The sequence below is a fragment of the Empedobacter sp. UBA6745 genome, from assembly GCF_002453775.1.
In the GTDB taxonomy this organism is placed as follows: domain Bacteria; phylum Bacteroidota; class Bacteroidia; order Flavobacteriales; family Weeksellaceae; genus Empedobacter; species Empedobacter falsenii_C.
Window position 1 is genome coordinate 57672 of sequence record NZ_DKHL01000050.1, and the last position, 40615, is coordinate 98286.

The 40615-nt window shown below is 31.3% G+C and carries 34 protein-coding genes (1 of these 34 running past the window's edge); 18 read left to right on the plus strand and 16 right to left on the minus strand.

Translation table 11 applies throughout. The features are described 5' to 3' along the window. Together trpS and B4H69_RS14520 are read right to left on the minus strand one after the other, a co-directional pair. Positions 1–84, minus strand: partial view of a tryptophan--tRNA ligase gene (gene trpS, locus B4H69_RS14515; RefSeq protein WP_180906271.1) — the 5' end (the start) only. Its footprint begins 888 nt before the window's first position; 84 of the gene's 972 nt are visible here — the first part of the coding sequence; it begins with the start codon at positions 82–84; its stop codon lies beyond the left edge, outside the window. Positions 85–195: 111 nt separating this feature from the next. Continuing rightward, positions 196–846 (minus strand): hypothetical protein, encoded by a 651-nt coding sequence (locus tag B4H69_RS14520; RefSeq protein WP_180906270.1) that lies wholly within the window; start codon positions 844–846, stop codon positions 196–198. Between the two features lie 121 nt (positions 847–967). Here B4H69_RS14520 and B4H69_RS14525 point away from each other — a divergent pair, with 121 nt between their 5' ends. The 3 genes from B4H69_RS14525 to B4H69_RS14535 all read left to right on the plus strand — a co-directional run bounded on the left by B4H69_RS14525 (position 968) and on the right by B4H69_RS14535 (position 3210). Continuing rightward, positions 968–1912: an energy transducer TonB gene (locus tag B4H69_RS14525; protein WP_180906269.1), complete on the plus strand. Its 945-nt coding sequence runs from the start codon at positions 968–970 to the stop codon at positions 1910–1912. A 178-nt stretch (positions 1913–2090) separates the two neighbouring features. Next, on the plus strand, positions 2091–2285 hold the full coding sequence (locus B4H69_RS14530; protein ID WP_038333573.1) for a hypothetical protein: 195 nt from the start codon (positions 2091–2093) through the stop codon (positions 2283–2285). Further along, positions 2269–3210: a PstS family phosphate ABC transporter substrate-binding protein gene (locus B4H69_RS14535; RefSeq protein ID WP_180906268.1), complete on the plus strand. Its 942-nt coding sequence runs from the start codon at positions 2269–2271 to the stop codon at positions 3208–3210. Before B4H69_RS14530 ends, B4H69_RS14535 begins: the two co-directional genes overlap by 17 nt. A gap of 60 nt (positions 3211–3270) precedes the next feature. Here B4H69_RS14535 and B4H69_RS14540 read toward each other — a convergent pair whose 3' ends face one another. From B4H69_RS14540 to B4H69_RS14550, 3 genes are read right to left on the minus strand one after another with little or no spacing between them, the layout of a single operon-like run. Next, positions 3271–3771 carry a hypothetical protein gene (locus tag B4H69_RS14540; protein WP_180906267.1) on the minus strand — a complete coding sequence of 167 codons (501 nt, stop codon included), beginning with the start codon at positions 3769–3771 and terminating at the stop codon, positions 3271–3273. 11 nt (positions 3772–3782) lie between these two features. Beyond that, on the minus strand, positions 3783–4742 hold the full coding sequence (locus B4H69_RS14545) for a PorP/SprF family type IX secretion system membrane protein (protein ID WP_180906266.1): 960 nt from the start codon (positions 4740–4742) through the stop codon (positions 3783–3785). Between the two features lie 17 nt (positions 4743–4759). Continuing rightward, complete coding sequence (locus B4H69_RS14550) at positions 4760–7876, minus strand: T9SS type B sorting domain-containing protein (protein WP_180906265.1); 3117 nt, start codon at positions 7874–7876, stop codon at positions 4760–4762. 116 nt (positions 7877–7992) lie between these two features. Here B4H69_RS14550 and B4H69_RS14555 point away from each other — a divergent pair, with 116 nt between their 5' ends. Together B4H69_RS14555 and B4H69_RS14560 are read left to right on the plus strand one after the other, a co-directional pair. Continuing rightward, positions 7993–9579: a peptide chain release factor 3 gene (locus tag B4H69_RS14555; RefSeq protein WP_038333563.1), complete on the plus strand. Its 1587-nt coding sequence runs from the start codon at positions 7993–7995 to the stop codon at positions 9577–9579. A 54-nt stretch (positions 9580–9633) separates the two neighbouring features. Then, positions 9634–10461, plus strand: a complete 828-nt coding sequence (locus B4H69_RS14560) for a DUF4197 domain-containing protein (protein WP_180906263.1) — start codon at positions 9634–9636, stop codon at positions 10459–10461. A gap of 56 nt (positions 10462–10517) precedes the next feature. Here the strand turns inward: B4H69_RS14560 and B4H69_RS14565 are convergent, their stop codons facing one another. The 7 genes from B4H69_RS14565 to B4H69_RS14595 all read right to left on the minus strand — a co-directional run bounded on the left by B4H69_RS14565 (position 10518) and on the right by B4H69_RS14595 (position 21724). Further along, positions 10518–11618, minus strand: a complete 1101-nt coding sequence (locus B4H69_RS14565) for a serine hydrolase domain-containing protein (RefSeq protein WP_180906262.1) — start codon at positions 11616–11618, stop codon at positions 10518–10520. A 224-nt stretch (positions 11619–11842) separates the two neighbouring features. After that, positions 11843–13645 (minus strand): hypothetical protein, encoded by a 1803-nt coding sequence (locus B4H69_RS14570; RefSeq protein WP_291094642.1) that lies wholly within the window; start codon positions 13643–13645, stop codon positions 11843–11845. A gap of 14 nt (positions 13646–13659) precedes the next feature. Then, positions 13660–17892, minus strand: a complete 4233-nt coding sequence (locus B4H69_RS14575) for an alpha-2-macroglobulin family protein (RefSeq protein WP_291094643.1) — start codon at positions 17890–17892, stop codon at positions 13660–13662. 150 nt (positions 17893–18042) lie between these two features. Further along, complete coding sequence (locus B4H69_RS14580) at positions 18043–18555, minus strand: IS1096 element passenger TnpR family protein (RefSeq protein ID WP_038333549.1); 513 nt, start codon at positions 18553–18555, stop codon at positions 18043–18045. A gap of 3 nt (positions 18556–18558) precedes the next feature. Beyond that, positions 18559–19980: a CCA tRNA nucleotidyltransferase gene (locus B4H69_RS14585; protein WP_180906260.1), complete on the minus strand. Its 1422-nt coding sequence runs from the start codon at positions 19978–19980 to the stop codon at positions 18559–18561. Positions 19981–20011: 31 nt separating this feature from the next. After that, the gene (locus tag B4H69_RS14590) at positions 20012–20569 is read right to left on the minus strand and encodes an L-threonylcarbamoyladenylate synthase (RefSeq protein WP_221627900.1); all 558 of its coding nucleotides are present in this window, start codon (positions 20567–20569) and stop codon (positions 20012–20014) included. A gap of 93 nt (positions 20570–20662) precedes the next feature. After that, a complete protein-coding gene (locus B4H69_RS14595) occupies positions 20663–21724 on the minus strand; it encodes a glycosyltransferase family 4 protein (RefSeq protein ID WP_125350144.1) in 1062 nt (353 codons plus the stop codon). Positions 21725–21852: 128 nt separating this feature from the next. Here B4H69_RS14595 and B4H69_RS14600 point away from each other — a divergent pair, with 128 nt between their 5' ends. Further along, positions 21853–22632 (plus strand): lipopolysaccharide kinase InaA family protein, encoded by a 780-nt coding sequence (locus B4H69_RS14600; RefSeq protein WP_180906259.1) that lies wholly within the window; start codon positions 21853–21855, stop codon positions 22630–22632. A 37-nt stretch (positions 22633–22669) separates the two neighbouring features. Here B4H69_RS14600 and B4H69_RS14605 read toward each other — a convergent pair whose 3' ends face one another. From B4H69_RS14605 to B4H69_RS14620, 4 genes are all read right to left on the minus strand, one after another. Continuing rightward, entirely contained in the window at positions 22670–23575 is a 906-nt protein-coding gene (locus tag B4H69_RS14605; RefSeq protein ID WP_180906258.1) for a GYDIA family GHMP kinase, read from the minus strand. A 5-nt stretch (positions 23576–23580) separates the two neighbouring features. Next, positions 23581–24459 carry an ACP S-malonyltransferase gene (fabD, locus tag B4H69_RS14610; RefSeq protein WP_180906257.1) on the minus strand — a complete coding sequence of 293 codons (879 nt, stop codon included), beginning with the start codon at positions 24457–24459 and terminating at the stop codon, positions 23581–23583. Positions 24460–24512: 53 nt separating this feature from the next. Then, positions 24513–26414, minus strand: coding sequence for a glycosyltransferase (locus B4H69_RS14615; protein WP_180906256.1), 1902 nt, complete (start codon positions 26412–26414; stop codon positions 24513–24515). A 104-nt stretch (positions 26415–26518) separates the two neighbouring features. Further along, positions 26519–27334 (minus strand): 2,3,4,5-tetrahydropyridine-2,6-dicarboxylate N-succinyltransferase, encoded by an 816-nt coding sequence (locus tag B4H69_RS14620; protein ID WP_114999820.1) that lies wholly within the window; start codon positions 27332–27334, stop codon positions 26519–26521. 91 nt (positions 27335–27425) lie between these two features. Here B4H69_RS14620 and ruvX point away from each other — a divergent pair, with 91 nt between their 5' ends. From ruvX to lysS, 12 genes are all read left to right on the plus strand, one after another. Further along, the gene (gene ruvX, locus B4H69_RS14625) at positions 27426–27839 is read left to right on the plus strand and encodes a Holliday junction resolvase RuvX (protein WP_038333513.1); all 414 of its coding nucleotides are present in this window, start codon (positions 27426–27428) and stop codon (positions 27837–27839) included. A 44-nt stretch (positions 27840–27883) separates the two neighbouring features. After that, positions 27884–28459, plus strand: a complete 576-nt coding sequence (gene def / locus B4H69_RS14630) for a peptide deformylase (RefSeq protein ID WP_114999818.1) — start codon at positions 27884–27886, stop codon at positions 28457–28459. Between the two features lie 20 nt (positions 28460–28479). Further along, on the plus strand, positions 28480–29076 hold the full coding sequence (locus B4H69_RS14635) for a DUF5606 domain-containing protein (protein ID WP_180906255.1): 597 nt from the start codon (positions 28480–28482) through the stop codon (positions 29074–29076). 6 nt (positions 29077–29082) lie between these two features. Further along, complete coding sequence (gene mazG, locus B4H69_RS14640) at positions 29083–29847, plus strand: nucleoside triphosphate pyrophosphohydrolase (RefSeq protein ID WP_180906254.1); 765 nt, start codon at positions 29083–29085, stop codon at positions 29845–29847. 337 nt (positions 29848–30184) lie between these two features. Further along, positions 30185–32176: an excinuclease ABC subunit UvrB gene (gene uvrB / locus B4H69_RS14645; protein WP_180906253.1), complete on the plus strand. Its 1992-nt coding sequence runs from the start codon at positions 30185–30187 to the stop codon at positions 32174–32176. Between the two features lie 108 nt (positions 32177–32284). Beyond that, the gene (locus tag B4H69_RS14650) at positions 32285–33004 is read left to right on the plus strand and encodes a DUF4846 domain-containing protein (RefSeq protein WP_180906252.1); all 720 of its coding nucleotides are present in this window, start codon (positions 32285–32287) and stop codon (positions 33002–33004) included. 85 nt (positions 33005–33089) lie between these two features. After that, positions 33090–34250: a cysteine desulfurase family protein gene (locus B4H69_RS14655; protein WP_180906251.1), complete on the plus strand. Its 1161-nt coding sequence runs from the start codon at positions 33090–33092 to the stop codon at positions 34248–34250. Next, on the plus strand, positions 34250–34774 hold the full coding sequence (locus tag B4H69_RS14660) for a CvpA family protein (protein WP_114999807.1): 525 nt from the start codon (positions 34250–34252) through the stop codon (positions 34772–34774). Before B4H69_RS14655 ends, B4H69_RS14660 begins: the two co-directional genes overlap by 1 nt. 198 nt (positions 34775–34972) lie before the next feature. Beyond that, positions 34973–36349 carry a DNA recombination protein RmuC gene (gene rmuC / locus B4H69_RS14665; RefSeq protein ID WP_180906250.1) on the plus strand — a complete coding sequence of 459 codons (1377 nt, stop codon included), beginning with the start codon at positions 34973–34975 and terminating at the stop codon, positions 36347–36349. 31 nt (positions 36350–36380) lie between these two features. Continuing rightward, the gene (locus B4H69_RS14670; RefSeq protein ID WP_180906249.1) at positions 36381–37319 is read left to right on the plus strand and encodes a hypothetical protein; all 939 of its coding nucleotides are present in this window, start codon (positions 36381–36383) and stop codon (positions 37317–37319) included. A 76-nt stretch (positions 37320–37395) separates the two neighbouring features. After that, the gene (locus B4H69_RS14675) at positions 37396–38376 is read left to right on the plus strand and encodes a hypothetical protein (protein WP_180906248.1); all 981 of its coding nucleotides are present in this window, start codon (positions 37396–37398) and stop codon (positions 38374–38376) included. A 107-nt stretch (positions 38377–38483) separates the two neighbouring features. Further along, positions 38484–40184, plus strand: a complete 1701-nt coding sequence (lysS, locus tag B4H69_RS14680; RefSeq protein ID WP_180906247.1) for a lysine--tRNA ligase — start codon at positions 38484–38486, stop codon at positions 40182–40184. Positions 40185–40615 lie beyond the last annotated feature (431 nt).

A 40615-nucleotide genomic window follows, 5' to 3' on the forward strand; every position in this document is an offset into this window, starting at 1 on the left:
TTCGATTGCGGGAGAAATTGCTCCTAAAATATTTCCTAAGTGCGGAGTTCCAGTAGCTTGAACTCCTGTAAGTATTCTTGGCATTTGTTTAAAAATTTAAGAAGCAAAGATAAACTTAATCAACGAAATGCACCAATTGTAACGAGAAGTTTATTTGAATTAATTGACAAGAATGACGAAAAACATATGGATCCACTAAAAAAGCTTCCCAATTCGTCGAAATGGCCAAGAGATTGTGCGACCTATTTTTTTGATGAAATCTGATTTTTTATAATAAACAACTTCGCCTATAAGAACATCTCCAGTTTCAGTTTTTATATTCTGACATATAGAAGGATTTGTAAAAGTAAACTCTTTAATTCCATAACTATCATATTCTAAAGTATAAGAATCTTGATTAATCGGAACTTTTATTTTAAACTCACCATTTTCATTTGTATATACAATATTTTTCGAATTTTTAAGATTCACAGGAACATCAGATTCTGGAAAACCATTACCATCATTAATAATCCCTTGTACAACAATCGAATCATTCTCAGTTTGTGCTTTTGTCATAGTTGAAAAGCTTAAAAATCCAACTAAAGAAGAAAGTTGTAACCATCTTTTAGATTGATTAGAAATAGATTTTGAAGCTTCGTATGAATTAAACTGTTCTAAATTTCTGGTTTTAATTTTTACACAAGCAGTAGGATTATCATTCAGAAAAGTTTTTAATTCTTTGAATGAATAATGATCCAAATCGTGAACACATTTAGAACAAACATCACAAAACTTTTGTTGCGAATCTGCATCCTTCATTTCGTTCCAATTCTGATTACATTTTTTATCAATTTGTAAGTGCATAAAAATCTACTTTTTAATAAAATTAAACTTTTTTCGAAAATTTTTCAAACCTCAACCAACCTTTTTGCAAAAAGATGAATCTATAAAGAAAAAGGATTCATTAACCTTAAATTATATTGATATGAGTAACAAAGCTTTTTTAGACATTCTTTTCGAAAATCGAAACAAAGAATACGGTGCTTATCAACTAAGACAAGTTGCAAGCCAAGATTTGATGAAATCTCTTTTTGTAGGGATTGGTATTGTTGCATTAATTACTGGCGGAACTATTTATGCAAATAATAGAACAATGAATAATGAAATAACAAAAAAAGGTGATGGTGTAATTGTTATTTTAGATGATGTAACTCCTCCTCCCGATAAAAAAGTTGAAGAAGTTGTTCCTCCAAAAGAAGATCCACCGATGGAAGAAAAAACAATTCAATTGAAAACAGATCAGGCGAAACATATTATTCCAACTCCAACAGAAAGTCCGAAAATTGAAGAAACTATAAAATCTGTTGACGAACTGAAAGGAAAAGATTTAGGCACTTTTGATAGAGATGGTGATAAATCGAATGGACAAGTTGGTGGAGGAAAAGAAAGTGACGAAGGAAATAAAGTAGGTAAACAAAATACAGACATTCCAGAAGGACCAAAAACACCAGCCCCTGTAAAACCTGATGTTGCAATTACAGCGAAAAATGCTGCGGTAATGGCAATTTATCCTGGTTGTGAAAGCGAAAGTAAAAAAGGAAATGCTGCATTGACAAAATGTATGAGTGATAAAATCTCGAAAGAGTTAGGTGGAGAATTAAGTGATTTTGCCGAAACTGCTTCTCGAAATAATATTGGTTCAGCCGTTGCTAAAATGCAATTTATTGTAAACAAAAATGGAGAAATTTCACAAGTAAAACCGTTAAGCGGAAGTAATCAAGATTTAGGGAAAGAAGCTAAATCTGCGTTGGAGCGTATCAATAAACAAATTCTAAGAAAAGGTAAAAAAATAACGCCTGCAAAATTAGAAGATGGTTCTGATGCAAATTTAATTTTCTCAATTCCGGTTAGATTTCAAACAAACGAATAATTAATAATACTTTTCTTTCTGAAACCATTGCATTCATTTTTTTTGAGTGTGATGGTTTCTATTGTTTAAGAAATTGAATATCTATTCAGAAAAAGTTCCTTTAAATGCATATTTGTCGTATAAAATTTAAGTTTTAAGTCAATCTTAACACAATAAAATTGTAACTTCGTCGCGAATTATGAATAAGAATATTGTTTACGGATTGATTGGTTTCGGTTATTTTTTGATTGGAATTTTTACTTGGAAATATCAGTTTTTCATCATCAAATTAGATGAAACAAAAGCCATGTTATTAGGTATTTTATTTATTGTTTATGGCGCTTTTCGTGTTTATCGCGGAATAAAATCTTATAAAAATGATCAAGAAAATTAGTTTACTTTCACTTTCTGCCTTTTTTATTTTTTCTACTTTTAGTTGTAAAGACAAGGAAAAACCAACAAAAGCAGAACAAAAAACTGCTGTAAAGCGCGCTTTGCACGAATATGGAGATTTGGCAATGACGGTAGATCCAAGTTTTAAGAATTTGGCGCAATCGTTGGCAGATATGTACATGGTTGATTATCCGGATGTGAAAATTACGATTAACGAAGAGATTGAAGAAAAAGCAATCAAAGATTTTTACGAGGGTAAAATTCCTGTTTTGATGGTAAGTAAACCGCTTACAAAAGCACAACAACAACATTTATTCGACAAAACAACAACCAAATATATTTCGTCTGTAATTGCTTTGGATGCCACAGTTTTTATTACTTCTATTGATAATCCAATCAATTCTATTACGGTAAATGATATTAAGGATAATTTGTACAAAAAAGATCCGAAAATAACGTTTGTTTACGATCATCCAAACTCAGCGAATTTCAACACAATAAATGATAAACTAAAATTATCTGTAGAAAATGGCGCAAAAGTAACAGCGATGGGTGATGCTGAGAAAGTGATTGATTTTGTGCAAAAAGATAAAACTGCAATCGGAATTATTGGATTGAATATTTTGAGTGACAAAGGAAATCCAAAAGTTGAAGAATATCTTAAAAAGGTAAAAGTATTATCAATTGCTGATGATAAAGGAAATTTGGTGTTGCCAACTATCCCGAATTTGAAATATGGTGTTTATCCTTTTTATCGTCAAATTTATATTTTGAAAAATGAAGTTGGTTTCGGAATTGGAGCTGGTTTTACGAGGTTTGCAGGTTCGCAACGTGGTCAAAAAATTGTAACGCGCGAAAGTCTTCAACCTTATTATATTTATAAACGTGAAGTTCAGATTAACAATTTAGAACAACCTTTACAATAGAACAAAAAACCTTCCGAAATGGAAGGCTTTTTGTTTTATTATGAATAAGTATTAAAATATTTAATTCACTAATAATTTTAATTTTTTATTAAGTTTTTCTACTTCAGATACATTATTAATGCTCTTATAATATTCTATTAAAGTTTCAGTGCATATAATTACATTTTGATCTGAACATTTATTTAATCTTTCAAGAACTATTTTTTTATTTTCTACATCCAAATCTTTTATAGCTGTATAATTATTCGTGAGCATCTCTTTTCTAAGAATAGATCTTGCAATAAAATAATTTGCTCTATTATAATTATATTGGTCAGCCATAATAAAAGAATATTTTAATATTTTATAAGATAGTGAATCTTCTGGAGTTTCATAAACCATCATTAAACTCTTAAAAGAATTTATATCTCCTTTTTCTAAAATATTTTTTTGCAATTGTAATGTATCTGTTTGTAATTGTATTGCTTCTATAACAGAATTATATTCCATCTGTTTATTTTCATTTTTAGAACAAGAAAAAAATCCAACAATGAAAAAGACTAAAAGTAAAATTTTATTCATTATTCATAATATTAATCAAATCTTGCTCCCCAAGGATTTTGTAAATCGAACCCTAAACTAAATAACATTCCGTTCTTGCGACCATCAACTTGATAATCTGACAAGCCAATATCGTAAGAAATTCCAGCTTTTAAAGAACCAACTTTAAACTTTAGAATTGGAGAAACAAACAACGGATTGCTATTTTTAGAATCCATTCCTTGCTTGTACCCTACTCCAATGTCTACACCTTGATTATTGTCTCCAAAACCAATATGCGACATCAAATTGATATCCAAATGACGCTCCGAATTTGAGTTCAAATTATACACCAAAGAAGGTTCTAACGCAATTCCTTCGGAAACGTTCCATTTATATCCAACATTGAAATAATACCACGTTGGCAAAGGTTCTACATTGTTAATATAATACACATTTTGGCTCAATGGAATATCCAAAACCGACACTCCCGCAGAGAAACCAGCATATTTGAAAGACAATCCCAAATTCGCAAAATAAGTAGAATATTTATCTTCTTGTAAAGCAGGATCATTTGGATCTTCCGCAATAATTTTTGAATAATCAAAACGTTGCGAAACATTAGAAGCTCCAACTCCAAACGAAAAAACATTGACTTCGTTTCCATCATAACTTCTATCATCAATAGGAATGTGATAAGCCGCATTAATTCCGAAACCAGTCATCTTAACAGCACCATTTCTATCGTTGAAAAATTGCATTCCCACTGCCAAACGATCTACAATAATTCCGTGCGCACTTACCGTTTGTGTACTTGGACTTTCGGGCAAATCGTCCCACTGATTGCGATGCGTTCCTGTTATAGAAATCACATTCGGATCCTGCCCTGCGTACGAAGGATTAATCAACATTTTATCGCTTACCAAATAGTGATTGTAAAAAGGTAACCCTTGTTGTGCTTCTACTTTCGAAAGTGAAAATAGTGTTAATATGAATAGTGTAATTTTTTTCATAAATATTTTTCAATCAATTAATTGATTTTTCTTTTAACTAATATACTACCAGAATATAAAACTTGCAAATCGTCTGATTGCTTCGAGAACTCTAACAAATACCAATACGTTCCATCTGCAACAGGTTTGCCATTCAGCGTTCCGTCCCATTTTATAATATCTGTTCCTTCTTGTGACAATATCTGTTTTCCGTAACGGTCAAAAATAATCAATTTGTACGAATTTGATGTATCAGTAACTTTACCATCTTTTGTCATTGGTTGCCAAATATCATTAAAACCATCATTATTTGGCGTTACAACATTTGGCAAAGCAAGGTAAATAACATTTTTACGCTCCGAAACTCCGCAATTATTCAATCTTACTCTTACTGTAAAATTATTATTTTTGATATTATCTGGAATAATTAATTCATTCTTTGTTTGCCAATCTACGATTACATTTCCTACAGAATCAAACAACGCATATTCTAACTTTCCATTTCCTTTTGCAGAAACAATAACGCTCTTTTCATTGATAGTAATTTTATTGATAATTGGCGTTTCTGAGTTTGTCAATTTTAAAGTGAACACTTTCGGACAACCCGAATCTTTATTACTAATTGTGATCGTATAATCTCCAACTCCTAATTCATATTGATAAGTTGAAACTTTGATAGCATCTTCTCCAACAACCGAAAAATCATATTGAGTAACGTCCAATCCTTTCTCTTTTGCTAATTGTTCAAAATCTAACTCATATTTTGTAGCAGAACAGATTTCAGCAGAAGCTGGAATAGCAAAGTCTGGTAAAGCATTTTTTTGATAATAGAATTTTATTTTTTCTGTTCCACAATAATTTGGATCTTCAAAAACAATCTCAACAAACCCATTATTAGAATTGAACATCGTATAAATTTCGTCAACCGTAGATTTCGCAACTAAAATTGGATATTTTGATTTGATGTAATCTAAAATATCTTCTATTTGTTTTTTTGCATTTACATCATCTTCTTCACAATAAATAATAGGATGATCTTTTATATACGTTTCTAAAATAGCTATATCAATAATTAAATCTTGTTTTTTATTGATAATAATTTCTTTTTCTATAAAACACGAATTGTCTAATTTATTTTTGAAAAGAACTTTTACACTGGCTTTTCCACTTGCATCGAAAGTTAATGGTGTTGAATTATTATGCAAAATTTCATAATGATAATCAACAATAGAATTTGACCCAAATAAATTGATCAAAACTTGTGCATCGATTGTAATTTTATCATCACAATCAGCTTTTAATTCATGCAAGGCGTTGTTTACATTAGGTTTTGTAATGACTTGTAATTTCAATATCATTTCCTCTGACCAACAACCTTCTCCATTTATTTTCACTTGAAAAGTGATTGTCTTTGATTGATTATCTGTAAGAAATTCATCTGAAATTCCATTAAATGTAATATCTGTTCTGCCAAATTTCGATTTTAAATAAGCTTCGATTTCAGAAATTGTAAAAGTATGTCCTAAGCCAACTTCTGAACAAGAAGAATTTAAAGTCGGAATATTACTTACAGTTTGAAATGTCGATTCATCTAATTTAAATGTTAACTCAACATCTGTATCACAAATTGTATTTCCATTATCAACAGCCAATGCTTTTACAATGATTTTTCCTATTTTATTTGTTTTGATGTAATTAAATAATTCTGATTCTAAAATTTCTGTTCCATCTTGTTTATAAAATCTCAGATTATATATTTTCCCTAGATTGATTATAAGAATGGCTTTATCCAAATCTGTTTGATTAAAATCTGCTAAACAAATTCTATTAATTGAAGCATCTACAATCTTTGCAGGAGAAGTTTTAGTAACTACAAAATCAACCTCATCACTTTCGCAACCTCCTCCTGTTCTTGATTTTATTTTAATTTTATACGTTAAAGTTGTCGTAATTACAGTTGATTGTCCATCAGAAATAGGTAAACCGCCTAAGGTTACAATTACGTCAAAAGCATTTTTATCTTTTCCTAACTTAGAATAAATTCGATCAAAATTTATTTTATAAGAAGAATCACAAGTTGCATCAGAAATATCATCAGTCAAAATTGGTTTTCCCTGAACTAAAGGAATTGAAACTTCATTAGAATCGATTGGACAACCGCCTCCGTAATGAACTTTTATTTTCATCGAAGTGTTTAGACCAACTGCTAAATTTACATTTTGACCTGGTGTATAATTTGTTCCATCGATAACTATTGAAGAGATTGAATAATCTGTATTTACTACAATAAAAAGCTTCTTCAATAAATCTGCTTCACTTGGAATAGTGTAGCTTATTGTACACGCATATTCAGTTTCAATATTAGTTTTAAAATTAAATTGATGTTCCGGAATAAAAGTAATCGGAATTGTATAAATAAACTTTAGATTTCCAGAAGAATCTCTTACTTGCGCATATAGTGTAGTATCTGAACTTATACTAGTCCCTATCGGGATCTCTGTACTAAATGTATTATCTGTAAATAATTTTATATCATTAAAACCAGAATCACTTTGTATAGCATTATAAATTTGACTTGCTGAATAAGATAGACCAAAACATAAATTATTAAAGTTTGTAATCGTTCTCTCTTCAGCTACATTTACTTTTATATCAAAAGGTTCTGTATCACTTCCTCCATAAACAGCTATTACAACAATCTCACCTCTTTTCAAAAGTTCTGATCCTTCAAATGCTTTAGCATAACCATTAGCTCCCGAAAACGTTTCACACAAATCAGGGTCACCTTCTTTCATTCCTTTTAATAACGACGCTCCTTGAACTGACCTATCTGCATTTATTGTTCCTCCATTATAAAAAATTGTTTCAGGTAATTTACCTTTTTGTATTTTCCAAACTAAAAATCTAAAATCTGGTTTTTTCGCTGTTAAATCAAATGCAAAAACCATATCAAAATTAGCTTCAAAAGAATAGAATTTATAAATTTTCCCAGAATTAAACCCACACTGTGAAGTAGTTGATGTAAATTCAGTTAAATGAGTTTCTAGTTTTTCTCCTGTAAAAGTAAAACCTCCAGTCAATGGATGAATTGTCGGATATTGCCCCCAAACAACCCAACTAATCATCAACAGTAAAAAGTAAAAAATCTTTTTCATACGTCTTTCGTCATATATTTTAGAATAACGCAATTTACTTTAGAATATTCTATCAACCATAATGTTTCTAATTTTACTGAGATAAACTATCTTTGCAACCTGAAAATTTGATTAAGATGTCTTTAGAACAAGAAATAAATAAAAGAAAAACCTTTGGAATCATCGCCCATCCCGATGCTGGTAAAACAACTTTAACAGAGAAGTTATTACTTTTTGGAGGTGCAATTCAAGAAGCTGGAGCTGTAAAAAGTAACAAAATTAAAAAAGGTGCAACGTCCGATTTCATGGAAATTGAGCGTCAACGTGGGATTTCTGTTGCAACTTCTGTTTTGGCTTTCGAGTACAAAGGAAAAAAAATCAATATCTTAGATACTCCTGGTCACAAGGATTTCGCCGAAGACACTTTCCGTACGCTAACTGCTGTAGATTCTGCGATTGTGGTAATCGACGTTGCAAAAGGGGTTGAGGAACAAACAATCAAATTGGTAGAAGTTTGTCGTATGCGCAAAATTCCGATGTTGGTTTTCATTAACAAAATGGACCGAGAAGGAAAGGATGCTTTCGATTTAATGGACGAAGTTGAACAAAAATTAGACTTACAGGTTACGCCTCTTTCTTGGCCAATTGGTATTGGTGCAACTTTCAAAGGAATTTATAATATTTGGGAGAAAAACATCAATATTTTTTCTGGAGATAATAAACAAAAAATTTCTGAAACAACGAAAGTTGAAGATTTATCAAGTCCAGATTTAGACACATTAATTGGAACAACTTATGCAGAAAATCTTCGTAATGAGATTGATTTGATTGATGGAGTTTATCCAGAATTTGATATGCAAGAATATATGGACGGAAATTTACAACCTGTATTTTTTGGTTCTGCTCTTAATAATTTTGGTGTTCGCGAGTTGTTAGACGCATTCGTTGATATCGCTCCAACGCCTCAATCTAAAGAAACAGATTTGAGAATTGTTGAACCTTATGAAAATAAATTTTCTGGCTTCGTGTTCAAAATTCACGCAAATATGGATCCAAAACACCGTGACCGTTTAGCGTTTATCAAAATCGTTTCTGGGAAATTTGAACGTAATACCAACTATTTCCATGTTCGTCAAGGTAAAAATATGAAATTCGCTGCGCCAAATGCTTTCTTTGCTGATAAAAAAGAAGTGGTTGACGAATCTTTTGCAGGTGATATTGTAGGTTTACACGATACAGGAAACTTTAGAATTGGTGATACATTGACGGAAGGTGAAAAATTCTCTTTCAAAGGAATTCCAGCTTTCTCGCCAGAACATTTCCGTTACATCAACAATGCTGATCCAATGAAAGCAAAACAATTGGAAAAAGGAATTGATCAATTAATGGACGAAGGTGTTGCGCAGTTATTTACATTAGAAATGAACAATCGTAAAGTTATCGGAACGGTTGGTGCACTACAATACGAAGTTATTCAATATCGTTTGGAGCACGAATATGGTGCAAAAGCGACTTACGAACCTTTCTCTGTTCACAAAGCGTGTTGGGTAGAAGTTGAAGATGAAAAATCAGAAGAATTCTTAGAATTCAAACGTGTTAAACAACGTTATTTAGCAAGAGATAAATTCAATCAATTGGTATTTTTAGCAGATTCTGCTTTTACAATTCAAATGACACAAGACAAATTTCCATCAGTGAAATTGCATTTTGTAAGTGAGTTTTAAATTTTGGTCAGATAATTGAATTAAGGACTAAAATATTTTTTAGAAAAAATCTAAATGAAAAAGATCATATTAAGTTTAACATTAATTTCAGCATTTGCAGTAAATGCAAAAGCACAAGATTTACAATCAATTTTTGGAACGTTAAAAAAAGAAATCGAAAAAGTAAATACTCAACCGACAACGCAAAATAATTCAACTGTAAAAGTTGTAAATAGTTCAACTGAATCTAAAACAATTTCTGCTGAATCCTTAACAAAGTTAAATGGTTTATCTAACGCAACTGTTGCCTCTGGATTGAAAGAAGCTTTGTCATTAGGATTAACGGACGGAATAAAATCATTGGGTCAAAAGAATGGTTTTTACAATAATTCAGTTGCGAAAATCTTGATGCCAGAAGAGTTACAAAATGTAGAAAAAACTTTGCGTTCTTTGGGAATGGGAAGTTTGGCGGATAAAGGAATCAAATTATTGAATTCTGCTGCTGAAGATGCTGTTTCTGAAGCTGCTCCTATTTTCGTAAATGCTGTAACATCAATGACAATTACAGATGCGAAAGATATTCTAGTAGGAGGAAATAATTCAGCTACAAATTATTTAAAACTAAAAACAACATCTGATTTAACAAAGGCTTTTCAACCAAAAGTGGAAGCTTCTTTGGGAAAAGTTGGTGCGGATAAAGTTTGGAATAATTTGATTACAAAATACAATACGTTAACTGGAAACCAAATTGATCCAAATCTGAATGCATATGTAACACAACAAACAATAAATGGTGTGTTTAACATGGTTGCAGAAAAAGAAGAAGGAATTCGTGGAAATAAAGCGTTGCGTACAACATCATTGTTACAGCAGGTTTTTGGAGCACAAGACAGTAAAAAGTAAGATACTTCTATTTAATAAAAAAAAGACTCGCTACAAATTGTAGCGAGTCTTTTTGGTTAACTCTTCTTCAACAACAACTTCTGAAATTCTTTTCCAATAAGAGGATTAATAATATGTTGAAAGCCTTTTTGTAAAGTAAAAACTGTAATTGTTGCATTAGTTTCTGGTGAATAAATCACATCTGTTCCCCACCAACCACCATGATAATAGGCGTTAAAACCTAGATCAAAGTGATAAATTCCTAAACAATATTTAGATTGATCCGAAGGCAAAACATACGTCGACATCGAATCTAAAATTTGTTTATTCTGAATAATTTTTCCTTCAAACAAATACTGAAAAAATAAAGCCGATTCTTTGGCTGTAGAAGCTATCCCACCACCTCCGTACAAATCCCAAGATGGATTCAAATCATACGAATCCCAATTATATTTATCTGCGTATTGATGAGCAAGCGGAAGCGTTTCTTGTGGATATTTCTCCAAATCGATAAACCACGTTTGTGTCAAACCTAATTCTTTATACTTTAACAAATCTCGAATTGCTTTATAAAAAGGTTGATGTGTTTTTTGCTCAATAATTTCTGCTAAAAGCAAATAATTGATATCTCCATAACTAAACTTTTCTCCAACTTTTTGTGGAGCGCCAATTTCCATGGCTCGCTTTATCTGTTGTTCCTTTGTCCATTTATATTGCGGACGCTGATTGACTAATTCAAAATACGCATCATCGACATAATCCTGTATTCCAGAAGTGTGTGACAACAAATGTTTGACTGTAATCGTATTCAAATCATAACCATCTTTTTCGAGCAATTTAAGAGTCTTCTTAGACAACAAATTCTTGATTGGTTGATCGATTGTGACTTGACCTTTTTCTACTAATCTCAAAATTGCAACAGCCACATAAGGTTTGGTATTACTTGCGATTAAAACCGGTTGTTGATGATTTAAAACTTTATTCGTTTTAATATCCGAAACTCCTTTTGCATAACTCCACGAAATATTTTGTTTTGGCGCTTCAACATGAACAATAATTCCTACAGCGTCTTTATTTTTCTCATAAATCGAATCTATTTTAGATTGAAAAATGGTTTGCAATTGCGCAACTCCGATAAAAGGAATGAGTACAATATTGAATAGAAGTGTTTTCTTCATTTCATGTTATTTGATTTTAAAGATAAATAAAAACGTGATACGCTGAACGCTTTAAGCGATACGTTTTGCGAAATTCGCATAATTCATTATTATACGCTGAACACTTTAAGCTTTATGCAATATGATCCTTTATTCTTTGCGGTTAAACGATAAACCTCTCATAACTCAAAAAAAAAGAGCTAAGATTACTCTCAGCTCTTTTTAGATTTATTAATTTGAATTGATTATTTAATCTCAACACGAATTCCTTCGCTTTGCGCACTCAATTCTGGTGCATACATATTCTGCATCGATGTAATTCCGTTTGAGAAATTACCTGCATTATTCGCTTTCAAATCATATTCGAAAACGTAAGTTCCTTTTCTCATATAATCCGAAAAGAAATTGGTTGCTGCATCGCGCGTGCTTTCGTAATAACCAAATTCTCCTTTCCATTTGTAACCAGAAAGCACATTCACAGGCTCGAAACCACTTGCTCGCATATCTTTGATGTGTACAAATTGCATGTTACGATCAACCGAAATCTCTAAACGAACAGTTACAATATCACCAACTTTTATTGGCGTTGACGTTGTAATTTCTTTCAGAATTGGACCATTTGCAGAATTCGATTTAACAAATAATTTCTTGTTGAACTTGATTCCAGTTTCAGCAGATTTTATTTTATCCAAATCTTCAAAATATTGCCAATACATTGCACCCCAAGCAACACCTGGAGAAGTTTTTGAAACCTCAACTTTGCCCATATCTGGTTTAATTTCTTCCTTGTTCCAAGAAGTTTTTACATAACCCGAACCAGCTTGCGAATTTTTATCTAAATCAAATTTTTGATTTCCAATCTTCACTTCGATTCCTTTATCAGCATCTATCCAAGATTTCCCAAAATTCATTAAAGCATAAACCGCTTTTGTCGTTGCTTTTGTCGAATTCCATTGATTTGTTTGACGATTTTTCAATAACCAAACTTTCATTTCTTCTACTGACTTTTCGTCTTTTGTCACTTCATCAAACGCTTCAATTAACAACGATTGTGTTTCTACAGGCGCTTGATACCAAAACCAACCAGGTTGATTTTCTTTCCAATACATTCCCATTTCATCCGATTCTACTGCTTTTTCTTTGATTGAATTCACAACAATTTTAGCAGCAGATTGCATCTGGAAACGATTCATCACAATTGCAGCCATCACTTTTTGTTGCAACGATAAATCAAGTTTTGTATCATTCAAATTCTTTAACATCGCCGTTTTCATTTCTTCTAACTCTTTCGTCATTGGATAATCTTCTAAGAAGAAAGAACGCGCATATAAATAATGTAAACCGTCTGAATACGTAACATCTTTGAATGATTTTTGATCTTTTTTGAACTCTTTGAAACGTTTCAAATTCTCATCATCAATAAACTGAATTGCTTTTCTGATTAATGGATTCACATCTATTTCAAACGCTTTGAAATTCACATCCATTTTCTTCATATTTCCGAAACCAGAAACAATATGCGTTGTGATATATTCGTTTGGACGACCACCGTCAAACCAAGCAAAGCCACCATTTGATTGTTGTTTATCCGATAATTTTTGGAAAGCCGATTTCATTTCCGTTTGCATTTGATTCAATTGGAATAAAACCGCAATTAGTTTCATTTGCTCTTCTTCGCTTTCCGCATTTTTTACCCAAGGCGTTTCTTCTAAAATGATGTTTTTTAAGTCTTGGTTCAATTGTAATTTCGATTTCAATTCACCTTTTTTGTTCCAATCATCAAAAACAGCTTTAATTTTTGGATTCGAATTAATCACTTTCTCCGAAATCATATTTCCATATAAACGCGAGAACACTTGCTCAGCACATTCGTAAGGATATTCGCGCAAATAAGGCAACGAGAAAATCGCATACCAAATTGGATTCGTTGTCATCTCGAACGTTAATTTGAAATTATCCAAAGAAGTCGATTTATTGTTGATCATATTCTCAAATTGGAACGATTTCTTTTGACCTTCTTTTACATAAATCGGCAATGTTTCTGTCATCATCATACGATTTGTCANNGTAAAGCCGATTCCTCTCCATCAGAAAAATCTCCAGCCGAAGCCACCACACGATAAACAACCGCTTGTACGTTTTTCGGAACATCAATTGTCCACGTTACTTGATCCGAACTTCCTTTTGCAACAGAGAAATTCTGAACTGCATTTGTCAACTTAAATTGCGCATCAATTGGTTGATTAGTAAACGCATCAAACAACATCAATTTCGCTGAACCATTTAATACCTTATCTGATAAATTATTAATCTTAGACGAAACCGAAATTTGATCACCTTCGCGTAAAAAACGTGGCATATTTGGCACAACCATCAAGTCTTTTTGCGTACGAACATTTTGTTCTAAATAACCTGTTTTAAGGTCTGGTGTATGCGCAATTGCCATGAATTTCCATTCCGTTAAACTTTCTGGCGTTGTAAATTCTATAATTACATTTCCTTTTGCATCCGTTTTTAAGCTTGGATAAAAGAAAGCTGTTTCATTTAGATTTGTGCGCGCTTTTACGTTATCTAAAGCTGCGTTTGCTCCTTTTTTAGTTGTAATTACCACTACTCCATTTGCTCCTCTTGCTCCATATAATGCAGTCGCCTCTTCTCCTTTCAATACATTAATTGATTGAATATCATCTGAATTAAGTTCTGGCATTTTATCATACACAACTCCATCTACTACATAAAGTGCATTTTCATTTCCTTGTAATGATGAGGCTCCACGAATAAAATTATCAGAATTTGTAACTACACCAGCTACTTTACCTTTCAATGCTACATCAACTCCTTCTAAATCAGCCTCAGCAGCAGGCATTTTTAAATATTCTTCATATTCTTTCTTTGCTAATGCTGCAACAGATTTTCTCATCATACGATTCATACGATATTGGTCAAATCCAAAATCAAATAAATTAAGATCTAATCCTGCATATCCTCTTGCATAAAAATCATAATTTGTACGATAATAAATTGCTCGAGAAGGATTTGTTGAATAAAATTGATACAAATTAAATGGATTATTTCTTCTTGAATTCGTAAAATTATAGACATTAAAATCTAACGAATTCGACGCAAATTGATCCAACGAAGCATCGTACATACTTGCTAAAACCTCAGCCGAAACTTTATCTTTATTTGGCCCTTCAATTTTTAGTTGCCATTTTTCTTTTGCGCCTGGCGTCAATTTATCACGTAAAACTTCAGCCGTAACTTTTAGTTCTTTATTCGTAAATGGAATTGCCAAATTAAGACTTCCGGTTTGCACATCATTGAATTTCGTCATCGCATAATTCACATAAATTCCACCACGATATTCTTCTTTGATAGGAATTTCAACGATTGATTTTTTGCTCAAATCCAAGAAACCTTTCTCAATAATTGTTTGATTCGCCTCTACTTCATAATACACAAATATATTTTTAGAACCCGATTTGAATTCAATTTTTGCAACATCTTTTGGCTGATAAGTTGATTGATTTGGCGAAACTGCTAAAAGTGTTTTAATTACATTTGCTTTCTTTTCATTCGAAACATAAACCAATTTATCCACCTCAACTTTTTGCGTTCCATCTAACACAAAACCTTTAATGACATAATAACCTTCTTCTAAATTTGACGCTTGATTGAATTTTATTTCATCAGAAACTTTTGTATCAAAATCACTTTCGAAAACCTTTTGATTAGTTGTCCATGTTTTTGGATTCATTTCATCGCCATAAGGCTCATTCGGAAACAATTTTTTGAATTCTTCTTTCGAATAAAAGTTATAATCTGTTGTGAATTTTTGACGACGAACAACTTCTTTTGGTGCATTTAACGAATAAATTTCAAGATGACCTTTTCCATCTAATTTTTCATCATTCAAGTTTTTCACTTCAACTTTGAAAGCTTTCAAATCGTCCGCTTTTATTTTCTCTGAAACAGCCACATTCAACGACATTCTCGTATCACCAACTTTTACCGAAGAAGACTCAGACTGCGTTTCTCCATTGATATCTGTTGCATTTACTTCGATAAAATAATTGTACGTTCTTACCTCATCTTTCTTTTTCTCCGAAGCTGGTTTTGCGACAAACTCAAAATTAAATTTTCCTTCTGCATCAGTCGTTGTATCACCAAACGTAATTTCTTCTCGCTCTCCACGACCTGCTGGAATTGAACGATACCAAGGCCAAAACGTAAAAATTTCTTGACGATAAACACGATACGAAACTTTTGCATTATCTATATTAGCACCAGAAAAAGCAATCGCCTTTCCTTCTACTTTTACGTTATCATTTAAACTATAAACACCTTTATTTTTCTCTATTTCAACTTTGAATTTTGGACGTTTATATTCTTCCACTTTGAATGAATAATAACCATCTTCGTTAATAGCTCTAATCGAAAAATTCCCTGTTAAAGCAGAACTTGGCAACACAAAACTTCCATTTACAGATCCAAACTCGTTTGTTGTTAAATCAATTTTAGAAAGTTCTTTGTCATTGACATCAAACAAAGCAATCGTCAATTTAGAATTTGGAATGACGTTTCGGGTTTTATCTTTCGATGAATAATAAATTCCTTTGAAATAAACCGTTTGTCCAGGACGATAAATCGCACGATCTGTGAAAATCTTGACAGAAGAATCATCATCTTCATCATAACGATCGTAATCGTAGTAATACGTTGAATAAATAGTATGTTCGTCTTTTACACGATATTGAAAGTTTCTCCAAGTCGCAGGAAAAGTGATTATTCCATCTTTATTCGAAGTTAAAATTTTAAATTCCTTTTTATTATAATCTGACAAATTAGAAAACTCAACCGCAACATTACTTTCTGGTTTTCCAGTTTCACGATTCACAACCGAAACCTTTTCATTCAGCGAGTTTATCGCATATTTCGAAACCATTATATCCAAATAATCGATATCGTCTTTTGTGTTGATTTTGAATTCAGAATTATTCGAAAAAAGGACAATATAACGACCAGATTTTAGTGGATTTAATTTGACTATTGTTGAATGATTTTGATAATCTTCAAACGATTTGACATCAATTGTATATTGATCAACAACTTTTAAACTATTCAGAAATTTTTGCGCTTCTGAAATTCGATTTTCGTTGTAAACGTTTAACGCTTGTATTTTCTGTTTTCCATCAAAACCTTCATTATAAGCGAAAACTTTTACAAAAACTTGCGATAAGTTTTTATGCGTTAATTGAATTGGAGTATTCTGATTTTCGTTGATATATTTCTCGGCTTGCACACTTAATTCTTGCGATTTGATCTTCGAAACTAAATTATTTATATTCTCTAATTCCTCCGAATTTGGATAAAGCTTCGCAACTTTTTGTTGTATCTCAAAAATCTTATTTACGTTAGCCAATTTATCTTCTTGCAAACCATAATAATCTGTTGCTAAAGTTGCGTACACATAAGATGAATACCACGCTTTTGGATATTTTGTTGCTAAAGATTCTTTTTGTTTAATAATTTCTTGAATCGAAGTTGAACCATGTTTTGAATCAATTAAAACCAATTCATTGTACAAAACAGCATTTTCGTTATTTTTTTGTGTATTCAATTGAACTAAATCAGTAAGCAATTGATTTGCTTTATCTTTTTCATTATTCTGATTCAGATAATTGATATATTTTTTCGCTAAAACATCATACAAAGTTGGCGTTAAATCCAATTGTTGTTGCGCATTTTTCTTATCCTCAGCAAGATTCAAAATCATTTTATAATCTTGAGATTTTGCATTGATTAATTCATTTTTTGGTTGAATTGATTTAGAAAAATAATCGTTAATCGTTTTATTGAATGTTTCTTCTGTCCAAAATCTCACATCATTTGTTGCTTGATTTTCGACATTTGTACGACTATTGATTTTCCAACGATTTTCGTTGTAATACAATTGATATAACTCGGCTAAATATGAATAAACAATCGCATTATTGACAGTTGGTTTTTCATCTAAATCCTTTTTAAACAAATCAAAAACGAAGTTTACATCATCTGTTTCATCAGAAGTTGCGACTTTTATTTTTGCTTCATAAAATAAAGCTTTCAGATAACTTTGTTGATTATTTTGCTTTTTTGATAAAGCTTTTAGTTCATCAATTTTTGGTTGGATAGACTTGAATTGACCATTTTGCATTTGTTGGTCAATTTCTTTCCACTTTTGATCAATCGTTGGGGATTGAGCCATAAGCATCGAATTGGTTAAAATTAATAATAAAAACAGTAGCTGTTTCATAGATTCTTTCTTTTATCAGTAGATGCAAGTTACGGAAAAATGGTTGGTTGAGGAAGTAAAAAAATTATCAAATGGTTTATATATAGCACAAAAAAAATCTGAATGTTGCCATTCAGATTTTTTGATATATAAGTTGATTAGTTGTAGTTTTTATAAATCGTCTACGTCTAAATCTTCGTCGATTTGTAAATCATTTAATTCAGCATCTTCTGCAAAATCAATATCTTCTTCATCGTCTAAATCAACCATCATGTCTTTTTTAGGCGCTTTAAGAGGCATTGAACCGAAACGGTAAACCGTTAATGGATAATTAAGAACAGCTGGTTTATCTTCTACAGAAATTAATTCAGCCACAAATGTCCACATTTCCATAAAATCATATACAAAAGCCATACGATCTCCTTGATTAGCAAAAGCTTCTTTGATATAAAAATCAGCCATTGTTTCATCAGTTCCATCATCAGACATATCCTCTAAAGGAATTTCTTTTGTTTGGTTTCCATCTTCATCTACTTCATAGAACGATGCCAACTCCTCACCTTGTAAACTAAAAGCACTAATAATACCTTTGTACAATGTGAATAATGTTTGCTTCTCTTTAATTTCTATGTCTCTAAAAACATCCTCTTTTGCATCAAGGAATACACGAATTTTATATATCACTTTCTAAATATTTTTCGGTTCCAAATTTAAATCTTTTCCCATATTAATTACAAATTCTAATGCAGAATTATAATTATTTTCTACTTCGCCTTCTAAAATTGCTTCTTTGATGGCATTTTTTAAGATTCCAATCTCTTTTCCTGGCTGAATATCAAATATTTTCATTATTTGTTCACCTGTAATTGGTGGTTGAAAATTACGTACTTTATCACGTTCTTCAACATCTTTTATTTTTTGTTCTACAACTTCAAAATTTTGTTTGAAACGTTTTTGTTTACGTTCATTTTTTGTTGTAATATCAGCTTTGCAAAGCGTAATTAAATCGTCGAAATCTTCTCCAGCATCAAACAATAATCTACGTAATGCCGAATCTGTAGCATCGTCTGTTACAACAGCAATTGGTCGAGAACTCATCATGACTAACTTCTGAACATATTTTACTTGCGGTCCTAATGGTAATTTTAATCGTCTGAACAATTTTAATACCATTTTTGATCCAACAAATTCATGCGAATGAAATGTCCAACCTACATTTTTATCAAAACGTTTTGTTACAGCTTTTCCAATATCATGCAACAACGCTGCCCAACGTAACCAAACATTATCTGTGTTGACAGAAATATTATCAACGACTTCTAACGTATGATAAAAATTATCTTTATGTTTCTGACCTTCAACCTCTTCGATTCCTTTTAACGCAACCAATTCTGGTAAAATATGTTGCATTAATCCTGATTGTTCCAACAACAATAATCCGACCGAAGGTTTGTCAGTCATCATAATTTTCTGAAACTCATCCATTACGCGTTCAAAAGATACGATATTAATACGTTCTGCATTATCAATTATTGCCTGAAAAGATTTTTTTTCTATTTCAAAATCCAATTGAGCTGCAAAACGAATCGCACGCATCATGCGTAAAGGATCATCAGAATAGGTAACATTCGGCTCTAAAGGAGTTTTGATGATTTTATTATTCAAATCTTCAACTCCATTGAAAGGATCAATTAATTCACCAAAATTCTCTTTATTCATCGAAATTGCCAATGTATTGATTGTAAAATCACGACGTTTTTGGTCATCTTCCAACGTTCCGTCTTCTACATGTGGTTTTCGACTATCTTCTGAATAACTCTCTTTTCGTGCACCTACAAATTCCAAATCTGTGTCTTTATATTTGAACATTGCTGTTCCAAAACGTTTAAAAACTGAAACTTGTGATGTATGTCCTAATTTATTAGCTAATTCTTTAGCCAATAAAATTCCATTTCCTACTGTTACAAAATCGATGTCTTTTTTCTGACCACGATTCAATAAATAATCGCGTACAAATCCACCAACTACATAAGTTTCTTGATTAATTTCATCAGCAACTTCTGCTACATTATTAAAAATTGGATTTGATACGGCTTCTAAGATTTTCATTCTGCAAAAGTATATGTTTTGAAATAAAAAACTACTCTCTAATAACTTTTACTTCGTTATCTAGACCTAATTTAATTATCGTTGATGCAGTAAACTGAGGCACAAAGGTTTTTGTCTCGTCTGGATAAAAGTCAACACGCTCTAAAATAGTAGGATTAACTTCCGAAAACACTTTTGGAGAAGGTTCTCCTGATAAATTAGCCGATGTAGACACAATTGGTCCACCTAATTTCCCTATGATTTTCTTACAAAACAAATCGTCTGTTAATCGAATAGCAATTGTATTGTCTTCTGCAACTAACGATTGTGGTAAACCTTTTGGATTATCGTAAATAATTGTAAGAGGTTTTTCATTCAAATCAATCAAATCCCAAGCTAATTCTGGCACCTCAACAATATTTTGTAACATGCGTGGTGAGTCAACTAAAATAATCAACGATTTTGATGAAGGGCGATTTTTTATCTGATAAATTTTTTCGATTGCAGCCTCATTCTTCGCATCACAACCCAATCCAAGAATTGTATCTGTTGGATAAAGCATTGTTTCTCCTTGTTTTAGTTTGGCTACAATTTCGTTTATATCTGACATTTTATTTGTTTTATAAATTTGAGTGCAAAGGTATTGTAGGAAAGTTGAATGAAGTCGATTTTCTTCGAAATATTATTTATCGCAAAATAGATTTTAGATTTCATAGACCTTTAGATATTCATTTGCCGCTTTATCCCAACTAAAACTTCCAGCTCTTTTGATATAAGCTTCTATAAAATAATCTGAATTTTGATTGTATTGATTTAACGCATCTTCCACTACATTTTTCATATATTCTGGTTCAAAATCATTCCAATAAAACGCATCTTTTCCACCAATTTCTGGTAAAGACGTTTTATCAGATAAAATAATTGGTTTTCCAAAGCTCATCGCTTCTAAGGGAGGCAAACCAAAACCTTCTCCAGTTGATGGAAATAAGAACGCTTCGCAATTTTGCATATAAAATTGCTTTGCTCGTTCAGAAACTTTACCTGATAAAAAAACTTGGTTTTCTAATTTTTCTTTAGCAATTAAATCTTTTATTTTTTGACCATAGGCATTCGTACAATTCCCAGAAATAATCAAATTAAAATCTGGTAAAAATTTCATCATTTTTACAAGTGATTCAAAATTTTTCTTTTCAAGAAAAGCTCCAATCGTATAAAAATAAGGTTTTGAAATATCTAATGGAGATTGAAAATCATCACAATTTATAATTTCTGAAATTGAATTTCCATTATAAATTATTGTATTTTCTATTCCCGAAATATCAAAATATTGCATAGTTTGTTTCTTTGCATATTCAGAAATAAATGTGATAACATCTACTCGCTTAATCTTTTCTTTAAAATATTTAATGTGATTTGGACTATAATCAAGCGAATTTTCTTCCATAAAATTAACATCATGAATCGTCAAAACATATTTTTTTGGTTTATGACAAGGTTCAACTTTTATATTTTGATTTAAGGAGTGCCAAACATCATACTTTTCACGCGTTCTGAAAAACGGATTGCGCATTAAACTATAATATTTTTTATAATGAAATTTAGTACCAAATTCAGTCCTTAAATCTTCAGGTTTTTTGTAAAGTAAATAAATTTGATCATCAAAATTTAATTTAGAAAGAGCTTTAATCAATTCGTAATTAAAAACTCCGAAACCAGTTGCACGATTCTTTAGATTATGAGATTCTAAAAGAATTTTTTTTACCATAAGTTAGGTTCTAAAATTTTAAAAAAACTTGTTTTAAGTTGTCCTTATTTTCAACAAAAATAGACATATCTTTGACAGATTAAAATGAAATATAGATTTTTTCTATATTAATTATAATATTTTGAAAAATGACACAGAAAATTGTCGTAAATAATAATTATAAAACCACGCAAACTGAAATCAAATCCATTCTTGACAATTTTGACTTGATTGACGATTATATTGCAAAAGGCACAAGAAATTCTATCAAAAAAAAGACATTAGAATCAGGTAAAATTGCTACGATTAAATCATTCAAAATTCCGAATATTGTCAATAAATTTGTATATCGATTTTTCAGAAAATCAAAAGCTGAACGATCTTATGAATATGCAAAACGATTGATTGGTTTAGGATTTTTGACACCATATCCAATTGCTTTTGTAGAAAATAAAACCCTTATAAATTTTAATGATAGTTACTATTTCTGTGAATTAGTTGAAGCTGATTTGACTTATCGTGAATTAGTCGAAATTCCGATTTGGGAAAATCGAAATGAAATCTTGAAACAATTTACAAAATTCACATTTGATTTGCATGAAGCTGGAATTGAATTTTTAGATCATTCTCCTGGAAATACTTTAATTAAGCAAGTTGGAGAAAATCAATATGAGTTTTATTTGGTTGATTTAAATCGCATGAATTTTCACAATTCAATGAGTTTTGATATTCGAATTAAAAATTTTTCTCGTCTAACTCCTCAAAAAGAAATGATAGAAATTATGGGAAAAGAATATGCGAAACTTATTAATAAACCAGAACAAGAAGTAATTGAAGAAATGTGGAATAAAACACAAGAATTTCAACATAAATTTCAAACAAAACAAGCTCGAAAAAAGAAATTGAAAGCCATGATTGGTAAAAAATAATAACAAAAAAGCAGATTTGAAATCAAATCTGCTTTTTTTATTTTATCATTTCAGAAAATGGAATAATTATCTCATATCCTTTTTCTTTAAAATAATCGTGCATTCCTTCTCTATACGTCACTAAAACAAAATCTCCTCCCCAAGCACCAAGACTTTTTACAGTTCCTAAATAATCCGGAAAATACAATTCTTTAACTTGTGGAATTTGCATAAAATTGCTTAACTGAGCTTGATATTCATCCAAAATAGATTCTAAATCAGTTAAATTCTCAACTTTAGTTGCTTTTACAACCAAATCAGAAAGATCCTGAATCATTTTCCAATCTTTTGGTTTGTTTTTATAATGATTTCCAACAACAGCTTGCGTATCTTGCTTTTGATTAAGATAAACAAAATAAAGTTGATCTTTAAAATTCCAATTCAATTCTAAATCTTCAACTTCAATAGGATTATTTGAAAATAAAATAGGTTGATGATGATGAGCACACGCAATATCATAACCACTTGTATTAAAAGTCAATTTATTCAATTCAAAAGGATTTATTTCAATCCATTGACTAATTAAATCAATCAAAGTCGAGCTACTTCCCAATCCCCATTCTTGCGAATATTCTAACTTCGTTAAACATTGATAACTATTATTAGAATTAAAAAAATCAGGATTTAAAGTTTTAGCTTGTTTTAAAATATTTTGTAATGATTGACTTAATTTATCATTTGTAGAAGAAATTATTTCTAAATCATTCAATCTAATTTCAGTTTCAAACCAAATAGAATTATCAAATTTCGTTGCTTTCCAAATGATTAAATTTTCTGTTTCTGATGAATTTTCTACAAACAAACATTGCCCATATTTCGTGGGCAATGCAAATGCTTTCGCTCCATCAATTACAATATATTCCCCGATAAGGAATAATTTTCCATTGGAACGGTATGTTTTCATTTCGTTTAGATTTGTGCCGAAGAAGTCGTTACTTCTCTGTTTATTTTTTTCACTAAACCTTGTAAAGTGTTTCCTGGTCCAACCTCAATAAATTCAGTCGCACCATCAGCAATCATATTTTGTACAGATTGCGTCCATTTTACAGGAGCAGTTAATTGCGCAATCAAGTTTTTCTTGATTTCTGCAGGATCTGTAACAGCAGTTGTACTTACATTTTGATATACTGGACAAATTGGCGTATTGAATGTTGTTTCTTCAATTGCTTTTGCTAATTCTTCTTCTGCAGGTTTCATTAAAGGCGAATGAAAAGCTCCACCAACAGGTAAAACTAAAGCACGTTTTGCGCCTAATTCTTTCAACTTTTCGCATGCTACATTAACCGCTTCAATCTCTCCAGAAATCACTAACTGACCTGGACAATTGTAATTTGCAGCCACTACAACGCCATCAATTTCTGCACAAGCATCTTCAACAATTTTGTCTTCTAATCCTAAAATTGCAGCCATTGTTGATGGATTAGCTTCACACGCCGCTTGCATTGCTAAAGCACGCTTGTACACTAATTTTAATCCAGATTCAAAATCTAAAGTTCCATTTGCAACTAAAGCAGAAATTTCTCCTAAAGAATGTCCTGCAACCATTTCCGGTTTAAAATCTGGTAAAGTTTTCGCTAAAATAACAGAATGTAAAAAAACTGCTGGTTGTGTAACTTTTGTTTGTTTTAGGTCTTCTGCAGAACCTTCAAACATAATTGATTTTATATCAAATCCTAAGATTTCGTTTGCTTTATCAAATAACTCTTTTGCGATTTCAGAATTTTCGTACAAGTCTTTACCCATTCCAGAGAATTGAGCACCTTGTCCTGGAAAAACATATGCTTTCATTATATTATTTTTAATGTATGACAAATGTATAATAAAATCTTAAACTTCTTTATTTAACCTAAGTTTTGATTTTCTTTTCTATAAATTTCGTCTAAATATTTATAGCGATTAGCAACAGAAATTGCGTGTAGTTTCGCTATTGTATAACCATCTTTTCCATCTAAAAAACCAAGTCTCATTACAAAATAATTAAAAAAACGATAAGCAGGCTTTATAGTATAATGATAAAATGTTGGTTTCAAATTTTTAAGACGAAGCTCTTGCGCTCGCAAACGAGAATAGCTATTTAGTTTGTCTAAATATTCTTGTTCATTATCAAATGTAAAATGATCAAGTTTGTTTGTTAAATAACCTGTTCTACCATTACATTCTATAATCTCATGAACCATTCTATCTGATTTATATTGAGATTTAGATTTTTTAAAAATTCGAACAGCTTTATCATTTTGCATGCCCGAATATTTTATATGTTTTTTATTAAAAAAAAATTTTCGATAAACAAAATATGCATCAAAAGTAGGTTGCTGATTAAAAACCGAAACAATTTCTTTTTTTAATTCAAGTGGGATTCCTTCATCTGCGTCAAAAAAAGTAACCCAATCATTTTTTGCCAAAGAAAGTCCATAATTACGTTGATTCGTAAAATTATCAAACTTACGTTTTACAAATTTAGTTTTAGGATTTTGACGAGCAATTTTTTCTGTTTTATCGGTACTAAAAGAATCAATAATAATAATTTCATCAGCAAAATCTACATCATTTAAATAACGATGTAAATTTTTTTCTTCATTATAAGTAATCAGTAAAGCTGAAATTTTAGTAGACATTGATTCTATAGAATATTCTTTTTTAGTTTCTATTTCAACGTTATTATTACTTATTAATTGCCTATCCAATGAGTTATTGTTTAGAAAATTTTCTAACTTTTCTTTAAACAACTCGAAATCAAATATTGAATAAAATTCATCAACTTGTTTTTTTATTTGACGATTGTTTAAATCTCCAAGTTTTTCAGGAAAATAATCTTTCAAATGAACACTTGTGTGATTAATTCCATCTTCGAAAGTTGCCCAAACTTTTTTATCAATCCAAGGAGAAAAAATAATAAATGATTTTTTCCCTAAAGCTTTGGACATATTAATTGCACCTCCATCATTTCCAACAATCACATCACATTCATTTGCAATTGCAATAAACTCGCGCAAATCATTACCCAACAATTCAAAATAAACTTTCGATTTGGTTTCATCAGATAATTGATTATATACTTCTTTTGCTTGCGGTAACTGTTTCGGAAAATAATTGAATAAAATATTGACATTATAATGTTGACCAATAAAATCAACCATTTTTGCCATTTCATTCAACGGATAAGTTTTTGAAGAATCAGAACCAAGCAAACTAATCATAACCGTTTTACGAGTAGAATCAACTTGATGTTTTGTGAATAAATCTTTCGCAAAGTTTATTTCTTCTTCTGTTAAATATAATTTTGGTTCTGTAGCCAAAGGCGTTTCAATTCCTAAAGGCTTCAATAAAGACAAACGATGTTCGATTGCTAAACCTAAATATGAATTTGGTTCGTCATGTTTTTCTACATTATCTGTATACAAAAACGTTCTTCCAATCTTTTTATATGATATTTTTTTTGGTGCATTATTGATAAAAACATCCACCCAACTCTGTAATTTTGAGTAAGCATCAATTACAATATCATATCTATTTTGATTAACTTTTTTCGAGAATTTAATCAAATTCATCAAGCCTTTGTTTTCTTTTTCGTCAAAAACAATTTTATGATCGATGTACGGATTATTCTCTAAAACAGGCAAAGTATTACTATTGATTAAATAATCAACAATAGCATTTGGATAAGCTTTTTTGATATTTTCGCACAACAATGATGTGATTAAAACATCGCCTATCATCTTGTGTTGGATAATCAAAATTTTCATAAAACATAGTTATAAAGCAAAACTACTAAAATATGTTTGATTCGAAAATAAAAAAATCCTCAACAAAACTGCTGAGGATTATATTTTATAAAATTTTATTCTAATTAAACCGCTACATTATGCTCACGCAATGCATCGTTTAATGAAGTTTTTTTATCTGTAGATTCTTTACGAGTTCCGATGATTAATGCACAAGGAACTTGGTATTCACCTGCAGCAAATTTTTTCGTGTAAGAACCTGGAATAACTACTGAACGAGCAGGAACATAACCTTTAATTTCAATTGGTTCGTCACCTGTTACATCAATAATTTTAGTCGATGCTGTTAAAACAACATTTGCTCCTAAAACCGCTTCTTTTCCTACGCGAACTCCTTCTACAACGATACAACGAGATCCAATGAATGCATTATCTTCGATAATTACTGGAGCAGCTTGCAATGGCTCTAAAACTCCACCAATTCCTACACCACCAGATAAGTGAACATTTTTCCCAATTTGAGCACAAGAACCTACAGTAGCCCATGTATCAACCATTGTTCCTTCGTCCACATAAGCACCAATATTTACATAAGAAGGCATTAAAATAACTCCCGAAGAAATATACGCACCATAACGAGCAACAGCATTTGGAACAACACGAATTCCTTTTTCAGCGTAGTTACGTTTCAATTCCATTTTATCATGGTATTCAAAAATTCCAGCTTCTAAAGTTTCCATTTTCTGAATTGGGAAATACATTACAACTGCTTTTTTCACCCATTCGTTTACTTGCCAATCTTCTCCAACTGGTTCTGCACAACGTAATTGTCCGTTATCGATTAACTCAATTACTTCACGAATTGCAATTTGTGTTGACTCTTCTTGTAACAATTCTCTATTGTCCCAAGCTTTTTCTATGATTTGTTTTAAATTCTCCATCTTTATTAATAATAGCCACAAATATAAAAATTATAATCAAGGGATTTCATAGAGATTATTTATTATTGAATCGTTTTTTTAAATTTGCCAAATGTCACGAATATTAGCGTTAGATTACGGAGGAAAAAGAACAGGCGTTGCCGTAACCGATGAATTGCAAATTATAGCTTCGCCAGTTGATACAATTGATACATCAAAATTGATGGATTTCTTGAAACAATATATCGAGAAAGAAAACGTTTCTGACCTTGTAGTTGGATTATCTGTTCGTTTTTCAGGAGAATTAAATGAGATTGAAAATCAAATTCAACCTTTTTTGAAAAAATTTTCTGAACAATTTCCGTTGATCAAAATTCATCGTGAAAATGAGATGTTTACCTCAAAAATGGCTTCTCAAGCAATGTTTGCTGGAGGAATGAAAAAGAAAAAACGTCAAGAAAAAGGAATGGTCGATAAAGTGAGTGCCGTAATAATTTTACAATCATTTTTATCACATAAACTATAACAAATTGTATCTTTGCCGTTAAATTAATAAAAAAAGATCAGAAAATGGTATTACCAGTTGTAGCTTACGGAGATCCTGTCTTGCGTAAAGTTTCACAAGAAATCGATCAAGATTATAAAAATTTACAAGAACTGATCCAAAATATGTTCGATACAATGTATGACTCTAACGGAGTTGGTATCGCAGCGCCTCAGATCGGGAAAGATATACGTTTATTTGTTGTTGATTGCTCGCCTTTCGAAGAAGATGAAGATTATGATGATGTAAAAGATGAATTAAAAGATTTCAAACGAGTTTTCATCAATCCAAAAAAAATCAGTAGTTCTGAAGGTGATGAATGGGCTTTTACAGAAGGATGTTTGAGTATTCCTCACATTCACGAAGATGTAACACGTCCAGAATCGGTAACTTTAGAATATTTTGATGAAAATTGGGTGAAACATACCGAAACTTTTTCGGATATTCGCGCTCGAGTTATTCAACACGAATACGATCATTTGGAAGGAAAGCTTTTTATTGACTATATTTCGAGCTTTAAAAAGAAATTAATAAGTAATAAATTAAAAAATATAACAAAAGGGAAAGTAAACACGAGTTACAAAATGAAATTCCCTTCATAGACCCTTAAACATAATAGAATATGGATTTATCAAGAGTTATCGCAATTTCAGGAAAACCAGGATTATACCGTTTAGTTTCTCAAACAAGAGGTGGTTTTGTTGTTGAAGATTTAGAAAAAGGTAAAAAAATCTCAATCGCTTCTAACTACAATGTTAGTTTATTAGACAACGTTGCGATCTACGGAGTATCACAAGAATTTCCTTTGGCTGAAGTTTTCTTCAGAATTTACAAAAAAGAAAACGGAGGAGAAACGATCGATTACAAAACTTCTGGTGCAGATTTGCGTAAATATATGGAAGAAGTTTTACCAGAATATGACGATTCAAGAGTTTATGATTCTGATTTGAAAAAATTATTCCAATGGTATAATATCTTACACAAAAACGGATTATTAAACATCGACTTAGCTGCTGTAGAAGCTGCAATGGCTGCTCAACAAGCACAAGAAGCTCCTGTTGCTGAAGTAGAAGCTACAGAAGAAGTTGTTGTGGAAGAAAAACCAAAAAAGAAAGCTCCTGCTAAAAAGGCTGCTGACAAAAAAGACGCTGAAGAAAAACCAGCTAAAAAAACTGCTGCTAAAAAAACAACAGCAAAAAAAGATAAAGACGCTGAATAATTAGAGATGAATACACGTAAAGATCAATTACAAGCTTTCGAAAGATTGTTGGATATAATGGATGAATTACGTGAAAAATGTCCGTGGGATCGTAAACAAACAATGGAAACGTTGCGTACGTTATCTATTGAAGAAATTTATGAACTTTCGGATGCTATCATCGAAAAAGATTTGGATGAAATAAAAAAAGAACTAGGTGATGTTTTTCTTCACCTAGTTTTTTATTCTAAAATCGCATCAGAACAAAACAACTTCGATGTTGCTGATGTTTTAAATGGTATTTGTGACAAATTAATTCATCGTCATCCACATATTTATGGCAATGTAGAAGCAAATACGGAAGAAAAAGTTCTTCAAAATTGGGAACAAATCAAGTTAAAAGAAGGTAACAAATCTGTACTTTCTGGCGTTCCTACTTCTCTCCCAGCAATGGTAAAAGCTTACCGAATTCAAGACAAAGTAAAAGGTGTTGGATTTGAATTTGAAAATTCTGATCAAGTTTTTGATAAAATTATCAAAGAAATTAATGAATTTAAAGAAGAACAAAATCCAACAGATAAAGAGATGGAATTTGGTGATATTTTGTTTTCTTTGATTAATTATGGACGATTTAAGGGCATCAATTCTGAAGATGCTTTAGAACGATCGAACAAAAAATTTATCACGCGTTTTCAGAAATTAGAAGAAATCGCGAAAGAAAATGGTCAAAACATAGCTGATTTAACCATTTCCGAATTAGATAAATTATGGAATTTAGCGAAAATTCGCTAGTGTAAACTTGACACTATAAAATTTATTCAAATTCACGAAAACGTTGTAATCAGACGTTTTAACACTATTATAAATAACTTTTATCGACACCAATAAAACAAAGTATTACAAATTATTGTGCATGCACAGAAAACCGACATATATTTGCAATGGTTATAGCGGGCAATAGCTTGTAATAATGGAAGGAAGTTTGTTTACTAAGTAAACAGTTTTCTCATTTTTTTGTGGTTTTGATGAAAAGGTGACTTAAAGTCGCCTTTTTATTTTTTATCAACTTCTTTTAAAATCACAATTCATAACAATCCTTTTTTATCTGAATAATTTGTAAATTTGTGAAATGCAGTTTCAATTAAATTCTGAATTCAAGCCAACCGGTGATCAGCCAAAAGCTATTGAAGAATTATCAAATGGTATTCTAAATAATGATCGTTATCAAACACTTTTGGGTGTTACAGGTTCTGGTAAAACATTTACAATCGCGAATGTTGTGCAAGATGTGCAACGTCCAACTTTGGTTTTGGCGCATAACAAAACATTGGCGGCGCAGCTGTATATGGAATTCAAAGAATTTTTTCCGAATAATGCAGTCGAGTATTTCGTTTCTTACTACGATTATTATCAACCAGAAGCCTATATTCCTTCATCAGGAACATATATCGAGAAAGATTTATCAATTAATGAGGAAATTGAAAAACTTCGTTTAAGTACAACTTCTTCCCTACTTTCTGGCCGTCGCGATATATTAGTTGTCGCTTCAGTTTCGTGTTTATATGGTATTGGAAATCCAACAGAATTTCATAAAAATGTGATTCAGATAGAAACGGGGCAAATTATTTCGAGAACAGCTTTTTTACATAAATTGGTTCAAGCTTTATATTCGAGAACAGAAGGTGTTTTCCAACGCGGAAATTTTAGAATTAAAGGTGATACATTAGATATTTTTCCTGCTTATGCGGATGACGGAATCAGAATTAATTTCTTTGGTGATGAAATCGAAGAAATCTCTGTTTTTAATGTTGAAACAGGTAAAACTTCAACTAAATTAGATAAAATTAATATTTATCCAGCCAATCTTTTTGTGACTTCTAAAGACACTTTGAATGGTGCAATTGCTGATATTCAGATTGATTTAGGTAAGCAAGTTGAATATTATCATGAAATAGGAAAACATCTCGAAGCAAAACGTTTGCAAGAACGTACTGAATTCGATTTGGAAATGATCAAAGAATTGGGATATTGTTCTGGAATCGAGAATTATTCGAGATATTTAGATGGTCGCGAACCAGGAACTCGTCCATTCTGTTTGTTAGATTATTTCCCAGAAGATTATTTGATGGTGATTGATGAGTCGCACGTTACAGTTTCTCAAGTTCATGCAATGTATGGTGGAGATCGCTCTCGCAAGGAGAATTTAGTAGAATATGGTTTTAGACTTCCTGCTGCAATGGACAATCGTCCGTTAAAATTCGAAGAATTTGAAGCTTTACAAAATCAAGTGATTTATGTTTCGGCAACACCTGCAAATTACGAATTAGAAAAATCGGAAGGAATTGTTGTGGAACAAGTCATTCGTCCAACTGGATTATTAGATCCAATTATTGAAATTCGTCCAACACAAAATCAAGTTGATGATTTGATGGAAGAAATCAATAAACGAGTTGAATTAGACGAACGTGTCTTGGTCACAACTTTAACGAAACGAATGGCGGAAGAATTAACGAAATATCTTACAAAATATGGCGTTCGTTGTCGCTATATTCATTCCGATGTGGATACGTTAGAACGTGTTCAGATTATGGCCGATTTACGTGCGGGATTATTTGATGTTTTGGTTGGTGTCAATCTTTTGAGAGAAGGTTTAGATTTACCCGAAGTTTCTTTGGTTGCAATTTTGGATGCTGATAAAGAAGGTTTTTTGAGAAGTCATCGTTCCTTAACGCAAACGGTTGGTCGTGCAGCGCGTAATGTGAATGGTTTGGCGATTATGTATGCAGATAGAATTACGGATAGTATGCAATTAACGATTGATGAAACGAATCGTCGTCGTGAAATTCAGATGCAATACAACAAAGATCACAATAAAGTTCCTCAAGCTTTAAATAAAAAAATAACAAAGCTAAGTTTAGCTGCAGCAGATTTTGAAGAAAATCCTTACGAACAAAAACATTTGATACAACAAGCTGCGGAGATTAATGAAAATTATTCGACAGAAGATAAAGAGAAATTGGTACAGAAATTGCAGAAAGAAATGGAAAAAGCTGCAAAAAATTTAGATTTTATAAAAGCAGCCGAATTAAGAGATCAAATTCAACTCTTAACAAGAGAATAGCAAGTTTTTTTAGTTTTAATGAAATTTTTAAGTTTTACATTTTTAATATTATTTACTCTTTTATCTTCCTGTAATACTCATATTCTAAAATCTTCTACTAATAATGAATTGATAGAAAATGAGGAGTATAGTCTCATTCATTCTCGTGAATTAAAAATTTTTAAAAAATTTGATACACCTCCAAATTATGAAAGGAATCAAAATTATACAGATTTTGGTAAATGGATAAATAATCTTCCGCTCAAAAACAATAATACAGCTGTTTATTCTTTTGATGGTCAAAAAAAATCTAATCCAAATATATATGTAGGAGTTTTAGATTTGGAACAACCAAAAAAAAATGTGCAGTTTAATGCAAATGCGATGATGAGTTTGCGTTTAGAATATTTCTTTCGTACAAAAAAATACAATGAAATAGATAAATTGTCTAAAATTTCTACAAAACCAATTCCTTACACTGACTATGTAAAAGGAGATTATTCTTATACAAAATACATGCAATATTTGATTTATTATTTAGAAAATACAAATTCGAATACAATTGCTGAATTATTAAAACCTGTCTCTATTAAAGAAATTCAAATTGGTGATATATTTTTTCAAAAAGGAAATATAAAAAGTCATGCTGTAATGGTAATTGATTTAGCAAATGATAAAAATGGGAATAAAATATTCATTTTAGCACAAAGTTATTATCCAAGTCAAGACATTCATATTCTTTCTAATCCAAGCAACGATTTAATCTCACCATGGTATATTGCAAAAGAAGGCACACTTCTTACACCCGAATGGAGATTTTTATCTTCGGACTTGATGCGTTTTAAATAGCATTTTACTTTTTCAATCCTTACATTTTACTTAAATTTGTTGTTCAAAACCTCAAAGTAAACAACAATACAGTAAATAATCGATAATGCAAAGAGTATATTTAGACAATGCAGCAACCACAGCAATTCGTCCAGAAGTAGTTGACGAAATGGCAAATGTGATGAAAAATGTTTTCGGAAATCCATCTTCTACCCACGTTTTTGGTAGAGAAGCCAAGGCACTTATAGAAATGGCTCGAAAGAACATTGCGCAGCGTTTAAATATTTCTCCTGCCGAAATTTATTTTACTTCTTGTGGGACAGAATCTAACAATACGATTATACGTTCTTGTGTAAATGATTTAGATGTTACACGTATCATTACTTCGGATATGGAACACAAATGCGTACAAGAAAGTATCAAAGATTTAGAATATCGTGGAAAAGTTGAAGTAATCCGCATCAATATTCAAAAAAATGGAGACATTGATTATGCTCAATTAGAGGAATTAGTTAAAGATCAATCTAAAAAAACATTGGTTTCTTTGATGCATGCTAATAACGAAATTGGAAATTTAACAGATATTAAACGTATTTCGCAATTGTGTCAAGAAAATAATACATTGTTCCACACAGATACGGTGCAAACAGTTGGTCATTACGATTTAGATTTCCAAGATTTGGGAATGGATTTCGCTTCTTGCTCAGCACACAAAATTCATGGACCAAAAGGTGCTGGATTTTTATATGCAAAAAAAGCTTCGCATTTAAAAGCCTTGATTGCTGGAGGAGGACAAGAAAGAGGAATGCGTTCTGGTACCGAAAACGTATACGGAATTGTTGGACTTTCAAAAGCTTTTGATTTAGCGATTGATGAGTTAGATGCTCATGTAAATCACATCAAAGAAATTAAACAATATACAATCGATCAATTAAAAGCAGCTATTCCAGGCGTTTCTTTCAATGGATTATCAGATGATTTAGACAAAAGTTTGTATGCATTATTAAGCATCAAATTACCATTCCATGATGCCTTAATCGGATTCGAATTAGAATTAGCTGGTATCGCTGTTTCACAAGGAAGTGCTTGCAGTTCTGGTGCAGCAAAAGTTTCATTAGTTATGCAAACATTGTACACAGAAGAAGAAATTGATCAAATGACACCTTTACGTGTATCTTTTTCATACGAAACATCTAAAGAAGATATTGATGTCTTAGTTGGAACATTGAAAAAAATCTCTGAAAAACATCAATTACAAAACGCTTAATGACTGATTTCAATCAACTTGATATTCTGATTTTAATTGCATTAGCTTTTGGTTTTATCAACGGATTTTTCAAAGGTTTTATTTCTCAATTAATTGGGTTAGTCGGTTTTTTTGTAGCAATTTGGTTAAGTTTTAAATTTTATCAAATCATCGAAGTTTATGTCGACTCGTACAATATTGTTGCAGATAGCTTAACTTCTTTGGTTGCGTTAGTTATTACATTTGCAATTGCTTTTTTCACGATAAAATTAGCGTCAAGTTTAACACAAAAAACGGTAGAAGCAGTTGGTTTAGGAATCATTAATCGATTTGGTGGAGCGGCTTTAGGATTAATAATCTCTTTACTTTTAACATCAAGTATTTTGTATTATATCGATCCGATTTTAGAATTAGGATTTAAAGAAACAAAAGACGAAAGCCAGATTTTACCAATTTTGAACGAAAGTTCTCAAATCATCAAAAATTCTATCTTCGAAACAAAAGATAATTTAAGGACAGAATCCCAAGATTCTATTCATTTATAATCATACAAAGACAGCTTTTTTCAAGCTGTCTTTTTTCTTAACATTAATTTTATAAAAGGCACAAAAATTATCTAAAGAGATCAAAACAATTAATTTAAGATGAAAAACGATTCTTAGAAGTCGTTTTTTTATGATTTTATTTTTAATAACGACATATTGTGTCGTATAAAATCGTTCCTTTGTTTAAATTTTAAGATTATGAACAGCGCTATCATACTTTCATCCATCCTTTTTTTTATCATTGGAGCCGTTATCAGTTTTTTATATTCAAAGTCGAAAGCAAATTCAGCCATAATTGGAAATGAAATAAAATACCAAGAACTTCAGAAGCAATATGATTCGCTAAAAAATGAATTTATCGAAATAAAAGATGATGCAAATTTCAATTTGGATCAATGGCAAAAAGAGCGCGAAAAAAATACAGAATTAACGGTTCGTCATCAAGAAGCAATGAAAGCTGTGGAGGATCAGAAATCGTTTATGCTCGAAACTAATGAACGATTAAAAGAGCAATTTGAAGCACTTTCAGCTCAAGTTTTGAAAAGTAATAACGAACAATTTCTTGATTTAGCGAAAACAACATTGGATAAACATTTTACTAATTCTCAAAACGATTTAGAAAAACGTCAACAAGCAATTGATTCGTTAATCAAGCCATTAAATGAAAGTTTGAATAAATTTGACGGAAAAATATCCGAAATAGAAAAAGCGCGAGAAGGTGCTTATTCAGAAATTAAAGTTTTTTTAGATTCGATGCGTGGCACAACCGATAAATTGCAAAAAGAAACCAATACATTAGTTTCTGCACTTAAAACTTCGCACACAAGAGGAAAATATGGAGAAATTGGTTTGCGTCGCGTGGTTGAATTTGCAGGAATGTCATCTTTTTGTGATTTTGAAGAACAGACTTCTGTTCAGTCCGAAAATGGTTTGCTTCGCCCAGATTTAATCGTTAATCTTCCTGGAAATAGAAAAGTTATTGTGGATTCTAAAGTTCCGTTAAACCAATATATGCTTGCGTTTGAAACGGAAGATGACAATTTGAGAAAACATCATTTGCAAATGCACGCGAAAGCTGTCCGCGAACATTTAAAGAATTTGAGTTCTAAGGCTTATTGGAATCAATACACAGAAGCGCCCGATTATGTGGTGATGTATTTACAAATTGAAAGTTCTTTTGGTGCTGCGTTAGAATTGGAGCGAACTTTGATAGAAGATGCACTAAACAATAGAATAATTATTGCAACACCAACTACTTTGATTACAATGCTTCGCACAATTGCGTTTAGCTGGCAACAATTAAATGTTGCGGAAAATATATATCAAATGCGAGATGCAGGGATAGAATTATACAATCGTGTGAATGTTTTGATACAACATTTGGCAACTGTTGGTCATAATCTTAACCAAGCAACCCAAAGTTACAATAAAGCTATAGGTTCACTAGAAAATCGTTTTATTCCGCAGGTTAAAAAGCTGAAAGAAATCGGTGGAACTTTGATGGAAAAAGAAATTTCGGAAACTAAGCCAATTGATACAATGATTCGTTCAATAAATAACTTGGATATTCAATAATCATTCTATATTTGTACAACTTTTAGAGAGAATGAAAACAAGCCTATTTACCTTGATTTTACTATACTCTCCTGCCATTTTTGCGCAGGTGAATTTTGAAGAAAAATCTGTACAGGTAAAACCAAATTTAGAATTAAATAAAGTATATAACTACTCATTTACAGATCGTAACTTTTCGATTTCTGTAAATGACACGGTTTCTAAAGTCATCAACCAATCAAATAAATCGATGGAATTGGTTGACAAGAATGATTTTGCTAATAAGTATACATTTGTAAATGGTAAAAATCAATCCAATGATCCTGATGAATTTTACCGCGATTTTATCAATAATTCTGAAGGAATAGAATACGAATTCACAACAAATCCTTCTGGAGAATTTTTAGAATTATTAAATATTCCTCAGATTGAAGAAAAATTGCTTAAAATAACAGATAAACTTGGCAAACAGCGCAAAAAATCTGATGATTATAAAGCAAATATTGCGTACATTGAGGAAATGGTCAAGTCAAAAACGTATGTTCCGTATGTTTTTGAACAAGAAGTTCATGTTTTCAATTATTTTAATGGACAATATTTTCGTTTAGGTGAAACATATGAAGGAAAATCGGTACAAGAAAATATTTTTGGTTTCCCAATTTCTTCTACAACAAATACTTATCTAAAAGACATCAACAAAGAAAAAGGTACGTATACAATTGTTTCTGACCAAAATTTGAGCAAAGATGATTTTGAAAAATTATGGGAAGAAATGGCGTATTATATGTTGAATGATGCTAAACTGAATTTGTCGCAAGAACAGGTGAAAAAAGAAATCAAAAAATATTCGGAAACTGTTGAATTAAAAGTGAAATATGAAAATACATACGATTTGAATTCAATTTTAATCAAATCTGAATATTTATTTAGCTTAAACATCGGTTCTAAGAAAACAGTTAATCAATTAAGTATAAAACTTTTAAATGACTAAGTTTTATTTTTTAACGAATTTCAAACTTCATTTTAGATAATTTGCTCTATTTTTGAATTAGTTTGATTGCTTATAAATGAAAATTAACTTTACATATTATCTGTTTTTTCTATTTTTTTCGATAAAAATATTCGCTCAAGATCCTATACAAGATACAATTTCACCGGTTGTTAAAAATGATACTATTTTTAATGCACCACAGGAAACGATTATTTTCCCGAAAACATATTGGAATATTGGAAACGAGAAACGTTATAATGTAACAACAAGTGAAGTGAAATTGGAAGATGATACGATTTCACATCAAGAACAATATACTTATAACGTTATTATTCAGGTTGAAAATGTCTATCAAAATGAAACCATTGTGAAGTGGAATTTTAGAAATGTACAATTCAATTCAAAATCATTTTTAAATAATCCTTTTTCGTTAGTTAATAATGTTTCGATTTCCTTTAAAATAGATCAAGACGGACGATTTTTAGGTTATACAGATTTAGATAAAACGATCAAACAATTGGTTTTATCATCAGAAGATTTAGAGAATAAATATTTGGATAATCCTACTGCGATTGCGTTAATCAAAAAAAATCTTCAACAATATTCTACAGAAGAAAATATTGTTAAATTATTTGACAAAGACATTCGTCAATTCCATCATTTTTATGGAAAAAGTAATTTTACTTTAGAAAGTGCACCGCTTGTTTATCAGTCGTACATGGACAATTTATTCAGCACTTCTCCTACTCCAGCGACAACAGAATTGAAATTGAATGAGATTGGAGTTTCGCAAACCAATTACATTATGTCAAGTTTTCAGGAAGCCGATAAAGATTGGTTAGCCAATTCTTGGTACAGCTATTTGAAAGATTTGGCAACGAAATTAGGTTCTGAACAACCATCTGAAAAACGATTGAAAGACGACATAAAATATTACGTTAAAACGACTTCGCGTATCAAAGATAACGGTTGGATTTCGTATAGTATCGAAACCAAAAAGGTAAAATTTCAAGATACTGATTACACGTTAGAGCGTCGTTTTGAGTTAGTAGACTAAAACTCGCATCAATACTGATAATTCTTACATTATTAAATCATAAAAACTTCGTGAATCAAGATTATTTTTCATAATTTTGCTTTCATTTTATATAAATTATATTCACTATGCAATTGTCTGAACAAGAAATTATTCGTAGAGAAAAACTACAACAATTAAGAGACTTAGGCGTTGAGCCTTACCCTGCCGAAGAATTCGTGGTAACTTCTAATTCTAAAGAAATTAAGGAAAAGTACGAAGAAGGAAAGGTTGTCAAGCTTGCCGGACGATTGATGAGTGTTCGTGTAATGGGAAAAGCTTCTTTCGCTGAGTTACAAGATAGCGAAGGTCGTGTACAGGTTTATATCTCAAGAGATGATATTTCTTCGTCTGAAGAAGGAATTGAGTACAATACAATTTTCAAGAAATTGATGGATATCGGAGATTTTATTGGAATTGAAGGATATGAATTCAAAACTAAAGTGGGTGAAATTTCTGTTCACGTAACAAAATTAACGTTATTATCAAAAACTTTACGTCCATTACCAATTGTAAAAACTGACGACGAAGGTCATGTATTTGATGCTTTTACAGATCCAGAATTGCGTTACCGTATGCGTTACGTAGACATGGTTGTAAACCCACATGTGAAAGAAATTTTCTTAAAACGTACACGTTTATTCAACGCAATGCGTAACTTCTTCAACGATCGTGGATACATGGAAGTCGAAACTCCAGTTTTACAATCGATTCCTGGAGGTGCAGCAGCTCGTCCGTTTATTACGCATCACAATGCATTAGACATTCCATTATATTTAAGAATCGCAAACGAATTATACCTAAAAAGATTAATCGTTGGTGGTTTTGATGGTGTTTACGAATTTTCTAAAAACTTCCGTAACGAAGGAATGGATCGTACGCATAATCCAGAATTTACAGCAATGGAAATTTACGTTGCTTACAAAGATTATAACTGGATGATGGATTTCACAGAGCGATTATTAGAGCATTGTGCAATCGCTGTTAATGGAACTTCTGAAGCGACATTTGGAGAACATAAAATTGATTTCAAAGCGCCTTACAAACGTGTAACAATGCGTCAATCAATTATTGATTTCACAGGATTTGATATCGATGGAAAATCTGAAGCAGAATTATTTGAAGCTGCTAAAGGAATGGGAATCGAGGTTGATGAGACGATGGGTAAAGGAAAATTGATCGATGAAATTTTTGGTGAAAAATGTGAAGGAAACTACATTCAACCAACTTTCATTACAGATTATCCAAAAGAAATGTCTCCATTGACTAAAAAACACCGTGATAATCCAGAATTAACTGAGCGTTTCGAATTAATGGTTTGTGGAAAAGAAATCGCTAACGCATATTCTGAGTTAAATGACCCGATTGATCAACGTGAGCGTTTTGAAGCACAAATGGCTTTAGCTGATAGAGGTGACGACGAAGCAATGTTTATCGACCAAGATTTCTTGCGTGCTTTAGAATATGGAATGCCTCCAACATCAGGTTTAGGAATCGGAATGGACCGTTTGATTATGTTCTTAACAAATAATCCTTCTATCCAAGAAGTTTTATTCTTCCCTCAAATGCGTCCAGAAAAAGCTGCACCAGCTTACGAATTGACAGAAGAAGAAACTCAAATTATTGAAATTTTAAAAGCTAACGAAAACATTGATTTGAACGAATTAAAATCCAAAGCTGCTTTAAGCGGTAAAAAATGGGACAAATCAATGAAAAATTTAGCAAAATATAACTTGACTAAAGTAACTGTAGACGGCGATGCTAAAACGGTTGCATATTTAGGAGAGTAAATTATCCTTTCATCTATATTTCAAAAGCTCAACTTCTGTTGGGCTTTTTTTATGGAATTATTTGGGCGTTCGCTCGCTCTTTTCCTTTCATTTATACAATTCATCAATTTCTTCTTAATAATTCAATAACAAGTAATGTAAATCGCTCGGTCGGGCTATCCGTTGCAATCTTTTGTAGAAGAAAATTAGAAGTTATTACAGAAAATCCAATTCCTACAAAAGGATTTCCACTACTATCCATAACGTGGGTTGTAAGTTTTGAGTTATAAGTTATAAGACGTAAAATTTAAGGTTTACAAAATAAAATTCTAAACAAAACTATCCCCTTGAGGGGATTATAGAGGTATTCGAGTTATGAGTAGTAAGTTCCTGAGTTAGTTGTAAAAAGGAAGCTTTCTTTTTATTAAGAAGAAGCTTCTTGTTGACTAATT

Excerpts from the sequence above, each read along its gene's own strand:
- B4H69_RS14520 (WP_180906270.1), bottom strand. The coding sequence starts at position 846 with ATGCACTTACAAATTGATAAAAAATGTAATCAGAATTGGAACGAAATG.
- B4H69_RS14525 (WP_180906269.1), top strand. The coding sequence starts at position 968 with ATGAGTAACAAAGCTTTTTTAGACATTCTTTTCGAAAATCGAAACAAA.
- B4H69_RS14530 (WP_038333573.1), top strand. The coding sequence starts at position 2,091 with ATGAATAAGAATATTGTTTACGGATTGATTGGTTTCGGTTATTTTTTG.
- B4H69_RS14535 (WP_180906268.1), top strand. The coding sequence starts at position 2,269 with ATGATCAAGAAAATTAGTTTACTTTCACTTTCTGCCTTTTTTATTTTT.
- B4H69_RS14540 (WP_180906267.1), bottom strand. The coding sequence starts at position 3,771 with ATGAATAAAATTTTACTTTTAGTCTTTTTCATTGTTGGATTTTTTTCT.
- B4H69_RS14545 (WP_180906266.1), bottom strand. The coding sequence starts at position 4,742 with ATGAAAAAAATTACACTATTCATATTAACACTATTTTCACTTTCGAAA.
- B4H69_RS14550 (WP_180906265.1), bottom strand. The coding sequence starts at position 7,876 with ATGAAAAAGATTTTTTACTTTTTACTGTTGATGATTAGTTGGGTTGTT.
- B4H69_RS14555 (WP_038333563.1), top strand. The coding sequence starts at position 7,993 with ATGTCTTTAGAACAAGAAATAAATAAAAGAAAAACCTTTGGAATCATC.
- B4H69_RS14560 (WP_180906263.1), top strand. The coding sequence starts at position 9,634 with ATGAAAAAGATCATATTAAGTTTAACATTAATTTCAGCATTTGCAGTA.
- B4H69_RS14565 (WP_180906262.1), bottom strand. The coding sequence starts at position 11,618 with ATGAAGAAAACACTTCTATTCAATATTGTACTCATTCCTTTTATCGGA.
- B4H69_RS14570 (WP_291094642.1), bottom strand. The coding sequence starts at position 13,645 with ATGACAGAAACATTGCCGATTTATGTAAAAGAAGGTCAAAAGAAATCG.
- B4H69_RS14585 (WP_180906260.1), bottom strand. The coding sequence starts at position 19,980 with ATGAAAATCTTAGAAGCCGTATCAAATCCAATTTTTAATAATGTAGCA.
- B4H69_RS14590 (WP_221627900.1), bottom strand. The coding sequence starts at position 20,569 with ATGTCAGATATAAACGAAATTGTAGCCAAACTAAAACAAGGAGAAACA.
- B4H69_RS14595 (WP_125350144.1), bottom strand. The coding sequence starts at position 21,724 with ATGGTAAAAAAAATTCTTTTAGAATCTCATAATCTAAAGAATCGTGCA.
- B4H69_RS14600 (WP_180906259.1), top strand. The coding sequence starts at position 21,853 with ATGACACAGAAAATTGTCGTAAATAATAATTATAAAACCACGCAAACT.
- B4H69_RS14605 (WP_180906258.1), bottom strand. The coding sequence starts at position 23,575 with ATGAAAACATACCGTTCCAATGGAAAATTATTCCTTATCGGGGAATAT.
- fabD (WP_180906257.1), bottom strand. The coding sequence starts at position 24,459 with ATGAAAGCATATGTTTTTCCAGGACAAGGTGCTCAATTCTCTGGAATG.
- B4H69_RS14615 (WP_180906256.1), bottom strand. The coding sequence starts at position 26,414 with ATGAAAATTTTGATTATCCAACACAAGATGATAGGCGATGTTTTAATC.
- B4H69_RS14620 (WP_114999820.1), bottom strand. The coding sequence starts at position 27,334 with ATGGAGAATTTAAAACAAATCATAGAAAAAGCTTGGGACAATAGAGAA.
- ruvX (WP_038333513.1), top strand. The coding sequence starts at position 27,426 with ATGTCACGAATATTAGCGTTAGATTACGGAGGAAAAAGAACAGGCGTT.
- def (WP_114999818.1), top strand. The coding sequence starts at position 27,884 with ATGGTATTACCAGTTGTAGCTTACGGAGATCCTGTCTTGCGTAAAGTT.
- B4H69_RS14635 (WP_180906255.1), top strand. The coding sequence starts at position 28,480 with ATGGATTTATCAAGAGTTATCGCAATTTCAGGAAAACCAGGATTATAC.
- mazG (WP_180906254.1), top strand. The coding sequence starts at position 29,083 with ATGAATACACGTAAAGATCAATTACAAGCTTTCGAAAGATTGTTGGAT.
- uvrB (WP_180906253.1), top strand. The coding sequence starts at position 30,185 with ATGCAGTTTCAATTAAATTCTGAATTCAAGCCAACCGGTGATCAGCCA.
- B4H69_RS14655 (WP_180906251.1), top strand. The coding sequence starts at position 33,090 with ATGCAAAGAGTATATTTAGACAATGCAGCAACCACAGCAATTCGTCCA.
- B4H69_RS14660 (WP_114999807.1), top strand. The coding sequence starts at position 34,250 with ATGACTGATTTCAATCAACTTGATATTCTGATTTTAATTGCATTAGCT.
- rmuC (WP_180906250.1), top strand. The coding sequence starts at position 34,973 with ATGAACAGCGCTATCATACTTTCATCCATCCTTTTTTTTATCATTGGA.
- B4H69_RS14670 (WP_180906249.1), top strand. The coding sequence starts at position 36,381 with ATGAAAACAAGCCTATTTACCTTGATTTTACTATACTCTCCTGCCATT.
- B4H69_RS14675 (WP_180906248.1), top strand. The coding sequence starts at position 37,396 with ATGAAAATTAACTTTACATATTATCTGTTTTTTCTATTTTTTTCGATA.
- lysS (WP_180906247.1), top strand. The coding sequence starts at position 38,484 with ATGCAATTGTCTGAACAAGAAATTATTCGTAGAGAAAAACTACAACAA.